The following is a 57,474-nucleotide window of genomic DNA, read 5'->3' as shown; positions in this document are numbered from 1 at the left end:
AACGGCAGAAACGGCAAGCCAGCAGATGTTGCTGCACATCGGGCAGCAAGGCGCCGCCCCGCCGAATCGGAACGTCGAGGAGACGGTTGTAGTGGCGGCAATCCTTGTTCGGCGCGAGTTCACGATGGGCTCGTACACAGCCTTCGCGGAATTTCTCACGGGCCTGTTCGAGCGCCGCCGACGCGTTGTCGACGTCCATGCCCAGCAGACCGGCCGGTACGGATATGTCTTCGGCCTCGACCTCGATGTGCCAGAGGACGCACTGGGCGAGTCCCGGCAGAGCCTGGAAAGAGCGTTCCGCGAGCTTGCGGTTTTCCGGCGTCATGGACTTCGTCACCCGCATACCGCGACCGCCGGCCGGTTTGCGGAGATCCGGAAGGGCCTCGGATATACGGTCCTGCGCGGACCACACCTTGATGATGTCCCGCACGGCCACCAGGAGTTGGGGTCGCAGGGCGGCGGCGGACCCGGCGCGGCGCAGGCGTTCGAGTACCTGCTGGAAGGCGGCGGCGGTCACCATCGACGCGACGTCCGCCGAGGAGGCGAGGCAGATGACCGCGTAGTCGTGTGTCGACTGCCAGTGCCGCGCGAGCAGCAGCGGGACGGGATGGGTGAGTTCGCCCTCCGGCTGTGCCCTGAGGAGAGCGGCGAGGCTCTCGTCGGATTCTCCGGGGGCGGACCCGGAGGCGGGCGGAAATGGCGGACGAGGGGGGTGGGGGGTGTGCACTGAGCGGTTTCCTTCCAGGGCACAAGGTTTGGCACACAGGAGTTCTGACCGCCGAAAAGGGGCTCCTATTGGTGCGTACCTTTCCGGCTGGGCGGCACGATGTAATACCGAGCGGGGAATCAGACCTGGCCATGGGCCATGTGCGAGGAAGTTCACCCTTGCACATGACGCTCACAGGCAACAAGGCGCGTGAGCCACTTGGGCAACATCCGCCCATTGAAGGAAAGTCAGTGTCCAACTCGGCCAACTCGTGGCGGGCCAAACGGTTCGGCACGGTATTGGTGACCGAGCGCCCCGTGTGAAGCGTGTACCCGCGTCCGGGACTCTCGCACGCTCCCGGCGCGAGAAGGGCCGGTGGTCCACTGGACCCGGCCCTTCTCGGAAGGCCCCGCGCGGGACGGCGGCTCTCCCACGCGGAACGGGCCGCCGACCCCGATCTCCCGCCCTCGGTCGGCGGCCCCGAGGGCGGGATCGCCGTGTCCGCCCTACCGGTGCTCGTCTCCGTGGCGACCCGGCGCGGCTGCCCAGCCGCCCCCCAACGCCGTTGTACGGAGCCGGTGTTGCACACCCGCGAGACCGGTGTGATCACATGGCGCCCCGGCCGTTCTCCCCGGGCCCGGAGCGGGACGCGGACGGCCTGCCGGGCCGGAACGGGCGGAGGGACGGACCGCGCAGCGGACGGCGCCCGGTAAGGGGGCCTTGCAAGGGGCCCGGCAGGTCAGGTCGGCGTACGTGGACGGGAACCGCCGCGCAGTGTGCGCAGGGGCCGGACGCACTACTCTGGGACAGAAGTGAGGCATCTGTTCCCCCTGAGTGCGTGCGCAATGGAGTGGCGGCGATGTGAGGAGCCACAGCGGGACATCGGACGACGGCCCGGCCTATCCGTTTGACGAGACCTGCACGGCAAGGGCCGTCATCGACGGTGCCGGCATCGTCGTCGAGTGGAACGAGGGCGCCCGGCGTCTGCTCGGGCACGCACCGGCCGACGTGGTGGGACGGCCGGCCGCGAAGCTGCTCGCGCCGGACGCCGGTGAGCCGCGGCCTTCGGCGGCCGACAACCGCTGGACCGGCACGCTCGCGCTGCGCCACGACGACGGCGGCACCCTGCGCGTGCGGCTGCTCGCGCACCGGCGGCGCCCCGAGCTGGGCGACCGCAGCGACTGGCTCGTCGTGACCCCGCTGGAGAACGGCACCGTGGCGGGGCAGGATGATGCCCTCGCCGCGACCTTCCTGGACCAGTCGCCCTGTGCGACCGCGATCTTCGACGAGCGGCTGCGGCTGCGCAGGGTCAACGCGGTGATGGCCGAGTCGCTGGGCCTCCCGGAGGAGCACATCCGTGGCCTGCGGCTCCCGGAGATCGGCGGCCGGCCGCAGAACGAGGAGCTGGAGGGGCACATGCTCCGGGTGCTCAGGACCGGCAGACGCGAGGACGTGCAGACGTATCTGGGCACCGCCCCCGCGGGCCGCGCCCAGGCCTGGCTGGCGCGGATGGCGCCGCTGACCGACGCCGGGGGCCGGGTGCGGGGCATCTGTCTGTCCGCCCACGACTTCACCGAGCAGTACCTCGCCCGGGAGCGCCTGCAGCTCGTGAACGAGGCGAGCATCCGTATCGGCTCCACCCTCGACGTCACCCGTACGGCGCAGGAGCTGGCCGACGTCTGTGTGCCCGCACTCGCCGACTTCGTCAGCGTCGACCTGGTGGATCCCCCCGACCGCGGCGGCGAACCGTACGTCGGACCGGTCCTCGCCCCCGTGCGTCTGCGCCGCGCCGCCCACCGGTCGGTGAATCCCGGCGATCCGGAGTCGGTGGTCAAGCGGGGAGAGGCGGACACCTATCCCGCCCGCTCACCGCAGGCCGACTCCCTGCTGGCCGGCCGCACCATCGTGGCCGCCGATGCCGCGACCACCCTCGCGGAGTGGCTCGTCTGGGACCCGGCGCGCGCCGACCGGGTCAGGGAGCTCGGCATCCACTCGACGATGTCCGTGCCCGTACAGGCCCGTGGCGCGACCCTGGGCGTCGCGGTATTCACCCGGTTCCGGCGGCCCGACCCGTTCACCGCCGACGACGTGCTGCTGGCCGAGGAGGTCACGGCCAGGGCGGCCGTCTGCATCGACAACGCCCGCCGGTTCTCCCGCGAACGCGAGACCGCGATCGCCCTGCAGCGCAGTCTGCTGCCCCGGTCACTGCCCCGCACGGCCGCCGTCGAGGCGGCCTCGCGCTATCTGCCCGCGGCGCGGGCGGGCGTCGGCGGCGACTGGTTCGACGTGATCCCGCTGTCGGGCATGCGGGTCGCCATGGTCGTCGGAGACGTCGTCGGCCACGGACTGCAGGCCTCGGCCACGATGGGCCGGCTGCGGACCGCCGTGCGCACCCTCGCCGACATCGACCTGGCGCCGGACGAACTGCTCACCCACCTCGACGACCTGGTCGTGCGGCTCTCCTCGGAGGCGGGCGGCGAAGGCGTCACCGGGGAGGTCGGCGCCACCTGCCTGTACGCGGTCTACGACCCGGTCAGCCGCCGCTGCACCCTCGCCCGGGCCGGTCATCCGCCGCCGCTGATGCTGCCGCCCGGCGGGCCGCCCGAGGAGATCGACGTACCGCCGGGGCCGCCGCTGGGCCTGGGCGGGCTGCCGTTCGAGTCGACCGAGCTGCGACTGGCCGAGGGCACCGTCCTCGCCCTCTACACCGACGGCCTGGTCGAGAGCCGCGAGCGTGACCTCGACCAGAGCCGCGCGCTGCTGTTCCGGGCGCTGGCGCGGGCCTCTGTTTCCCTCGACGAGACCTGCCACGACATCCTGCAGTCGCTGCTTCCTTCCACCGGCGCGTCGGACGACGTGGCCCTGCTGCTCGCCCGGACGAAGGGCCTGCCGTCCTCCCAGGTGGCGACCTGGGAGGTGCCTGCCGACCCCGCACTCGTCGGCCCGGTCCGCAAGCAGGTGGTCCGGCAACTGGCGGCGTGGGACGTCAGCGAGGCGGCGTTCACGACCGAGCTGGTGGTCAGCGAGCTGGTCACCAACGCGATCCGGTACGGCGAACGCCCGATCCGGCTCCGGCTCATCCACGACGCCGCCACCCTGATCGTGGAGGTCTCGGACTCCAGTCACACGGCGCCGCATCTGCGCCGCGCCAAGACCTTCGACGAGGGTGGCCGCGGGCTGCTCCTGGTCGCGCAGCTCACCCAGCGCTGGGGCAGCCGCCACACCACCGAGGGCAAGACGATCTGGGCGGAGCTGGTGTTCGGCGACGAACGCGGGGGCGACGAGGCCGGCGCGGAGCCCGAAGGACGCGAGAACGGCGAGGGCTGAGACGCCCGGCGGCGAACGGCCCCCGGCGCCGGGGGCGTACACCGCGGCGCCCGCGCCCCGAACCGCCCCGGCCCCCGTCCGCGGAGCCCGGCTCACTGATCCGGGCCGGTGTCAGGAACGTCTCAGAACCGTCACCGGGTGACCCGCAGCACGGAGGCGTCTCGTGTCTCGGGTGTCACACCGCGGACACCGCCGCGGCGACATCGACGGGGAGGCACCACCTCATGAGCAGCAAGCGTTACGCGTTGATCACCACGTCCGCCCTGGCCGGCGCCCTGATGCTGACCGCCTGCAACGGCGACGACCTCGACACGGGCGGGGCCCACGCGTCGGCGGGCGGTCACGCCTCGGCGGACTCGGCCCAGGCCGCGGGGGCGATCGGCCGCTACGGCAAGGACGCGGCGGGGGCGACGTTCTTCGCCTCCGCCCTCACCGGGGACAACGAGGTGCCGGTGGAGGGCAAGCCGGCGGTCGGCGACAAGGACGGAAGCGCCGTGGCGCTGATGCGCGTCCAGGGCCAGGACGTGTCCTTCGCCCTGGCGTGGACCGGTACGGCGACGCCGACGCTCGCGCACCTGCACCAGGGCGGCCGGGGTGTCAACGGCGATGTGAGGATCCCGTTCTTCACCGAGAAGCTCAAGGACGGCAGCACGCACGTCTACGGCACCGTGAAGGTGAAGGACGCGGCGCTGCTGCGGGACATCAAGGTTCACCCCGAGAAGTTCTACTTCAACCTGCACACCGGCGAGTTCCCCGGTGGCGCCGTCCGCGGCCAGGCGTTCGCCCTGCCCGGCAGCGTCAACCTGCCGGAGACCATCCGGAACTCGGCCCTGCGCGGTGTCGTCAAGGGATCGCAGGTCTACGCCTGCACCGAACAGCCCGACGGCACCCACGCGTTCACCCGGGACAACGTCGAGGCCACCCTCCAGGGCGCCATCGACCACACCTTCGCCGAGCCCGGTCCGACGGGTCCCCCGCAGTGGATCGCGCCCGACGGCTCCGCCGTCACCGGCAGCGTCGTCAACAAGTTCGACAACGGCGAGGGCAACATCCCCGAACTCATCCTGAAGGCGACGCGGACGGGTGCGGACAAGGGGCTCCTCGCCAAGACGCGGATCGTCCTGCGGCTCAACACCGAGGGCGGGGTGGCTCCCGCGGGCAACTGCGACCCCGCGGCCCACCCCACGGCCAAGGTGCCCTACAGCGCCGACTACCTCTTCCTCGCCACCCGGTAAGCCGTACGGAGCCCGTACGGCACCGTACGGGCTCCGTACGCGCGGGTCGGCGGCGAGTGACGGTCGCGGTGCCCCGCTCGTCACTCTTTCGGCACTGCCCGCTGCCTACGGTCGGTCACGTATCGAGATCCCTTGCCGTGTGCTTCCCCGTCCGGGCGACCCCCGCCCGCCCGGACGGAGCACCGGTGCGACAGAGAACCAGGAACACGTGACCATGACGCTACTCGCGGGCATCGCTCCGACGACCTCCTCACCGGCTCCCCGCCTCGTGGACGAACTGGTGGAGCAGCACAGAGACGCACTCCTCGCCTACGCGCAGAGGCTGCTCCCGGACCACCACCTCGCCGAGGACATAGTCCAGGAGACGTTCATCAGGGCGTGGCGTCACGCGGACCGGCTCCTGAACCGGGAGGGCTCCGTCCGCGGCTGGCTGTTCAAGGTCGCGCGGAACCTGATCGTCGACCGGTCGCGCAGCGCCTACGCACGGCACGAGACGGTGACCACCGACGACGGGGACCCGGCGCAGGAGGACCACACCGGACCGGCGCACGCGTCCATGGAAGCCGTCTCCCTGCTGCGGAGTCTCTCGCCGGAGCACCGGAACGTACTCGTGTACCTCTACATCTACGGACTCACCGTGGACGAGACGGCACGCGTTCTGTGCGTACCGGCGGGCACCGTGCGATCACGCAGGCACCTGGCGCTGCGTGCCCTGCGCAACCGGCGCGCGTCGCTGGGGTACTGACCCCGGCGTTCTCCCGCACCCCTTGAAGGGCCCCACCGGTCGACTGACCGAGGTGGGGCCCTTCGGCCGCTCCGGTGCCTTTTCTTCCCGACTGGCCGCAATTGGCAATGCATGAAGACCAGTTGGCCGCGCCGCGCACAGTGTGGGACGCGGTCGTCCGCAGGTGACTCACCAGGTGCGGGAAGCCCGCCCGATGTCGGGATCGCGTACGAAGTGTCTCCGCTCTGTCGCCGTCGTGCCACGCGGCGGCGACCGGATGAGGTCTTCGCGATCTTGGCGCGTACCCGCGACTGACACCGACCGACGAGGAGAGCCTGTAGTGAGCCCCGAAGACGACCCCTCGGCGGACAGCGGACTGCGCTTCTCGGTGCTCGGGCCCCTGAGGGCCTGGCGGCACGAGACGGAGCTCAGCCTGGGCCCGCCGAAGCAGCGGGCGGTGCTCGCCCTGCTCCTGGTGCAGGCGGACCAGCCGGTACCACTGCACCAACTGGTCGACGCCTTATGGGACAACGAGCCGCCGGAGCACGCCGTCAATGTCGTCCACCGCCATGTCGGCACCCTCCGAAGACTGCTCGAACCGGAACTGACCGGAAGAGCCGGGGCCCGCGTCCTGGTACGCGCGGCGGACGGCTACCGGCTGAACACCGCGGACGGGGCGCTGGATCTCATGCGCTTCCGGGCCCTGCGCGACGCGGCACGGCGCGCGTCGGCCGCCGGACAGCCGGCCGAGGCCACCGACCTGTTCGTCGGCGCGCTCTCGCTGTGGCACGGACGGACCGCGGCGGGACTGCCCCGCACGGCGCACTCCCACCCGGTCTTCGCCGGAGTCGACGCCGAGTACCTGCACGCGGCCCGGGACGCCGCCGACGCGGCACTGGCCGCGCGACGGACCGCCGGGGTGCTCCCGCTGCTCCACCAGGCAGCCGACAGCGACCCGCTGAACGAGGTCCTGCAGGCGCGGCTCATCGTCGTGCTGGCCGCCGAGGGCCTGACGGCCCGGGCCCTGGACCACTACCAGGTCGTCCGGTCCCGGCTCGCGAGTGAGCTGGGCGTCGACCCCGGCCCCGAACTGCGCGACGCCCAGATCCGCGTGCTGCGTGGCACCACAGCGCCCGCGAGGACGTCCCACTCATCGGCGGAGGCCACCATCGCCACGGCCGCCCCCGGCACCGGGGGCGAGTCCTCCCCGGTGGTGCGCCCCGCCCAACTGCCCGCGGACCTGCACGCGTTCACCGGCCGACGGCCCGAACTGGAGTGGCTGCGCGACCTGTTGCCGGTCGACGGCGGTACGCCGACGGCCGTCGTCATCAGCGCGATCGGTGGCGCACCCGGAGTGGGGAAGACCACGCTCGCCCTGCACTGGGCCCACCGAAACGCCCACCGCTTCCCCGACGGGCAGCTGTATGTGAACCTGCGCGGCTACGACCCGGCCGAAGTCCCGCTCGCTCCGTCGGCCGCGGTCTGCCACTTCCTGGAAGCACTGGGCGTACCGACGGAGGACATCCCGCCGAGCCTCGACAGCCAGGCCGCCCTGTTCCGCAGCCTGCTGGCACGGCGGCGCGTTCTGCTGGTCCTGGACAACGCGCGCAGCGCCGAACAGGTGCGCCCGCTCCTGCCGGGGACACCGGCCTGCCTCACGCTGATCACCAGCCGTGCGCAGCTGCCCGGCCTCGTCGCCACCAACGGAGCGCGCTCCCTGCGCCTCGACATCCTCACCGTCGACGAAGCCGTGGAGTTCATGTCGAAGCGGCTGGGCGAGGCGCGGGTCGCGGCCGACCGGCAGGCGGCGCTCGCCATCGCCGAGCAGTGCGGCCGGCTGCCCCTCGCGCTGGCCATCGTGTGCGCGCGTGCGGAGGAGCACCGGGCCGCACCGCTCGCCGACATCACCGCCGAGCTCGCGGAGAGCCACGACGACCTCGGTGTCTTCGGCGTCGGGGACCCGGCCACCGACACGCGCTCGGTCTTCTCCTGGTCGTACCGCACCCTGACCCCGGCGGCGGCCCGGGTCTTCCGGCTGCTGTGGATGTGCCCGCCGCACGGGGTCTCCCCGCAGGCCGTGGCGAGCCTCGCCGGACTGACGACCGCGGCGACACGTCCGGTACTGGCCGAGCTCACCCGCGCCAACCTCTGGACCGAACCCGCGCCCGGCCGCTACGGCTCCCACGAACTGCTGCGGACCTTCAGCCAGGAGCTCTCCCTGGCCGACGACTCCCCCGACGCCCGTGACGAGGCCCGCCGCCGGCTCTTCGACCACTACCTGCACAGCGCGCACAGCGCCGCCACCCGGCTGTACACGCATCGGGAACCCCTTCCGCTGTCCGCCGCCGCCCCCGGTGCGCAGGTCGTCCGGTTCACCGACACGGACCGCGCGGCGAAGTGGCTCGCCCGGGAGATGCCGGCGCTGGAGGCGGTCATCACCCGGGACGGCGGTCACGGGAGCGGAGCCCACGCCTGGCGGATGGCCGCGACCCTCGAACTCGTCCTCGACCGGCGAGGACGCCGGGAGGAGCAGATCGAGCTCCACACCACGGCGCTCGCCGGCGCGCGGCGACTCGGTGAGAAGCGCGGCGAGGCCCACATGCACCGCGTCCTGGGCTTCGCGTACGTCCGGACGAACGACCACGCGCGAGGTGCCGCGCACCTGGAACGGGCGCTGGAGCTGTTCTCCGGGATGGAGGACGTCCCCTTCACGGCGCTGACCCACCGGTATCTGGCCTTCCTGGCGAACTCGCGCCAGGACCACCGCGAGGCGCTGGCCCAGTACAGGATCGCCTGCGCCCTGTACACGGGGTCGCGGGCGTACGTCGGTATCGCGAGCGTCACCAACGAGGTCGCCTGGACCCGCCTCCTCCTGCACGAGTACGAGGAGGCGCTGGACGACTGCCGCCGCGCGGTCCGCATCGCGCACAGGTCGGGCAACAGGAACATCGAGGCGGCGGCCTGGGACACCATGGGGGTGGCGCACCACCGCCTGGGACAGCACGACGAGGCCCTGGACGCCTTCGACCAGGCGCTCACCCACTACCGCGACCTGAACGACGCCTCGCTGGCCGCCGACACCCTCGTGCACCGGGGCGAGGCACTGGCCGTCACCTCGCCGCACGAGGCCCGCCGGGCGTGGCACGAGGCACTTGAGATACTCGACGCCCTCGGTCACACGGAGGCCGACAGGTTGGGCGAGCTGCTGCGCGGACACGCCGAGGACCCCTCGGGGCACCGCCCGGTCAGGATCAACATCTGAGAACGGCGGCGTGCGGCGGCGACACTCGCACCCCCGTACGCCCCGGTGCGCCGTTGTCTGATTCGATTGCACCGATCCAGCGATCAACCGGCCGAAAGGCCGACCGATCGAACGAAACCGACCATCACTTCCAAGGACGAACCCTGAGCTCGACACTCGCGACCGCTCTCTCCGCTCTGCTGCTCGTAGCGGTACTGGCCGGTGCCGTGATCCGGCCGTTCGGTCTGCCGGAGGCCACCGTGGCCGTCCCGGCAGCCGCACTGGTGATGGCCACCGGCGCCATCTCCCTCGACCACGCGCGGGCCGAGGCCGAGCTGCTCGGCCCGGTCGTGGGCTTCCTCGCCGCGGTGCTCGTGCTCGCCAAACTCTGCGACGACGAGGGTCTCTTCCGTGCCTGCGGCGCCTGGCTGGCCCGTACGTCGAAGGGGCGGCCCCAGCGCCTGCTGGCCGCCAACTTCCTGCTCGCCTCGGTCATCACGGCCGTACTGAGCCTGGACGCCACGGTCGTCCTGCTCACCCCGGTGGTGTTCGCCACCGTGGCCCGCCTCGGCGCCCGGCCTGGGCCCCATGTGTACGCGTGCGCCCATCTGTCGAACACGGCGTCCCTGCTGCTGCCCGTGTCGAATCTCACCAACCTGCTCGCGTTCACGGCCAGCGGCCTGAGCTTCACCCGGTTCGCCCTGCTGATGGGCCCCGCATGGGCCGTCGCCATCGCCGCCGAGTACCTGGTCTTCCGGCGCTTCTTCGCCGACGACCTGAAAGAACCGGTTGACCTGGACGGTGGCCCGGCGGGGGCGGCCGAGGACGATCCCGTCGACATGCCCGTGTTCGCGCTGGCCACGGTCGCCTGCACCCTCGCGGGCTTCGTCGTGACGTCCGCCGTCGGGATCGAGCCGGCGTGGGCGGCCCTCGCGGGAGCCCTCGTGCTGGCCGTCCGGGCGCTGGCCCGCGGACGCACCACCCCGCTCGCCGTGGTGCGGGCCACCTCGCTGCCCTTCCTCGCGTTCGTCCTGGCCCTGGGCATCGTGGTGCGCGCCGTGGTGGACAACGGCCTCTCGGACGCGCTCGGCCACCTGGTCCCGGACTCGTCCGGCCTGGCCGCGCTGTTCGCCATGGCGGTCCTGGCCGCCGCGCTGGCGAACCTCATCAACAACCTGCCCGCGGTCCTGGTCCTGCTGCCGCTGGCCGCGGCGGCGGGTCCCGGACCGATCCTCGCCGTCCTGCTCGGGGTGAACATCGGTCCGAACCTCACCTACGCCGGTTCGCTGGCGACCCTGCTGTGGCGGCGGATCGTCCACCAGCACGATCACAGCGTGGAGCTGGGCGAGTTCACCCGTCTCGGGCTGCTCACCGTGCCCGCCACATTGATCCCGGCGGTGGCCGCGCTCTGGCTCTCGCTGCGTGTGTTCGGAGTCTGAGTTCATCCGTTCGGGCCCTGAGCCCATGGGTTCAGGGCCCGCGTCACGCGTCCGGGCGAGGTCGCGCGAAGGGCATTGACGCTGTGACATGGCCATGCAATGCTCCGTTTTTGGGAGCGCTCCCATCCTTCTGTCGTCCACGCCGGACGCCCATCACGGACCCCATTCCAGGCACCGGGAGACGCTCCATGCCCATGTTCCCGCACGTGCACCGCCACCACTCCGGAAATCCCCGTCACGGCAGCGTCGCAAGACGCGGGACCGCCGCGCTGCTGACGGCCGTCCTGCTGACCGGCGGCCTCACCCTCGCGCCCGGCGCGGCCGGCGCCCAGTCCGCCGCCGATCCCGCCGCGGCCACCACGCCGGTACGGGTCAACCAGGCCGGCTACCTGCCCGACGGCCCCAAGCGCGCCACGGTGGTCACCGCGGCCTCCGAGCCGCTGACCTGGCAGTTGCGCAGCGCGTCGGGCTCCGTGGTCGCTTCGGGCCGGACCGTCGTGCACGGCCTGGACGCCGCCTCGGGCGAGGCGACCCAGGTGGCGGACTTCTCCGCGTTCCGCAAGACGGGAGCGGGTTTCGTCCTGGTCGTCGACGGGTGGAGCAGCGCCCCCTTCGACATCCGCGCAAACCTCTACGACACGCTGCGCAGCGATTCACTGGCCTTCTTCTACCACCAGCGCAGCGGCACGCCCATCGAGGCCTCGCTGGTGGGCCCCTCCTACGCACGCCCCGCCGGGCATCTCGGGGTCGCCCCCAACCAGGGCGACACGAGCGTCCCGTGCCAGGCGGGGGTGTGCGACTACACCCAGGACGTGCGGGGCGGCTGGTACGACGCGGGCGACCACGGCAAGTACGTCGTCAACGGCGGGATCTCGGTCTGGCTGCTCGTCGACTCCTTCGCGCGCGCCGAGCGGGCGGGTACCGCGTCCGCGCTCGGCGACTCGACCCAGCGGATCCCCGAACGCGGCAACGGCGTCCCCGACGTCCTGGACGAGGCCCGCTGGGAACTCGACTTCCTGATGCGGATGCAGGTGCCCGAGGGCAAGCCCTACGCCGGCATGGCCTTCCACAAGATTCACGACGCGGCCTGGACGGGTATCCCGACGCGGCCCGAACTGGACCCGCAGCCCCGCGAGCTGCACCGCCCGTCCACCGCGGCCACGCTCAATCTCGCCGCGACGGCCGCGCAGTGCGCGCGCGTGTTCAGGCCGTACGACTCCGCGTACGCGAAGCGGTGTCTGAGCGTGGCGCGCACGGCGTGGACCGCGGCGAAGGCCAACCCCGCGCTCTACGCGCCGGACTCGGACAGCACCGGCGGCGGCCCCTACAACGACGCCCAGGTCACCGACGACTTCTACTGGGCGGCGGCCGAGCTGTACGCGGCGACCGGCGAACGCGCCTACCGGGACGCGGTCACCGACTCCCCCTGGCACACCTCTGCGGACGCGCTCACCCCGACCGGTTTCAACTGGGCCGACACCGCGGCGCTGGGCCGGCTGACCCTGGCGACCGTGCCGAACGGGCTGCCCGCCTCCGACATCCGGCGCGTACGGGCCTCCGTGACCGCCGCAGCCGACGGGCACCTCGCCACGATGGCCGGGCAGGGCTACGCGGTGCCCATCCCCGCGAACGGGTACGTATGGGGCTCCAACAGCCAGGTCACCAACAACGCGATCGTGGTGGCCACCGCATACGCCCTGACCGGTCGGCAGCGGTACCGCGCGGGGGTGCTGGAGTCGATGGACTACCTGCTGGGCCGTAACACCCTGGATCTCTCCTATGTCACGGGCTACGGCGACACGTACGCCCAGAACCAGCACCACCGGTTCTGGGCGCATCAGTACGACGCCTCGCTGCCGCATCCGCCGGCCGGCTCCCTCGCGGGCGGTCCCAACAGCGGGCTGCAGGACCCGGTGGCGCAGGAGCATCTGGCCGGGTGCGCCCCCGCGGCCTGCTACATCGACGACATCGGCTCGTACTCCACCAACGAGGTGACGATCAACTGGAACGCCCCGCTGGCGTGGCTCGCGGCCTTCGCCGCCGAACGCCACCGCTGAGCCGACCGCCCCGCCGTCAGCGTCGGAGCCCCGCCCGGTACGCGCCGGGCGGGGCTCCGTAGCGCTGCCGGAAGACCCGGCTGAAGTGGAACGGGCTGGTGAAACCGGCGGCGACCGCGATCCGTTCCACCGGCAGGTCGGTCGCCTCCAGCAGTCGCGCCGCGTGCAGCAGCCGGGCGTCGAGCAGCGTCCGCATCGGTGAGCGGCCGAGCTGCTGGGTGAAGAGGTGGGCGAAGCGGGAGGGCGAGAGCGACACTCCGGCGGCCAGGGTGGCGACCGTGTGCGGCGCTCCCGGGTCGGCGGCGATACGTGCCTCGGCCCGTCGGATCCGCGCGTCGACGCCCGGCCGGTCCGCCTCCCCGCCGACCGTCACGGAAGCGGTCGCGGTCGCGGTCGTGAGCAGGACGATCGACTCCAGGGAGCAGAGGGCCAGTTCGCGGGCGGCGGTGCCGTGGGCGACGGCCACCGGGCCGCCCCCGGACTCGGCGGATCCCGCCTGCTCGGCGGATTCCGTGTCCGGCGGGGCGCCCTCCCCCGTCCACCGCGCGTCGGCGAGCATCCGCCCGAACGCCTGCTCCAGCCGGTCCCGCACACCGGCCGGTACCGGCGTGACGGCGTGGAGCCGGTCACCGAGCAGATGGGGTCGCAGCCGGTCCGTCCAGGCCGGGCGGGCCTGGCAGTGGACCCACCAGAACATCCACCGCGGGGCGCCCGGCGCGACCGCGTAGCGGTGGGGCACGCCGGGGCCGAGGACGACCAGGTCGCCCGCGCCCGACCGCGTCCAGGTGGCACCCTGCGTCAGCAGTCCCGCGCCGCCCGTGGTCCAGGTGAAGAGCCAGCTGTCGGCGCCGCCCGGCCGGTTGACGCTGTAGCCGGGGCGCTGGTCGAAGCGGCCGACGGTCACCAGGCCCGGCGGCGGGGACGGCACAGCAGCCTCGGGCAACTCGTCAGCACGCACAGGCATCCTCCCGGAAAGCGCTTGTACCTAGCGTGGGGCATCCAGAACAGCGGAGCGAGAGGGGCGTCGCATGCGTGGTCGTACGGCAGTCACGGACAGGGGGTTCGCGGGCGGCTTCGAGGAGGACGGCTTCGCTGTGGCGCGCGGGCTGTTCGCACCGGCGGAGATCGAGGCCCTGTGCGCCGCGTTCGCCGCCCTGCACGCCGCCGGACCGGTCCCGGGCCACTTCCGGCCCCGCGCGACCGGGGCCACCAGGGACGCCGGGACCACCGGAGTTGCCTCGGCGGCCGACCCGTTGGACGTCTACCCGCGGGTCATGCAGCCGCACCGCGTCAACGACCTGGCCCGGCGCTTCCTCCTCGAACCCCGGGTGCGCGAAAAGCTCGAACTCCTGCTGGGCGAGGAGGTGCTGGCGGCGCAGAGCATGTTCTACTTCAAGCCGCCGGGCGCCCGGGGCCAGGCCCTGCACCAGGACAACTTCTATCTGCGGACCGAGCCGGGCACCTGCGTGGCCGCCTGGATCGCCTGCGACACGATCGACCGGGACAACGGCGGCCTGGAGGTCGTCCCGGGCACCCACCGCATGGAGCTGTTCTGCCCCGAGGAGGCCGACGAGGCGCTGTCGTTCGCCCGCGAGTACGTGCCGCCGCCGCCCGGCCTGTCCGCCGTCCCCATCGACATGGCGCCGGGAGACGTCCTCTTCTTCAACGGCAGCCTGGTGCACGGCTCCCCGCCCAACCGCAGCGCCGACCGCTTCCGCCGCTCGTTCATCGGCCACTACGTCGGCCGTTCCACGGAGCGCATCGGCCGTTACTACCCCACCCTGACCATGAGCGGAGATCCCGCTCAGCTGCGGGAGAGCGAGGGCGCGGGCCCGTGCGGCACGGAGTTCGCACCGTCGGGCCCGCACTGAACCGGCACCGGACCGAAGGGCCCGCACCGAATCGAGGGTCCCGCCCGGTCAGGAACGCAGCAGGTCCGCGGCGCCCAGGTCGAGCACACCGCCGTGCCAGGTCAGCCCGCGCAGATCGCGTACGACGACCGGGGCACCGGTGTCCAGGCCGCGCGGCCCGACGCCGATGACGTACGCACCGGCCGCCTCCCCCGCCCGGGCACCCGCGACGGCGTCCTCCAGGACGACGGTCCGCGCGGGGTCCGCACCGAGGCGTGCCGCTGCCGCGAGGTAGCCGTCGGGGGCCGGCTTGCCGTTCGTGACGTCGTCCGCGCTGATGAGCACGGGCGGCAGGGGAAGGCCCGCGGCGGCGAGGCGGGCCCGGGCCAGCCCGGTGACTCCGGAGGTGACGACGGCCCAACTGCCCTCCGGCAGGCTCGTCAGGAGGTCGAGGGCGCCGGGCAGCGCGGTCGTGGTGGCGGCAGCCTCGATCTCCAGGCGGTCGATCTCGGCGAGCGCGGCCGACCGCTCCCCGGGGTCGCTCACCAGCAGGGCGACGGTGTCGGCGGAGCGGCGTCCGTGCACCATCGCCGTGACCTTCTCGGCGGAGAGCCCGCGGGCCCGGGCCCACCGGCTCCACGCCTGGTCGACGCCGAAGTCGGAGTCGACCAGCACGCCGTCGTTGTCGAAGAGGAGCCCCTCGCAGGGGATCCTGCTGTCCGTGGTCGTGTCCGGGAACTTCATGTCCTGGGTCCGGGCCTTTCAGAGGACGGGGCGGTTGCGGTAGCGGCCCACGAGTTCGCGGGCGGCGGCCTGCATACGGGCGGGCGGCAGCCCCTGGGCCAGCAGGGTCAGATCGTCGACGACCATGTCCCCGATGGTCAGGAAGGCCTCCGGGATGCCGCCCGCGCGGTGGGCGGAGAGGACCAGACCCTCCAGGGAACGGGCGGGTTCGCCGGCCGGGACGGGTTCGTCGGGCCAGACGTCGATCCCCGCGAGGAGGCGGCCCCGGGCAACCTCGGCGAGCAGCGCGGGAAAGTCCACCACGGGCGCGCGGCTGACGAGGACGAGCCGGGCGCCGTCGGGCAGCAGTGCCAGTTCACGCTCGCCGAGCAGCTGGCGGCTGTCGTCGGTGACGGTGGCCAGCACGAAGACGAATGTGCTGCGGGCCAGCGTCTCGTCGAGCGGGGCGGGCACCAGGCCCTGCTCGCGCAGGACGGCGGGCGGCAGCCAGGGGTCGTACACGCGCAGGGTCGGGCGGAAGGGCGCGAGGAGCGGGTGGAGGCCGCGGCCGAGGTTCCCGAAGCCGATCAGGCCGATGTCCGCGCCGCGCAGCAGGACGGAGTCGGCGGTGCCGTCGGACACGTACCGCTCCCGTCCGGCGCGGAAGGCACGGTCCTCGCGGCTGATGCCGCGTGCCAGGTCGAGGGCGAGCCCGAGGGCGTACTCGGCGACGGCCTGGGCGTAGGCGGGTCCGCAACCCAGGACATGGATGCCGCGGCGGAAGCATTCCTCGTAGTCGACGTTCGGGAAGAAGTTGCCCTCGATGTTGAGCAGGGCTCTCAACTCGCCGGCGCGGGCGAGGCGTCCGGCGGGCAGGTCGGGCTGGCCGACGACGGCGAAGGCGCCCGGCAGGGCCCGGTCGAAGGCCTCCTCGGTGTCGGGTCCGACGACGGTGAAGCGGTCGTGGAGCCGGGCCAGGGTGTCCGGCCTGAAAATGCGGTCCAGGGGGTGCGGGTCGGGGCGCAGGATCACGAGCGGCTTGTGCGGGACGCTCACGGTTCTCCTCACATCCGTCGTGCGACCGGCGCCGTCGGCACCGACTTGACGTGCGGGTTTGGGCGCGCTTTGATCCATACGTGCCCAGCCGTACAGCCCGGCACTCAGAGGTGCGCCCAGCCGGTGGACAAGCTCCGCAGTCCGGCCACAGTCGCCAGGACCGTCACGGAGTCCGAGGCGGGGTCGTACTCGCGATCGATGGAGCGGACATGCCCGCCAAGCGTGGCCCCCGCACGGGACTTCTCGGGGCGGCAGCCGCCCTGGTCGCCCTCGCGGCCCTGGTCTCCTGCACGTCGGACGGGGACGGCAAGGACGCCGCAGGCCCCACAGGCAGCAGGGACGGTGCCGGCAGCACGAAGCCGCGTTCCGAGGCCGTACGGCTGCCCCCGGTGCCCGACGGTTTCGACTACCAGATCGGCGGCGCCTACACCCCGCCGTCCGGCGTCCGGATCGTCGCCCGGGACCGCGGTGACGACCCCGCGCGCGGCCTGTACAACATCTGTTACGTCAACGCCTTCCAGGCCCAGCCCGACGAGCAGGACGACTGGCCCGACGACCTGCTGCTGCGGGACGGGAAGGGCGAGGTCGTCATCGACGCCGACTGGGACGAGGCACTGCTCGACATCGGCACACCCGCCAAGCGCAAGCGGGTCGCGGATCGGGTCGACCAGTGGATCGACGGCTGCGCGGACAAGGGCTTCGACGCGGTCGAGCCGGACAACTACGACAGCTACACCCGCTCCGACGGGCTCCTGAACGCGGACGACGCCGTGTCCTTCATCAAGCTGCTGTCGCAGCGCGCGCACGCTCGCGGACTGGCCATCGCCCAGAAGAACACCGTGGAACTGGCGGACCGGCGCACCCGCGCCGGGCTCGACTTCGCCGTGGTGGAGGAGTGCGGCGCGTACGACGAGTGCGGCGAGTACGCGGACGCCTTCGACGACAAGGTTGTCGTGGTGGAGTACACCGACAAGGGCTTCGAGAAGGCCCTCGACGGTTTCGGCGACCGGCTGAGCGTCGTGCGCAGGGACGTCCAGGTGTCGACGCCGGACAGCGACGACTACGTCCGCGAGACCGGCTGACCACGTGACCGGCTGACCAGGTGACCGGCTGACGGCAGCAGCCCCGTACTCACCGCCCGCGGGTCAGCGCTCCAGCAGGTCCAGCGCCTGCTCCCAGCGGAACCCGCGCTGCTCCGGTCCGCCGAAGGCGTGCTCCCCGAACCGGACCCCCATCCCGCGCAGCCTCTCCAGGCTGTCCCGGTACGCGGGGTGGGCGGTCAACGCCTCGCTCACACAGGGCAGTACGGAGATCGGCACCCCCATCCCGTACGCCTCGCAGAGCGTGCCGAGGGCCAGCGTGTCGGAGATGCCGGCCGCCCACTTGTTGACGGTGTTGAAGGTCGCGGGCGCCACGGCGACGGCGTCCGGGTCCGGGAACGGACGCGGATCGCCGGGCGAACGCCAGGCCGACCTGACCGGGCGGCCCGTCCGCGCCTCGACCGCCGCGACGTCGAAGAAGCCCGTCGCCAGCGGGGTCGCGATGACACCGACCTCCCAGGTGCGCTCCTGCGCCAGGGAGATCAGCTCACCGATGCCGTCGGCGACTCCGGCCGCGCAGACGACGACGTACAGAAAGGGCTTCCGGGCCTGTTGAGCCACCTGCTCAGCCACCTGCTCGGCCGCTTGCCCAGTCACCTGTTCAGTCACCTGTTCAGTCACCCGGGAACCCTACTGAACCGGCGGCGACTCCCCTCGCTCCCCCGGCCGCGCGCCACGCGCCGGGCGGGCCGTCGGCCATTGACTGAGGCCCTGACGGGTTGCAGACTCCCCCTTGAAGATTCAATGGACGATTGTTCACCAGACGAACGTGGGCGTTCCGTCGTGGAGCGCCGCGCGCGCGTCGCCCGACGGGAAGAGCCACGCATGACCCTCCATCGTGATCTGCTGATCGGCGGCAAGGACCAGCCCGCGGTCTCCGGCCGCACCGCCGAGGACGTGAATCCCTACAGCGCCCAGCTGTACGCCACGGTCGCCGCGGCCGGCGTAGAGGACGTCACCCGGGCCGTGGACGCCGCCGACGCCGCGTTCGAGGGGTGGGCCGCGCTCGGCCCGGCGCAGCGGCGCACGATCTTCCTCGCCGCGGCCGACCTGCTGGAGGCCCGCACCGAGGACGCCGTACGGATCATGGCGGGCGAGGTGGGCGGCACCCGTCCCTGGGCCATGTTCAACGTCGGTCTCGCCGCGAACATCCTCCGCGAGGCCGCCGCCGCGGTGACCGCGCCGCGGGGAGAGGTCCTGAGCGCGCAGCAGGAGGGCACGCTGGGACTCGCGGTCCGTGAACCCGTCGGTGTCGTGGCCGCCTTCTCGCCGTGGAACGCCCCGGTCATCCTGGGGGTACGGGCCGTCGCGGCGCCGCTCGCCGCCGGCAACACCGTGGTGATGAAGCCGAGCGAGGACGCGCCGATCGCCTGCGGTCTGTTCATCGCGGACATCCTGCGCGAGGCGGGCCTGCCCGACGGCGTCCTGAACGTGGTCACGAACGCCCCCGAGGACGCGGCCGACGTCGCCGAGGCCCTGATCGCCGACGAGCGCGTACGGGCCGTCAACTTCACCGGCTCCACGGGTGTCGGCCGGATCATCGGTGTGCACGCGGCCCGGCATCTGAAGCCCGCGGTCCTCGAACTGGGCGGCAAGAACTCGGTGATCGTGCTGGACGACGCCGATGTCGACTACGCGGTCGACGCGGCCGTGTTCTCCGTCTTCATGAACTCCGGCCAGATCTGCATGTCCGCCGACCGGATCCTCGTGCACGAGAGCCTGGCCGAGGAGTTCACGGCCAGGTTCACCGCGAAGACCGAGTCGCTCGCGTCCGGCGACCCGGCGGATCCGCACACCGTCGTCGGCCCGCTCGTCACCCGGGACGCCGCCCGCCGGGTCGCGACGCTCGTGCAGGACGCCGTCGCCAAGGGCGCGACCGTCCTCACCGGCGGCGCCGAACCCGAGGGAGCTGTGCATCCGGCGACGGTCCTGACCGACCTTCCCGAGGACGCCGAGCTGTACCGCGGGGAGGCCTTCGGTCCGCTCGCCGTGATCAGCACGTTCCGTACGGACGACGAGGCGATCTCCTTCGCCAACTCGACGGAGCACGGGCTGACCTGCGGGATCATCACCGAGAACGGCACCCATGGGCTCAGGGTCGCCCGCCGGATCCGTACCGGCATCGTGCATGTCAACGACCAGTCGGTCGCCGACGAACCGAACGCGCCCTTCGGCGGGTTCAAGGGCAGCGGCTACGGGCGCTTCGGCGGACGCTGGGGCATCGAGGCGTTCAGCAACACCCGCTGGGTGACCCTGGCCACGCAGCAGGCGCACTTCCCGTTCTAGATCCCTCCATGGTGACTCGGACGGCCGTACTCGGGCAGGTGTGAGGGTGAAACGTTCCGTGCGGGATGAAAAAGACACGGCGAACGTGTTGAACTCCCAATCGGCAGGCGCCGACGGGAGTCGGCACGGGCCTGCACGAGTCGTACACGACGACGATCGATGGGATGGATGACATGCCTCTTGAGGGTGAGTACGAGCCCAGTCCCACCCAGTGGGTGCGGGATCAGGTGGAGCTGTACGAGCGCTCCGGCGGTACCGAGGGGACGACCTTGCGGGAGACGGGACGTCCCGTGATCGTGCTGACCACCCGGGGTGCGAAGAGCGGGAAGATCCGCAAGACGCCGCTCATGCGGGTCGAGCACGACGGCCGCTACGCCGCCGTCGCCTCGCTGGGCGGCGCGCCCAAGCACCCCGTCTGGTACCACAACGTGGTCGGCGACCCCCGCGTGGAGCTGCAGGACGGTCCGACGCGCCAGGACATGGTCGCGCGCGAGGTGACCGGCGAGGAGAAGGCCCAGTGGTGGGAGCGGGCGGTCGCCGCGTTCCCCGACTACGCCGACTACCAGAAGAAGACCGACCGGGAGATTCCCGTCTTCGTCCTGGAGCCGGTCGCCGGCCACTGAGCCCTTCCGGGCACAGGTGCATGAACCGGTGAGCGTCGGGCACCCGACGCTCAGGTCCCGCCGCGCTCCCCCGTCGCGGCGGGGCCCTTTTCGTGTGCGGCGGCCCGGCGCGCGACGCGGGCGTCGGTCACGTCGAGGAAGATCTGGTCGACCTCCGGGACCAGATTGCGCACGGACTCCTTGATGCGTATCGCGACGAGTTCGACCTCCTCGCTGTCCATGCCGGGCGTCAGGTCGACCCGGGCCGCCACCAGGGTCGAGTCGGGGCCGAGCTGCATGGTCAGCAGGGACTCCACGGAGTCGATCTCGGGCTGGGCCTCCAGCAGGGCGCGGATGCGGCTGCTCGACTCCTCGTCGGTGGCCTGCCCGATCAGCTGGTCGCGCGCGTCACGGCCCAGCCGGTAGGCCACGTAGACCAGGAGGCAGCCGATGGCGATGGAGGCCGAGGCCTCGTAGACGACCTGGCCGGTCACCATGTGCAGGGCCATGCCGGCGATCGCGAAGAGCACTCCCAGTACGGCGGTGCCGTCCTCGGCGATGACGGTACGCAGGGCGGGGTCACGGATCTCGGTGGAGAAGCCGCCCTGCCTGTGCACCTGGTGGAGCGCCCGCAGCAGGGAGGCTCCCTCGGCGAGGAGCGCCACGACCAGGACCGCGAGGCCCGCCACATACCCGCTGTGGGACTCGGAGCTCTCGCTGCCCAGGGCCTCGAAGCCCTGGAAGAAGGAGAAGCAGCCGCCCATCAGGAAGATGCCCACGGCGGCCAGCAGTGACCAGAAGAAGCGTTCCTTTCCGTACCCGAAGGGGTGACGGTTGTCGGCGGGCCGCCTGCTGCGGCGCAGGGCGGCCAGCAGGAAGACCTCGTTCAGGCTGTCGGCCACCGAGTGCGCGGCCTCCGACAGCAGGGCGGGCGATCCGGCGAACAGACCGCCCACCGCCTTGGCCACGGCGATCACGAGGTTGGCGGCCAGCGCCACCAGCACGGTGACACGGGTACGGCGGTCCGATGCGGACGAAGACTCACGGTTCACCTCCGCCGAATGCCCCACCCGCCCTGCCTCACACGAGGTGACGGCGGATTTCGGGGAACCCTCCCGGAGGCGGACGGACGAGAGGAGACGCTTCATGAGCGACACCAAGAGCGCCGGCGAGGGCAACAGCGCGCTCGGGAAGAAACCCTTCAAGCGGTCGAAGAGCCACTTCGCGGACCGTGTGACGGCCGACGGACGCGACGGCTGGCCGGTCGAGGCCGGGCGCTACCGGCTGGTCGTCAGCCGGGCCTGCCCCTGGGCGAGCCGCGCGGTGATCTCGCGGCGGCTGCTGGGCCTTGAGGACGCCCTGCCGATGGCGGTCACCGACCCGATCCAGGACGACCGCAGCTGGCGCTTCACCCTGGACCCCGGGGGCCGCGACCCCGTACTGGGCATCCGCTACCTCGCCGAGGCGTACGAGGCCCGTGAGCCGGGCGCTCCGAGCGGTGTCAGCGTGCCCGCCCTGGTGGACGTGGGCAGCGGGCGCCTGGTGACCAACGACTACCAGCAGCTGACCCTGGACCTCGCCACCGAGTGGCGGGACCTGCACCGCGAAGGGGCGCCGGACCTCTATCCGGAGGGGCTCCGCGACGAGCTGGACGAGGTCATGGAGGAGGTGTACCAGGACGTCAACAACGGGGTGTACCGCGCCGGGTTCGCGAACAACCAGGAGGAGTACGCGGCGGCCTACGAGGGTGTGTTCCACCGGCTGGAGGCGCTGTCGCGGCGGCTCGAAGACCGGCGGTACCTGGTCGGGGACACCATCACCGAGGCTGACATCCGGCTGTTCACCACCCTGGTCCGCTTCGACGCCGTCTACCACGGCCACTTCAAGTGCAACCGCCACAAGCTGACGGAGGATCCGGTGCTGTGGGCCTACGCCCGTGATCTCTACCAGACGCCCGGGTTCGGCGACACCGTGGACTTCGACCACATCAAGCGGCACTACTACCGAGTCCACGAGGGGATCAACCCGACCCGCGTCGTACCGCTCGGCCCCGACCTGTCCGGCTGGCTGACCGCGCACGGCCGCGAGGAGCTGGGCGGGCGCCCGTTCGGCGACGGGAGCCCGCCCGGTCCCGTACGCGAGGGCGAAGAGGTACCGGCGGCGGGCCGGCCCTGACGGGATCGGGGCCGCGTATTCGCCGCTGAACTGGACACTCGCCTGATGTCCTGGAAAACAGCTACCGAAGGAGAGCCAGGTGCCGAAGAAGAAGAGCCTGCCCGTCGTCTACAAGCCCATCGGGTTCCTGCTCGGCTGGACGAGCGGAACCCTGGCCGGGATGGCGTTCCAGAAGACCTGGAAGATGATCCGCCACGAGGACGACGCACCCGACGCGCTGGACAAGAACCGCGGCTGGGGCGAGGTGCTGTTCGCGGCGGCCGTCCAGGGCGCGATCTTCGCGGTCGTCCGCAGCGCGGCGGACCGCACCGGCGCGAAGGCCATCGAACGGTCCACCGGCGTGTGGCCCGGCGACGACAAGGGGGGCCGCGACTGAGGATCCCTACCGTCCAGTACGGTGGCCTTCCTACAGGTGGCCGACAGTCAGGGAGCCAGTCGTGACGAACCAGGCAGCGGTGGGCGACACCGTCGCGGACTTCACTCTCCCCGACGAGACGGGCACGCCCCGGCAGCTCTCGGAGCTGCTGGGCGAAGGCCCGGTCGTGCTCTTCTTCTATCCGGCGGCGCTCTCCTCGGGCTGCACCGCCGAGGCCTGCCACTTCCGCGACCTGGCCGCCGAGTTCACGGCCGCCGGGGCACGGCCGGTGGGGATCAGCGCCGACACGGTCGAGCGTCAGCGGGAGTTCACCGAGAAGCACACCCTCGGCTACCCGCTGCTGTCCGACCCGGACGGTACGGTCCGCGAGCTGTTCGGGGTCAAGCGCGGTTTCTCACTGGCGCCCACCAAGCGGGTCACCTTCGTGATCGCCGAGGACCGGACGATCCTCGAAGTGGTGCGCAGCGAGCTCCGGATGAGCGCGCACGCGGACCGCGCCCTGGCGGCCCTGCGCGCGCACCGCGCCTGACCGGACCCCCTCGGGGCGATCCGGCCGGGACCGGGCTCAGCCCTGCTTGGGGGCGGTCGCCGCTTCCGTGCGCAGGGTGAAGGAGTGGCCGGACGGATCGGCGTAGCCCCGCTCCTCGTACGGGCCGCCCGCGTCCTTGGCCTCCACGGCGCGCCCGCCCAGGCCGATGACCTTGCGCTCGGCCTCGTCCAGGTCCTCCACGTAGAAGTCCAGATGGGCCTGGAGGGAGTTCTCGGGACGCGGCCAGCTGGGCGGGGTCGCGTTGACGTCCCGGCGGAACGCCATCCGCATGCCCTCGGCGCCCCTGATCTCCACCCGGTTCGCCGTCGCGTGGGTCTCCTCGCCGTCGAGGAACTCCTTGTAGAACGCGGCGAGTTTCTCGGGCTCCGAACAGTCCAGCACGACGATGCCTGCCACTACCAGTGCCATATCTCCTCCGAAGACGGCCCGAGCGCGAACGGCCGTCCGCCCACTGCTCGTCGACCGGGTACCCCGTCCCGTGGAGAACAGCCCGCACGACCGGCCGAGGACGGCCCGGCGGCGCAAGCACGCACATTGAGCCACGGAGGCCGACAAATCGCCGGGGTCACGGGTCGTCGTCACGCGGGTTCACGGTGAAGTCACCGAGGCCGCGGCACAGATCATTTACGATCAGGGCAGCCTCGTAGCGTAAATCGAGTCAACTTACGTCTCGGGAAACGTAGTTCGGGTCAGCGGGCGGCACTTCCGCACGTCCGCGCGCGGGGGTTGGGGGCCCTGCGATGTCGTCTCTGGAAAGGACGCGAATGCCGCAGGACGTCAGGTTCGACCTCCCCTTCACCACCCCGGTCAGCACCCACCTCGACTACGCACAGGCCCGCCATCTGCGCTGGGTGTGGGACAAGGGCCTGGTGCGCAGCAACGCCGGCTTCGAGGAGTACCGGTCCTGGGACCTGCCCCAGGCAGCCGCCCGTACGTATCCCCACGCGTCGGCCGACGACATGGTCGTCCTGATGAACTGGTTCTCGCTGGCCTTCCTCTTCGACGACCAGTTCGACTCGGGCAGGCCGGACCGTGCCGACCGCATAGCGGAGGTGGCGCGGGAACTCATCGTCACGCCCCTGCGCCCGGCGGGCATCACCCCCCGGGTGGTCTGCCCCATCACCGTGGCCTGGGCCGAGGTCTGGGCCCATCTTTCGGATGGCATGTCTCTGACATGGCGGACACGGTTCGCGGCCTCCTGGGGCCGTTTCCTCGTGGCGCACACCGAGGAGGTCGACCTCGCCTCCCGCGGTCTGGCCGGCACGCTCGACCTTCAGGAGTACGCGGCGTTCCGTCGCCGTACGGTGGGCATCCACCACAGCATCGACGCCGGGGAGCGCAGCCGCGGCTTCGAGGTGCCCGCCGAGGCGGCGGCCCATCCGCTGATGGAGCGGATGCGGGACCTGGCCGCCGACACCATCGGCTTCATGAACGACATCCACTCCTTCGAGCGCGAGAAACGCCGGGGGGACGGCCACAACCTGATAGCCGTCCTGCACCGCGAGCGCCGCTGCGGCTGGCAGGAGGCCGCCGACGAGGCGGTCCGGATGACCAATGCGTGCCTCGCCGAGTACCTCGAACTGGAGGCGCAGGTACCGAAGATGTGCGACGAGCTGGGCCTGAACGAGGAGGAGCGCGGCAGGGTCCGGATGGGCGTCGAGGCGATCCAGCACTGGATCAACGGCAACTACGAATGGGCGCTGACCTCGGGCCGTTACGCCGCCGACAAGGAGACGCCCGCCTCGAAGGCGGAACTGGCGGGCAAGGGCTCCCTGGACGACCTCCTGGCGGTCTGAACGCCCGAGAGTCCGACAACGTTTTCCCGACGCGCCCCGACGGCCCCTGTCCGGCAGTTCCGCTGCCGGACAGGGGCCGTCGGGGCGCGGGGAACCGGGCGAGCGGTCTACGCGGCGAACTGGACGGGCAGCCGGTCCAGCCGTGCCTCCCACGTGGACGCGGTGGCGGTCAGCTCGTCCGGGGTCACCGCGAGCCGCAGCCCCGGCAGCCGGTGCAGCAGCACATCGACGGCGGTCTCGATGATCGCCTGCCCGATGCTCTGCCCGGGGCATTCGTGCGGCCCCCCGCTGAACGCCAGGTGCGACTGGTTGCCGTGCACGGAGACACCCGCGTCGGGCCGGATCTCCGGATCGGTGTTGCCGGCGGTCAGCCCGAGCACCAGCAGGTCGCCCTCCTGGAGCCGGTGCCCGCCGAGTTCCGTGTCCGCGGTCGCGAACCGCCCCGGCAGGACGGCCAGCGGCGGAGTGTTCCACATGACCTCCTCCACGACGGCGGAGATGTTCAGCTGCCCGCTGACCAGCCCGGAGAGCCGTCCCGCGTCGGTAAGGACCAGTTGCAGCACCCGGGCCAGCAGGTTGCTGGTCGTGGTGTGCGCGGTGATCAGCACAAGACGCAGATGGTTGACGATCTCGTCCTCGTCGAGGTCGGCGTGGTGTTCCAGCAGCCCGGTGGTGAAGTCGGAGCCGGGCTCCACCCGCTTGCGCTCGGTGAGTTCGCCGAGGATCCGCATGATGCGGTCGTTGTGGACGAGCGCCTCCGCGCCACCCTTGATGACCTGCGCGGACGACTCGGCGAGCCGCCGCCCCTCGCTCTCCGCGAGCCCGAACACCCTGGTCAGTACGAGCATCGGCAGGTACTCGGCGTACTCGGACACCAGGTCGGCGCTGCCCGCGTCGGCGAACGCGTCGATCTGCTTGTTGGCGAAGTGCGTGACGTGCCGGCGGATACCGCGGCCCGAGACGGCCTGCAGGTTGTCGGTGACCGCGCTGCGCAGCCTGCGGTGCGGCTCGCCGTCCTGCGAGACGCAGTCGGGCCGCCAGCCCACCATCTGGATCAGCGGTGAGGTGCTCTCGACGCGGCCCTCCTTCCAGTCCCGCCAGATCCGCGAGTCCCGGCTGAACTGGCGGGGGTTGTCGAGCACCCGCCGGTTCTCCCGGTAGCCGAGCACCAGCCAGGCGGGCACGTCGCCCTCCAGCAGGACCGGCGCGACGGGCCCGTGCTCCTTGCGCAGCCGCCCGTAGATGCCGATCGGGTCGACGGCGGCCTCGGGCCCGTACAGCCGGGTGGGTTCCGCTCCCCCGCCGTGTGCGACCGGGCAGCCGCGCGGGGCCTCGGGGCCGTCGTTTAACGGCTGGTCGGTCATCGGGACTCCAGTACGACTGCGGAGCGTTCCTTGAGGTGCCGTATCAGCGCGATGAGCACATCGCGGCTGGAGGCCCGGTCGCGGGCGTCGCAGGCCACCACCGGGATGTCGGGGGAGATGTCCAGGGCGTCCCGGATCTCCTCGACCGGGTGGTCCTTGGAGTCCGGGAAGACGTTCAGCGCGATCACGAACGGGACGTCCTGCCGCTCCATCTCCTCGATGGCCCGGAAGCTGGAGGCCAGCCGGCGGGTGTCCACCAGGACCACGGCTCCGAGCGCGCCCTTGAAGAGGCCGTTCCACAGGAACCAGAACCGTTCCTGCCCGGGGGTGCCGAACAGGTAGAGCATCAGCTGGTCGTTGAGGCCGATCTTGCCGAAGTCCAGGCTGACCGTGGTCTCCTGCTTGTCCGCCACCCCGATCAGGTTGTCGACGTCGGCGCCGGCCTGGGTCAGCGTCTCCTCGGTGGTGAGCGGCTTGATGTCGCTGACGGACCGGACCATGGTGGTCTTTCCGGTGCCGAATCCGCCGGCGATCATCACCTTCACCGAGCGGGCACCGGCCGCGCCGTCGGCCGGGTCGCGGTCGGGATGGTCAAAGCCTTTGAAGTCCACTGAGTACCTCCTCAAGGAGCGCGAGGTCGGGCCCGCGACCGGCGCCTGACGCCGGGATGGGATCACGGGCCTCAACGCGGCCTGCGTCCAGCAGATCGGCCAAGAGCACCGCGAGAATGTTGAAGGGCAGTCCGAGATGGGCGCCGAGTTCGGCCACCGACAACGGATCACGGCAGCGCCGGAGGATCTCCTCGTGTTCGTGCTGCAGGCCGGGACCGGCCGCCGCACGGGAGGTGATGAGGGTCGCCACGTCAAGGCTCGACGACGAACCGCCCGGTCCGCTGCGACCGCCCGTGAGGACGTAGTAGCGCTCAAGACCGGACGGGTCCGTGGGTCGACGGGGACCACTCATCCAGAGTGCTCCTCCAGACGCGGAGTGGTGCCGAGGAGCTCACCCATCCTGCGGGCCAGGTCCCTCATCTGGTGGCCGAGGAGGCCCTGGTCGAGCCCTTCCCTGGCCAGGACGCCGAGGTAGGTCTCCACCCCCGCGCGCACCACGAAGAGGTGGCCGCCGTCGACCTCGATCATCGCGAGCCGCAGCTGTCCGGCGTACTTCGGGAACTGCTCGGCCACCGGCTGGGCCAGTGCCTGCAGTCCCGCCACCACGGCGGCGAAGCGGTCCACGTCGTCGGGGTCGTCGGCCCCGTAGGAGGTGATGGCCTTGCCGTCGCTGGAGGCCACCAGGGCGAAGCGGATCTCCTGGATGCTCTCGACCAGATCGCGGAGCGCCCAGCTCACGTCGGTTCCCTGTTGCGTCATGAGGACTAGTCGCTCTCTTCCGTGCGGTGCTCTGTGGACTCGACGCCGGCGGCCGGCTCACGCCCCGCCGTGGCGAAGGCGGCCAGGCCGGTGAAGGAGGCGTCCGGCGGCACCGCGTGCGAGGCGGTGGCGACGGAGTCGTCGTCCTGTACGGCCACGGCAGCCGTGGGCCGCTCCGACTCGGCTCGCCTGCGGCGCCTGGGCAGACCCCCGGGCGTGGTGTCCCCGGTCTCCTCCGGCTGCGCGGCCCCGTCCGCCGTGTCGCTCCCGGCGGCCCCGGTCTCCGGCGCGGCCGTGACCTGGGCGGCCATGACCTGGGCGGCCGGGGCCGGCGCGGTGGTGACGGCGGGCAGCTGGCTGAAGTACTTGTGAGGTACCACGACGACCACCGAGGTACCGAGCCACGGCGAGTCCGCGAAGGTGACCCTGATGCCGTACCGGCGGGCCAGCACGCCCACCACCCGCAGACCGAGGTGCGCGTCCTCGGACACGCCGCCGATACCGGGACCGGGGGCCACGCCTTCGAGCGCCTGGAGGGCTTCCTGCTTCTTCTCCTCGCTCAGGCCCTTGCCGGAGTCCTGGATCTCGACACCGACGCCGTTCGGGACCTCCTTGCCCGAGACGATCACGGGTTCGGTGGGCGGCGAGTAACGGGCCGCGTTGTCCAGCAGATGGGCGAAGACCAGCGTGAGGTGGTCCACCAGACCGCCGTCGACGCCGAGTTCGGGCAGGTACCGCACCTGGACGCGGTCGAAGTCCCTGATCCGGCCGATGCCGCCGCGCACCACGCTGAGCAGCCGCTGCGGTTCCTGCCACTGGCGGCCCGGGCGGTCGGTGCCGCCGAGTACGCCGATGCTCGCCGCCAGGGAGTCGGCGGGGCCGAGTTCCTGGTCCAGCTCCATCAGCCCCTGGGCGACGGACGGCAGCCTGCCGTGCTCGCCCTGCATCTCGTGCAGCCGGCCGCGCAGCTTGCTGGTCAGTACGTGGATACGGCTGCCGATGCTGATGACGGCCTGCTCGGCGGAGGTGGAGCGGTCGAGTTCCTGCTCCACGCCCAGGAGGGCGGTTCTGAGCACCTTGCGCAGCGCGGCCTGGAGGTCGGCTCCGACCTCGGCGCCCCGATCGACCGTGGGCAGCAGGTCGTCGATGGAGTCACCGGCCCGCAGCCGCTCCAGCGCTTCGGGCAGCAGACCGTCGGCGAGTCGGGCGACCGCGGCGAGCTGGCGGTCCAGCTGTTCCTGCCAGGCCCGGTTCTGCTCGGCGATGCGTGCCTCGTAGGCCGAGGCCTGTTCGGCGAGCTGTGCGTCGTGGGTGTCGCGCTCGGCGGCGTGTATGCGTTCGAGGCCGGCCACATGCTGCTGCCACTGCTGGGAGTGCTCGGTCTGCGCGTTTCTGAACTCGCCTGCGCTGCTGCGCAGTTGACGCTGAGAGCGGATCAGGAGCCGTACGGTGACGGCGCTCGCGGCCGTGACGACGACGCCGGAGACGATCGCGGGTATTCGGACCTGGTCGGAGCCGACGACCGCGGCGACGACGGTGCCGGCCCCTAACGCGAGTGGCAGCAGCCACCAGCTGTACCAGGGGGCCGGTGCCCGCGCCGCCGGTGGCGGAGTGGCAAGTTCCATCTGCATCCTTCAAAGCAACACGATCGAACAGGGGGGAAGTTCGGGGGGGAAGGGGCTGCACTGGTCACGGGGTGGTCGCCCCCGGGACAGGCATGCGTGGAGAGCGAGTGACCAGCGATCGCTGTCACGTCAACTCGCCGCTCCTCAGGGAACCTTATCGGGTTTGATCTCCAACGGATCACCCCGGCCGATCCATCGCCGTGAAGGTTTCGTCATGCTCCGACCAGGCCATATGAGTCGACAAATCCGCTGACTCGTCACCATGATCCACCATCTGCGGGGCTAAATAGGTGCATACGCCACGGGCTATCTGCCGGGGTCCTCGCCCGCATGGCTCGGGCCCCGTCGTGAGCGACGGGGCCCGGACGCGTCGGGGCGGTTACTACGATTCGGTCACACGGGGCGGGCCACCCGCTCCCTGTGCGCGGGATCGGTGACGCCGAGGCCGGGCGCCGGGGCGAGGGAGAGGACGCCGACCTTGCCCAGATGGGTGTTGCTCTGGACCAGCCTGGCCGCCTCCGCCGTGTCGGTGAGGGGGTAGGTCTCGGTGAGGGCGGGGGCCAGGTGGCCGAGGTCGAGGAGCCGGTGCACGGCGGCCTGCTCATGGAGGTTGGAGCCGTGGCTGCCGATGACCCGCTTGAGGCGCATCCACAGATAGCGGTTGTCGAACTCGTGCAGGTACCCGGTGCTGGAGCCGCAGGTGACCACCGCGCCACCACGGCGTACGACGAACACGGAGACCCCGAAGGTGGCCCGGCCCACGTGCTCGAAGACGATGTGCGGGTCCTCCCCCGTCGCGGCCCGGATCAGCTTGCCGAGGCGCTTGCCGGTGACGGCGGGGTCGGCGGGCGCGTCGCCGTCGCCGAGTCCGATCTCCTCCCGGTCGATGACCACGTGACAGCCGAGGCGGCGGGCGTACTCCGCCTTGCGTTCACTGCTGACCACGCCCACCGCGATCCCGCCGCCGTTGCGCACCAGTTGGACCGCGTACGCGCCGAGCCCGCCGGCCGCCCCCCAGATCAGGACCACGTCGCCCTGGGTCATCCGGGCACCCCGGTCGCTGACGAGCATGCGGTACGCCGTGCCCGCGCACAGCGGGTTGGAGGCGGCCTCCTCCCAGGTCAGGTGGGCCGGTTTGGGCAGGAGCTGGCTGGCGCGGGCGACGGCGTAGTGGGCGAGCGCGCCGTAGTTGGTCTCGAAGCCCCAGGCCAGCATGCCGTTGCCGAGCATGCCGTCGGCGTGGGTCGCCGGGTCCTCCTCGTCGACGTAGACCGGGCTCACCACGACGTGGTCGCCCACCCGCCACCGGCGGACGCCCGAACCGGCGCGGACGACGACCCCGGACGCGTCCGAGCCGATCACGTGGAACGGCTGGTCGTGCCGGGCCGCCCACCGGCCCTGGCGGCCGAAGTGCTTCAGGAAGGAGAAGGTCGGGAGGGGCTCGAACATCGCCGACCAGACGGTGTTGTAGTTGATGCCGCTCGCCATGACGGCCACCAGCACCTCGTTCGGGGCGAGTTCGGGCATCGGTACGTCACCGAGGTGGATCGACTTGCGGACGTCCTTGTCGGCGACCCCGGCGAAGCTGTCCACGTCCTCCGCGCGCAGATGGGCGGCGGTGAAGCGGCCGGGGGTGGGGAGGTGGGCCAGTTCCGTGCGGTCGGCTCCCGCGACGACGGCCTGCGCCAGCGCGTCCATGGTGGTTCCTCCTTGGGTGGGGGTCGGCCCGGGTCCGCTCGGGCCGGGATCAGCTCAGGCCGAGACCTTTCGCGAGCGTCGGCCAGGACGCCTTGAACTCCTGCCGCCAGTTCGGCCAGGCGTGCGCTCCCCCGCTGTAGAAGTGCACCTGGGCCGGTATGCCCAGGGCGTCCAGCTGCGCGGTGAAACGGTGGGCCTGCGCCCAGAGCGTGCCTTCCAGCAGGGCGCCTTCGAGATTGCCGAAGACGCCGCCCGGCAGACCGCTGCCCTGCGAGATGTACAGACCGGTGCCCTGGAGGGCGCTTGCCCGCGCGTAGGGGTTGTGCCGGTTCCAGTTGTCCCGGTTGAGCAGGTAACTGCCCCAGAGCGTCAGGGGGAGCAGCTGTTCCCGGGCGACGATGGCGTTGAGCACGGTCGGCATGCCGAGGGCCGTGGTGTCGAGGATCCCGCTGTACGAGGCCGCCGCGCCGAAGGTGCCGGGGTGCCGTGCGGCGAAGGCCAGGGCGCCGTAGCCGCCGGTGGAGACGCCGGCGACGGCGCGCTTCGTCCCGGCCCCGAACCTCTGCCGCAGCACGTCCGGCAACTCCTCGACCTGGAAGGTCTCGTAGTCCGGCGCGGCGGCGCTTCCGTAGTTCCACCAGTCGGTGGGGATGCCGGTGGGCCCCGACGACGGCATCACGGTCAGGACGTCCTGTCCGGCGAGGAAGTCGACGACGTCCGTCTCCCTGGTCCAGGACGTGTGGTCGTCGTGGGCGCCCTGGAGGAGGTAGAGGACGGGCCGGGCGCGGTCGGGGTCCGCGGCGTAGCCGGTCGGCAGGACGACGCGTACGGGCAGGGAGGCGCCGACGGCCGGGGAGGCGATCGTGAGGTCCACGGTCCGGGCGTCGAGCCATGTCTCGCCGACGACGGTGGCGTTCGCGGCGGCCTCCGCGACGGGTGCGGCGGCTTGCGCGGGCGCGGCCACGCCGGGTGGGGCGGTGAGTACGACGCCCGTGCCGAGCAGGGCCGTCGTGACGGCGAGGGCGGCACATCTGCGCTTACGAGTCATGGGTCAGTCCCTTCAGGAGTCCCGCGTCAGGAGTCCCGCAGATGGCGGGTGAGCAGCCGGGCCAGGTGGCCGACGACCGGTGGGTCGAGCAGCGACAGATGGTGGCCCGGCAGCGGGACGACGGTCAGGTCGGCGCAGTGCGCGTCCCAGCCGAGCGTCGCGTCCCCGCGTTCGTAGCGGGGGTCGCGGACGGTGTGCGGGGCGGGTTCGGTCGCGCGGTAGAGCAGGGTGCGGCCCGGATACCGGCCGGGGTGGTGCCGTTCGCCGCCGCGCAGGTCCAGGTAGGAGGTCCGCTGGTGTTCGAGGACGGCTTCCGGCAGCTCGACGGAGTCCCGCAGCACCTTGACGACGAGGTCGATCCGCCCTGTGTCGTCGAGCCCGGCGAGTTCGCCGTACGGCAGGTCGAGCGCGCGGCCGTAGGTGCGCTCCACGTACGCGGCGAAGTCCCGGAAGTGCCGCAGGGCGCGTTCGCCCGGAGACAGGCGGCTGGGCAGGGGGAGGACGGAGTCGAGCAGGACCAGGGCGCGGACGGTGCCGTGGGGTGCGAGGAGCCCGGCCGTCTCGTGGGCGACCAGTCCACCGTAGGACCAGCCGCCGACCGTCCATGGGCCGTCGGGGCTCACCTCCCTGATCCGCCGGGCGAACTCCGCGGCGCGTCTCGGCACGTCGTCGGGGTCCGCCTGCCGGTCGAACCCGTAGAGCGGGCGGTCGCCGTCGAGGCTTGCGGCCAGGCGGGCGTAGACGGTGGCGTCACCGCCTGCGGCGTGGGCCAGGAAGAGGGGGGTGGCTCCGCCGTTGTGGGGGAAGGTGCGCAGGGTGTTCGGGCGGGGGTGCGGATGCGGGTGGGTTGTGGCTTGTTGCGCCGTTCCCCGCGCCCCTGGGTGGGATGGTGGGTGCGGGTGGGTCGTGGTTGCCCGCGCCGTTCCCCGCGCCTCTGACGGGGCGCCTGCCCGTGGTTCGCGGCGCCCGTCGGCGGTCAGCAGGTCGGTGACCGCTCTCAGGGTTCCTTGCTTCAGGAGGACGGCCGGAGGCACGTCGATGTCGAACTCCTGCTGTACGGCGGTCCGGATGCGTACGGCGGTGAGGGAGTCCAGGCCCAGGTCCGTCAGCGGGGTGTCGGGGTCGAGGTGGTCGGGGGCGTGGCCCATCACTCCGGCCACGCACAGCCGGAGCCGGTCGAGCGGGCTCGGGGCGGGGTTCGGCGCGGCCTGGAGCGGCGGTTTCTCGGGCGGTGTCTCCTCCCCCGCCCAGAACCTGCGGTGCCGCCAGCGGGGCGGCGGAACGTCCACGATGCGGCCCCCGGGGCCCGGCGCCTCCCGCGGCCGGGTCACGCGCACTCCGTGGACGAGCAGTGTGGCCAGCGAGGTGCGGAAGCCCACGGCGTCGTCGGTGCCGCGGCGCAGGGTGGGTACCACGAGCGCGTCCTTCGCTCCCGCGTCGCGCAGAGTCTCAGTGAGCGGATGCGACTGCGTGGCGTGCGGGGCGACTTCGACGAAGACCCGGTGTCCGTCCTCGGCCGCCGCCCGCACCGCCTGGGTGAAGTGGACGGGATTGCGCAGGTTGGCGGCCCAGTACGCCGTGTCGCAGGGAACGGCGGCACGGGGGTCGTCCAGCGCGGTGGTGTAGCGGCGGCGGCTCGGCGACGAGGGTCGGATCCCGTCCAGTTCGCGGGTGAACTCCGGCAGCAGCGGCTCGACTTCGGGTGAGTGGCCGGCCGCGGACACGCCCAGCGAACGGGCGAAGCCGCCGGCCCCGGTCACCCGGGCGACCAGTCCCGCGACGTCCTCGGCCGATCCCGTGACCACGCTCTGGGCGGGCGAGGCGTGCACGGCCACCCGGAGGGTCCTGAACTCCCGTGCGGCCGACACGATCCCGGCGGCGGGGAGGTCCACGACCGCCATGGCGCCGCCCTCCAGGCGGGCCAGCAGCCGGGAGCGTACGGCGACGATGCGGGCGCCGGTCGCCGGGCCCAACTCCCCCGACACGACCGCCGCCGCGATCTCGCCCAGCGAGTGGCCGATGACGGCGGCGGGTTCGAGACCGTGGGACCGCCACAGTTCGGCGAGGGCGACCTGTGTGCCGTACAGGACGGGCATGACGGTGGCGGGGGTCGACAGGTCGGCGTCGGGGCGCAGGCCGGCGCGCAGGGAGAGGCCCGCGTGCTCGCGCAGGAGGGGTTCCAGGCGGTCGACGGCCGCCTCGAACACGGGTTCCGTCGCGAGGAGCCGGCTGCCCATGCCGGGCCACTGGGACCCGTAGCCGGAGAAGACCCACACCACCGGCCCGGGTCCGCCCGGGGCCCCGTGGCCCGTGACCAGGTGGGGCGAGGGGGCGCCGCCGGCGAGGCTGGTAAGCGCGGTGACGGTCTCCGCGCGGTCGCGGGTGACCAGGGCCGCGCGGTGCCGGCCGCGGCCGGTGCGGCCCGCGAGGGTACGGGCGAGGTCGGCGTCGCGTACGCCCCGGCCGCCGGCGGTCTCCAGCCAGGCAGCCAGCTCGCCGGCGTACGCGCGCACGCGGTCGGTGGTCGGAGCGTCGAGCAGGAGCAACGCCGGCCGCTCGGCGGTACTGGACGCGGTCGGGCGCGTACGGGCGGGGTGGTGTTCGGTGAGGACGGCGTGGGCGTTCGTGCCGCCGAAGCCGAAGGCCGAGACGCCCGCGGTGGCGGTGCCCGAGTAGCGGGGCCAGGGTTCGGGCGAGGTGACCACGCGCAGCCCGAGCGCGTCGAGGTCGGCGTGCGGTCCCGGCCGGGTGAAGTGGAGTTGGCCGGGGATCTCGCCGTGGTGCAGGGCGAGCACGGTCTTGATCAGGCCCGCGATACCGGCGGCGGCCTCCAGATGGCCGAGGTTGGTCTTGGCGGAGCCGATCAGGAGGGGCTGGTCGGGGGCGCGGTCACGGCCGAGGACGGCGCCGAGCGCGCTCGCCTCGATCGGGTCGCCGAGGGCGGTGCCCGTGCCGTGGGCCTCGACGTAGTCGACGCTCGCCGCAGCGGTGGTTCCCGGAGTCGTGTGCGCCTCGGTGAGGAGGGCGCGCTGGGCCTCGGCGTTGGGGGCCGTGAGCCCGTTGGAGCGGCCGTCGGAGTTGACGGCGGTCGCGCGGATCACCGCGAGGACGCGGTCGCCGTCGCGTTCGGCGTCCGTGAGCCGTTTCAGGACGACGACCCCGCAGCCCTCGCCGCGTACGATCCCGTCGGCGGCGGCGTCGAAGGCCTTGCAGCGGCCGTCGGGCGCGAGGGCGCCCGCGCGCTGGAAGCCGAGGGTGACGGCGGGCGTCAGGAGCAGGTTCGCTCCGGCGGCCAGTGCCGTGTCGCTCTCGCCCGACATCAGACTGCGTACGGCGTGGTGCACCGCGACCAGCGACGACGAGCACGCCGTGTCGACGGACAGGCTGGGGCCGCGCAGGTCGAGCGCGTACGACAGGCGGCCCGCGGCGACCCCCAGGGCGGCGCCGGTGGCCGTCCAGGCGTCCACGGCCCGGGGGTCGGCGGTCGTGAGATGCGCGTACTCGTTGCCGCTGATGCCCACGAAGACTCCGGTACGGGTGCCCGCGAGCACGTCGGCGGAGAGGGCTGCGTGGTCCATGGCCTCGCGGGTGACCTCCAGGAGCATGCGGTGCTGGGGGTCCATGGCGGTGGCCTCGTGCGACGGGATCCCGAAGAACTCGGCGTCGAAGCCGGCGACGGCGTCGAGCCCGCCGAGGAAGGCGCCGTGCCGGACCACGTCGTCCGGGAGCTGTGCCGGGTCCGGTACGAAGGGGTCCCAGCGGCCCGCCGGAAGGGTGCCGACGGCGTCCGAGCCCCGGGTGAGGAGCCGCCAGTACCCGTCGGCGGAGGTGACACCGCCGGGGAAGCGGCAGCCCACGCCCACGACGGCCACGGCGACGGCGGCTCCGGGAGAGGGGACGGGGACGGACACGGAAGTGGGGGCAGTTGCCGGGCCGGGGGTCGTCGTCGGTTGGTCCTCGGCCAGGTGCTGGGCCAGCGCGTCGATCGTCGGCGCGTCCCACAGCAGGGTGTCGGGGAGCCGCCGGCCCGCCAGCGCGCCGAGCGCGGCCGTCAGGGCCAGCGCGTCCCGCGAGGTCAGACCGGCCTCGGCCAGCGGACGGTCGTCGGTCAGCTCGTCCGGCGGCAGCCCGTACCAGCCGTGCAGCCGTTCGGCGACCAGCGCGCGGACCGCCGTGCGCGACGCGCTCATCGCGGCCCGAATCCGGCGTCGAGGAACCGCTTGCGCGTCGCCGCGCGGGACACCTTGCCGCTGCTGGTGCGCGGGACGGAGCCGGGTGGTACGAGCAGCAGCGCGCCCAGGCGCAGACCGTGCCGGGCCGAGACGGCGGCCCGTACGGCGTGTTCGGCGGCGCGGAGATCGTCCGCCGTCGGGTCGGCGTCCCGGCGGTGCTCCGCGACCACGACGAGTTCCTCGCCCACAGCCTCGGACCGGGTCACCCCGAAGGCGGCGAGACGGTCCCGGCGGACCAGCGGGACGACCGACTGCACGGTCTCCTCGATGTCCTGGGGGTAGTGGTTGCGCCCGTCGACGACGAGTACGTCCTTGAGGCGCCCGGTGACGAGCAGCCGCCCCTCGTGCAGGGCGCCGAGGTCGCCAGTCCGCAGCCAGTCCTCCTCCGCGCCGAAGCCGGAGGTCTCGGCGGTGAGTCCGGCGTGCTTCCAGTAGCCGAGGCCGATGTTGGGGCCGCGCAGCTGGATCTCTCCGACGTGCCCGGCGGGCAGTGCGCCGCCGTCGGCTCCGACGATTCGCAGTTCCTGTCCGACCGGGGTGCCGCACGAGACGAGCACGGTGAGCCGCGCGGGCCCGTCGTCGGCCGTCGTCACCTCGATCCGTCCCCGCGCGAGCGCGTCGGCCCGGCAGGCGACCGCCGAGAGGGGTTCGTCGAGGGGGCTCGCGGTCGCGAAGACGGTGGCCTCCGCGAGGCCGTACGCCGGGCAGTGTGTCGTGGGGTCGAGCCCCGCGGGCGCGAAGGCCTTGTGGAAGCGCTCCGCAGTGCCGGCCCGTACGGGCTCGCTGCCGTTGATGAGCACCCGTACGCGGTCCAGGCGGAGTTCGTCGATGTCCTCGGGGGCCGTGCGGGCCACGCAGTAGTCGTAGGCGAAGTTCGGGGCCGCGCTGACCGTGCCCTCGTACGAACCCAGGAGGCGCAGCCAGCGCGCGGGGTCGCGGAGGAAGTCGCCGGGGTCCATGAGGACGGACGGGAAGCCGCCCACGACAGGGGCCGCGATGCTGAGGACGAGCCCCATGTCGTGGAAGAGCGGCAGCCAGCCGACGGTCGTGCTCGTCCGCGGGTCGGCGACGAACGCGGCCAGTGCCTGGCGGGCGTTGGCGACGACGTTGGCGTGGCTGATCATCACGCCGGCCGGGGTGCGGGTGGAGCCGGAGGTGTACTGGAGGTACGCGACATCGTCGGGCCGCGGCCTCACTGCCGGACTCCACCCCGGGCGCGACCCGGCACTCGAATCCGGGCTCGGCTCCACGCTCGAAACCGGACTCGAATCCGGTCGGCCGCCGTCCCCGCTTGGGCGCAACTCGTGCCACCGCAAGGGGAGTTGGTCGACGGGGATCACCGGGACGTCCGGGAGCCGGCGGTCCCGTACGAAGTCGCGGATCGCGGGAGTCGCGGTGGAGCCGGCGAGCAGACAGGCCGGTTCGCAGTCGGCGAGGACGGCGGCGAGACGCCCTTCGTGGCCTGGGAGTTCGGGCCCGAAGAGGGGTACGGCGATGACGCCGGCGTACAGACACCCGAGGAACCCGGCGACGTAGTCCAGACCCTGCGGCAACACGAGGGCGGCCCGGTCGCCGGGGGACGCGACGGTCGCGAGGCGGGCCGCCACCGCTGCGGCCCGGGCGTCCAGGGCCCGCCAGCCGAGTGTGCGGTGCAGAGCGCCGGAAGCGCCGTCCGGGAAGGCGACATGGCTGAAGGCGCGCTGCTGGGGACGGTGTTCGGCCCAGTGCCGCAGATGGTCCGTGAGGGAGGCTTCGTCGGCGGCGGGCCCGGCGGAGTTCATGGCGGCTCCGGAGGTCATGGCGGCTCCAACAGGGTCGGCGGCGGAGCTGGGCGGGGGGAGCGGAGCTGGGCGGGGCGCTTCGGGGCGGAGTGCTTCGGGGCGCGCCGAGCCGGTGCCCGGTGGGGCGGGCACCGGCTTGGAGCGGTCCCCCAGGTTCCGCCCGCGGGCCGCCGGTGGGTTAGAGGACGTGCTGACAGTTCGACTCGCGCGTTCTGTCAGTTCCCTGACAAAAGTGGGGAGCCGATTGCGTGCCGCGGACCAGAGCCCGGACGCCCCCGCTCCGCCGACAATCCGTGCGGACCGACCGTGCGACGCGGAAGGAGCGTCCGGTGGGACGTGCACGGCTGTTGGCGCTGTTCTCCCTGCTCACCCTGACCGGCTTCATCACGACGCTCGACAACACGGTCATCAACGTCGCCCTGCCGACCGTGCAGCGCGAACTGGGCCTGACGGTCCCGGACCTGGAGTGGGTGGCCGCCGGCTACGTGCTCAGTTTCGGCGCACTGCTGCTGCCCGGCGGCCGGCTGACCGATCTGTGCGGACGCGGGCCGGTGCTGGCCACCGGGATCGTCGTCTTCACGGCGTCCTCGGCGGCGTGCGCCCTCGCGGACAGCGGGGGCTCGCTGACAGCGGCCCGTACGGTGCAGGGGGCCGGGGCAGCGCTGGTCATCCCGGCCTCGCTGGCCGTCATCGCGGTGGACCTGCCCGCCCGGCTTCGCTCGACGGCCGTCGGGCTGTGGACGGCGGCGCTGGCCGTGGCCCTGGCGCTGGGGCCCGTGGTGGGCGGCTTCGTCACCGAACGGTGGGGCTGGGAAGGGGTGTTCACGCTGAACATCCCCTTCGGCGTGCTCGCCCTGCTGCTGATGCCGGCCGTGCCCGCCGGGTCCGCGCCCCGCCGCCGCGGCCTCGACGTGCCCGGCGTACTGCTGTCCGTACTCGCGCTTTACCTGCTCACGTACGGGCTCGTGCACGGCCAGGAACACGGCTTCACCGCCGCGCCCGTGCCGCAGTGCCTGGCGGTCTCGGCGGTCGCCGCCTGCGTGTTCGTCCTCGTGGAGGCCAGGACCGCGCGCCCCCTCGTCGAACTGCGGCTGCTGCGCGACCGGTTCCTCTCCGGCGGAATCCTCGCGCAGGTGCTGTGGGGCATCGGCGTCAACGGGGTGTTCTTCTTCACCGCCCTCTATCTCCAGCGGGTACTGGGCTTCTCCCCCACCGGGGCGGGGCTGGCCTTTCTGCCGCTGGCGGGCGCGCTGCTGCTCGGGACGCCGGTGGCCGAACGGGCGGCCCGCGCGCTCGGCGCCCACGTCTCGATCGCGGGCGGCCTCGGTCTGGTGGCGGTCGGCCTGCTGTACGTCTCGGGCGTGGGCGCGGGGGCCGGCTACTGGGATCCGCAGCCGGGGCTGCTGATGATCGGCTGGGGTTCCGCGCTCACCACTCCCCTGACGGTGCGTTCCCTGCTCCGGGTCCCGGAGGACGGGATGGGCATGGCGACGGGTCTGGTGAGCGCGGCGCGCGAGGTCTCCGGGGTGTTCGGGGTGGTCCTGGTGGGTGTGGTCCTCACCCGGCGCGAGCGGTCCGAACTGCGGTCGGGGGCCGACCCTCGGGACGCCTTCCTGGCGGGGTACGACCTGGGACTGCGGATCGCGGCGTGCTGCGTACTGGCGGGCGCGCTGGTGACGTTGCTGACGCTGCGGCGCCGCGGCCGTCATCGGCGGCCACGGCGGACCGTGGCGCGCTCCAGGACTCCCCTTGTCATGAAGGGACAAGGCCCGTTGTCATGAAATGACAAGTCGCGGGTGCGTCTCTGTCAGCCGGCGATGAAGCTGGGCGGAATCCGCGCGGGTAACGTCGGTGTGCCCCACTTCCCGTGTGCGGAAGGAGCCGCCGCGTGAACGGATTCCGCATACCGGCGAGCGAGGCCACGATGACGGCGGTGACGGCGGTGACCGCCACCGGTGTCGCCGACGCGGTGGACGGCCCGTTCAAGTCGTTCCCCTCGGGTCTGCACGACCAGCTCAGGCCGTTCTTCGCCGACATCACCGAAGAGGTCGTGCGGGCGATCAGGACCGAGATCCCGGAGTACGCGCGGCCGACGGACGACACGTACATGCAGGTCGTGCACCAGGGGGTGGAGCACGCCCTGCAGGGGTTCCTGCAGCGGATGGCCGAGCCGGACGGCGACGGGGAGCCGGTGCGGGCGACCTACCAGCGCATCGGCCGGGGCGAGGCCGACGAAGGGCGCAGTCTCGACGCGTTCCAGTCGGCGCTGCGTCTCGGTGCGCGGGTGGCCTGGCGCCGGATCAACGCCCTGGTCGACGCCGATCTGCTGCCGCGTCATGTGCTGGCCGCCTTCGGCGAGGCCCTGTTCCTGCACCTCGACCAGATGGCCGCCGCGACGACGACCGGGTACACGGAGGCGCGGCTGCACGCGGCGGGTGAGCTGCGGCAGCGGCGTACGCGGCTGATCGATCTGCTGATCGTGGATCCGCCCGCGTCGGTCGCGGCCCTCACCGAGCTGGCGCACACCGCGCAGTGGCCGGTGCCCCGTTCGCTGGCCGTGGTCGTCATCGACCGCGGCTCACGGGCCGCGGGGCCGCCGCCCATCGTGCCGCCGGAGTTCCTGGCACGGTTCGACGTGCGGCCCGCCGTGCTGGTGGTGCCCGACCCCGAGGGCCCCGGCCGGGCGCGGGCCGTCGCGGGAGCGCTGCAGGGGTTGCGGGCCGCCATGGGCCCCAACGTCGCGCTCCAGGAAGGGGCCAGGTCGCTGCGGTGGGCCACCGAGGCACTGGACCTCGCCCGGCGGGGTGTGCTGCCCGACACGCGGCTGGTGCGGTGCCGGGACCATCTGGCCACGTTGCTGCTGTTCCGTGACGAGGCCCTGGTGGACGCGATGGCCGACCGGCATCTGCGGCCCCTGGACCGGGTGCGGCTGCCGCAGCGGGAGCGGCTGGCGGAGACACTGCTCTCCTGGCTGGAGTGCGGCCACAACGCGAGCGAGGTCGCGGCGCGGCTCGCCGTCCATCCGCAGACGGTCCGCTATCGCATGCGGCAGTTGGACGAACTGTTCGGCGACCGGCTCCACGACCCGACGGCCCAGTTCGAGATGCAACTGGCGCTGCGCGCGCTGAACCTGCGGCGGGCCGCCCCGAAGCGGTAGGGCGGTGACCTGGTGGTGCGCGGCGGCGCTGCCGACGGCTGCCCCCCGGGGGAGCTTCCTGGACAGCTGTCCATAAATAGTGGACACTCGTCCAAGAAACCTGGACAGCCGTCCAGGATGAATGAGGATCACGGTCCCGATCGCGATCCCGGTCGCCTAGGAGCTCACCCCCATGCAGGCACTCGCGAACGTGCTCGTCGGTCTCGTCGCCGCGCTGCACGTCTACATCCTGGTCCTGGAGATGTTCCTGTGGGAGCGGAAGCCGGGGCGCGGGCTGCACGGGTTCGAGCCCGGGATGGCGCGGGCCACCGCCCCGCTCGCCGCCAACCAGGGTCTCTACAACGGGTTCCTCGCGGCCGGGCTCGTCTGGGGCCTGGTCGCCGACGACCCGACGGGGTTCCAGGCCCAGGTCTTCTTCCTGGTGTGCGTGGTGGTCGCCGGCGTGTACGGCACGGTGACCGCGAACCGGCGCATCCTGTTCGCGCAGGCCCTGCCGGGTGCGCTGGCCCTCGCCGCCGTCCTCGTCGCCCGGTGACCTCCGACCCCCGGGCCGAGCGCACCCGGGCCAAGCTGCGCCGGGCCCTCCTCGACGAGTGCGCCCGACGGCCGCTGACCGAGGTGAGCGTCGCGTCGCTGGTGCGCGCGGCCGGGGTGGGCCGGGCCACGTTCTATCTGCACTACGCCGACCTGGAGGCGCTGGCCGTCGACGCCTGCGCCGATGTCGTACGCGATGCCGTGGACGCCCTGCACGCGTGGCGGGGCAGGCCCGATCCCAGGTCGGCACCTGACGCCCTGCTCGCGTTCTTCGCCGGCCTGCCTCCGCACGCCCCGCTGTACCGCGCCCTGCTGACGCCGGGCGGCGGCGGCCCGCTGGGCCGCGTCCTCCACCAGGACCTGCGCGCCCGCAGCCGCGCGGAACGCGAACTCGCCGGCGCCCCCGAGGCGGCCCTGATCGCCTCCGCCGTCACCGCGACCTTCGCGGGCGTCCTGGCCGACTGGCTCCACAACCTGCTGGAAGGCACCCCGGAGGAAACGGCCCACAAGGTATGGCGCCTACTGGTGGCACTGCACGCGGTCCGGTGGGAGGGGACGGGCGCCCTGTAGGGGCGCGGGGAACTGCGCACGTTTTTTTGGGGGCGCGGGGAACTGCGCAACGGGGGTCCGGGGGCGGAGCCCCCGTGGCATGACCCGGTGGCGGTGACCCGGTGGGCGCGCCGGTCAGGACCGGCGGCTCGCCTGGAACGTCCGGCGGTACGCCTGCGGCGACACCCCGATGGCCGCATGCAGATGCTGCCGCAAAGACGCACCCGTCCCGAACCCCACCTCTCCGGCGACCTGATCCACCGCCAGATCACTGGATTCGAGCAACTGCCTCGCCCGCGCCACCCGTTGCTGGATGAGCCACCGCCCGGGACTCATCCCGACCTCGTCGTTGAACCGCCGCGCGAACGTACGCAGACTCATCCGCGCATGGTCGGCCAACTCCGCCAGCGTCAGCGGTTCCCCGAGCCGTTCCAGCGCCCACTGCCGGGTCGCCGCGGTACTCGTCGCCGTGGGCCCGGGCACGGGCTGCTCGATGTACTGCGCCTGGCCCCCGTCACGCCAGGGCGGCACCACGCAGGAACGCGCCACCCGGTTGGCCAGTTCACTGCCGTGGTCCTTGCGCACCAGATGGAGGCAGACATCCACGCCGGACGCGGCCCCCGCCGAGGTGAGGAGGGACCCCTCGTCGACGAAGAGCACATCCGCGTCGAGGTCCACGTCGGGGAACATCCGCCGGAACAGCCCGGCCAGCTGCCAGTGCGTGGTCGCCCGGCGGCCGGCCAGCATCCCGGCCGCCGCCAGCACGAAGGCGCCCGTACAGATGGAGACGATCCGGGTGCCGGGACGGATGGCCCGAAGCGCCTCGGCCACCGCCTCGGGAAGGTCGGTGCCGAGGTCCGTCAGCGCGAAGGGCGGGATCACCACGGTGTCGGCCGTACGCAGCACGTCGGGCCCGTGCTCGACGGTGATCGAGAAGTCCGAGTTGCTGCGGACCGGCCGCCCGTCCACGGTGCAGGTCAGCACTTCGTACCGACCCTCGGCGGAGCCGAACACCCGCGCGGGGATGCCGAGTTCGAAGGGGTAGACCCCATCGAGGGCCAGTACGACGACTCGCTCCACCCGCCCCTCGTACCCCTGGCGCCCGGAGTGAGCGGATTCCCCCGTCCGCCCGGCGGACGCGGGGCGTACCCCGCAGTACGTCTGCGTCTCCAGCTGCGGATGCGTCCGCGTCTCGGCCTGCTGCATGGCACGATCCTATCGAACAATGGCAATCGCGCCATTTCCTGGGTTGCCGAATCCGGGCAGGCTGAGACGCATGAGCACTGCGAACACGATGCGCGCGATCAGTCAGGACGTCCTCGGCGGCCCCGAGGTACTCAAGGAGGTGGAACTGGAGATCCCGACGCCCGGACCGAGCCACGTGCTGGTCAGGGTGCACGCGGCGGGCCTGAACCCGACCGACTGGAAGCACCGGGCGAACGGCAACTTTCTCGGCGAGCCGCCGTTCGTGCTCGGCTGGGACGTCTCCGGGGTCGTCGAGGCCGTCGGTATCGGAGTCACCATCCACCGGCCGGGCGACGAGGTCTTCGGGATGCTGCCCTACCCGTTCGGCGTAGGGGCGCACGCCGAATACGTCACCGCGCCCGCGCGGGCCTTCGTCCCCAAGCCGGCCGAGGTGGACCACATCCAGGCGGGAGCCGTCCCGCTCGCCGCTCTGACCGCCTGGCAGGCGCTGGTCGACACGGCGGACGTCCGGCCGGGGCAGCGGGTGCTGATCCACGCGGCGGCCGGCGGGGTGGGACACCTGGCCGTCCAGATCGCCAAGGAGCGGGGAGCGTACGTCATCGGTACGGCCAGCTCGGGGAAGCACGAGTTCCTGCGCGGGCTGGGCGCCGACGAGCTCGTCGACTACCGGGAGACCGATTTCGCCGAGGCCGTGCGGGACGTCGACGTCGTCCTGGACACGGTCGGAGGCGACTACCGCTCGCGGTCGCTGCGCACGCTGCGCCCGGGCGGGCTGCTGGTGTCGATCCTGCCGTCCGGGTCCCCGGCGCTCGCCGAGGAGGCGGCGGGGCTCGGGGTACGGGCGATCGAGCTACTCGTGGAGGCCGACCAGGCCGGGATGAGCGCCGTCGCCGGACTCGTCGCCGCGGGGACGCTGCGCGCCACGGTCGCGGAGGTGTTCCCGCTGGCCGAGGCGGCGAAGGCACACGCGCTGGGCGATACCGGGCGGACGGTGGGCAAGCTCGTCCTTCAGGTGCGGTAGTTCCCGCCGTACTTCTCACGGTGGTTCTTCGTAAGGCCCCGCGGCATCAGCGACGATGCCGCGGGGCCTCTCCGGTGCCCTGGGCGCCGCCGGTGGCGTGACCTGCGCACCCTCGGGGCCGGCCGCGCGACCCCCCGCACTTCAGTGGCGCCGTCCGCGCACCCGGGGGCGTACCACGGGGCGCGCTGAAGGCGCGGCACCTCACCTAAATGACAGACATATGTCAATCGAACATGCTGAAATTCCCTCTAACGAGGGTAACTTGCAGGGTGAGGGACGGTGGAGCGGGCTCAAGCTGCGCCACGTCGGCTCTATGCTCACGGAACGACGTCACCCTGGTCCCCGGTGACCCTGCTGGAGGTGATGTCGTCGTGCGCAACAAACCCGGGCCGCACTCCCCGCACCTGCGCGTGCACCAAGAGCGCGGGCACACCGTGCTGGAGTTCCACGGCGAGATCGACATACTCGCCGCGCTGGACATCATTCCGGTGCTGGACGCGGCGACGGGACTCCCGGGCGCCCGGGTCGTCCTCGACCTGCGGCACATCGAGTTCTTCGACTGCTCGGGCCTGCGGCTGCTGTACCGGGCCCGCCGCCGGGTCCTCGCCCAGGACGGACAGGTGCATCTGGTCTGCACCCATCCGCTGACCCTGCGCATCCTGCGCGCAACGGAACTGGCGAAGGTCATGCCGCCGCTGTCGAGCATGGAGGAGGCGCTGGGGCGCCCCGAGGCCGCCTCGGAGTACTCGTAGAGCCCGGCCGCCCCGAAGCCTCAGCCGCGGACGAGTTCGGCGGCGCCGAAAGAGACGTCGAAGCGGTCGCACCAGATGCTGACGCTGCTGTAGCGGGAGGGATCGACGTCCTTCGGCAGGGCGTAGTTCTGACTGCCCTTGTTGCCTTTGAGCTTGCCGAGGCTGGCGTACCTGCCGTCGTCGAAGACGTGCCAGCCGGCCCGCCCCTCCTTCACCGGCGCGTCGGTCAGCCAGACCCGCAGGTCCGGTCCGTTGCTGGTGTCAAGACTCTCCAGCCGGACGATGTGGGAGCCATCGGCGAGGCGTACGAGCTTCACCGTGCCCGAAGTCGAGTGCTCGTGGCTGATCAGTTCACCGCTCGCCAGCGTCACGGGCCCTGACGGCGCCGACGGAGTGGCGGGCGTCCCGGAGGGTGCCGACGGCGAGGAGGACGTCCCGGGCGGCACCTCGGGGACCCGGGAGGGCTCCTCGACCCCGGGCAGGGCCTCCGTCACCGTCTCGTCCTGCCAGAGTTTCCACGGCTGGAACCAGAACAGCCCGGCACCCACCCCTACGACCACCGTCAGCAACACCCCGATGGCCAACGGCCCCACCCGCACGCGCCCCATGCCGCTCCTTTTCCCGTTCCGGAAGCACCTCGTCGTTCCGCTCCCCATTCAACGGAACGGAGCGTCCTCCGGGCGGGGTTGACCGATGACGAAACCCTTACGTCACGGAGCGGTCGCCCGTCCGGTCACAGACCGGTGATGCCCTTGGCCTTCTCCAGCACGGATTCGACCCCGTCCACCAGGGCGTTCTGCCGCCGTGCGCGCGCCGCCCGGTCCGCCGGCACCAGCCGCTCGGCGGTCCGCACGGCGTAGGCGTCCGGGTCGCCGAAGGCGGCCCGCGGGTGTTCCCCCGTCTCCGCGCAGTGCGCCGTGACCTCCTTGACCGCCTGGAGCACGACCGCCCGGTCCACGCCGGGCTGCATGGCCAGCCGTACCTGGAAACGCGCCATCCACTTCTCGCGGTCCTTCTCCGCCGCCGCGTCCGTGGTCCGGTCCTTCTTCGCCATGTGCTCTCCCAGCCGATCGATAGCCGTCTCGCAGAGGTAGACGTCGATACGGCGACGTGCGTTGCACGAGCCGCAAACGTTGTCGCCCATCCACTTGACACTCCGGGTGGGCCCTTCTACGTTCGCGGCAGTCTCGAACGGCTGTCGATATATCGAACAGTCGAATCGGGGCAGCACAACGCGTCTCCACATCTAGGCGTAACGCAAAGGGGTTGCCTCGGCATGAAGAAAATCAGGACGATGTCATCAGTGGCGCTTCTCGCCCTGGCCTTCACGGCCTGCGGGCAGAACAACGATGGAGACGACAAGGACAACGCCAAGGGCGCCACCATCGGAGTCGCCATGCCGACAAAGTCCTCCGAACGCTGGATAGCCGATGGCGCGAACGTCAAGAAAGAGCTGGAGGCAAGGGGCTACAAGGTCAAGCTGGTCTTCGGTGAGGACGACCCGGATCAGCAGGTCTCTCAGATCGAGAATCTGATAACCCAGGACGTCAAGGCCTTAGTGATCGCAGCCATCGACAACAAGTCGCTGAACAACGTCGTCCAGCAGGCCGCCGACGCGGACGTACCGGTCATCGCCTACGACCGCCTCATCCTGGGCACGAAGAACGTCGACTACTACGCTTCGTTCGACAACGAGAAGGTCGGCGAGATGCAAGGGCGATACATCGTCCAGAAGCTCGGCCTGAAGGACGGTTCGAAAAAAGGACCGTTCACGATCGAGCTGTTCGCGGGATCGAACGACGACAACAATACGCGATACTTCTTCAAGGGCGCGATGAGCATCCTGCAGCCCTACCTCGACAGCAAGGCTCTGGTGGTCAAGTCCGGGCAGACCGAATTGAATCGCATCACCACCCTGCGATGGGACGGCGCGACCGCGCAGAAACGCATGGAGGACATTCTCACCTCCTCGTACAAGCGCGACAAGATCGATGCCGTGCTCTCCCCGTACGACGGAATATCCATCGGCATCATATCGGCACTGAGGTCCGACGGTTACGGTACGGCGGACAAGCCGTGGCCCGTCATCACGGGCCAGGACGCCGAACTGGCCTCGGTCAAGTCGATCATCGCCGACGAACAGACACAGACCGTCTACAAGGACCTCAGGAAACTCGCCGACGTGGCTGCGAAAATGGTCGACGCGAGCCTCAAAGGGGAAAAGCCGCCGATCAACGACACGAAAAGCTATGACAACCGCGTAAAGGTGGTCCCTGCCTATCTGTTGCAACCGGTGAGCGTCGACAGGTCGAACTACGAAAAGGTACTCGTCGGTGGCGGGTGGTACACGCAGGACGAACTGAGTTAGCGAGAGGGGGATCCCGGCCGGGCCCGCCCCCTCGGGGCCGGGCCCGGTCCTGTGACCGGCGACCGGCCGAGGGCGTGCGGTCCCGCGGGACCCCGTGCGCCCCCACGCGACGGACGGAGACGACCGTGCGCGTCAACGTGACTGTCTGGCACGGCATTTGGCGGGCAGAAGGAAGGAGGAAGAAGGAGGACGGTCCACATGACGACGTCTCTTAAGCGCGTGCCCGGATGGGCGAAGGTCGTGAGTGCCGTCGTGCTGGTTCTGGCGGTGCTCTTCGCCGGTCTTCGGTGGAGCCTGCTGCCCGGACTGGGCGACGTGTTCGGCGAGGAGACCCATGACCGGACGGGGCCCACGCTCCTCAAGTCCATCCAGGACATCAGCCGTTACGACGCCGCCTCGGGCAACTTCCAGGTGGTGGTGGATCTGGAGAAGGACACCAAGTACCTGCCGGACGCGGTCCGGGGCACCCGCACCCTCTACGTGGGCGCGGGCACCGTCGACTCCTACGTCGACCTCGGAAAGATCCGCGACAAGGATGTGCAGGTCAACGAGGACCGCACATCGGCCACGCTCAGGCTCCCCCATGCCGCCCTGGGCAAGCCGGCCCTGGACCCCGACCACTCGTACGCCGTCTCCAAGCAGCGCGGTCTCCTCGACCGGCTCGGCGATGTGTTCTCGGACAATCCGAACGACGAGCGGGCCGTGCAGCGGCTCGCCGCCCGGCACATCGGTGACGCCGCGAAGGACAGCGAACTGACCGCCCGTGCGGAGGAGAACACCACCAGCATGCTCAAGGGCCTGCTGGGCTCGCTCGGGTTCAAGGAGGTGCGTGTGACCTACGGGACCTGAAAGCCTGTGTCAGGTCCCCGGCCGGGGACCTGACACAGGCCTTGAGCCCTCGACGAGGTGCCGTCCGCCCGGTCGGCTCCCGTGCACGACCGCGCCCGCGAGCAGCCCCAAGCGCAGCTCGCGGGCGCGTTCACGTCGTGGCCCGGATGCTCCGAACGGGCCTGATACAGCGGCATCTTCGACCGATCAAAGGGTATGCGGGTTCCACCACACCGCAGTCTCAAACTGGAGGATTGCATGGCCCGCGAAGCGCTACGTCCCCGTACCGCCTTCAGTCTCCGCTCCGTGTCACGCTCGCGCCCCGAGAAGACGGACTCCCGCACCACGAAGCCGCGCTTTCGCCTCGGCGCGAAGAGCGAGGCGAAGAGCGAGGCGAAGAGCGAGGCGAAGAGCAAGAAGCCGTCCTCGAAAGCGCCCCGCAAAGCGTCGTCCAAGCCACCGCGCCCGCCGTCCTCGAAGGTGGTCCGCGAGCGACGCCGGCCCCCGTTGGTCGTGCGCTTCCTCGTCGTCGTCCTCGCCTTCGCCGCGATGGTGGCCTTCGCCGCCGTACTGGCCAAGCTCACGCTCCAGCCGTCGCCGGCCTCCGAAGCGCTGACGCACAACAACATCCACCCGGGGCGCTCCCTGCGCGCCTACCTCGACCAGCCCGAGTTGCGGGACGCGGTCAAGCAGATCGGCGGCAACATCGTCCTCGGCATCCCCTTCGGCCTGCTGCTGCCCCTTCTCGTGCCCAAGGCGCGCGGCATCCTGCGGGTGACCCTGCTGACCGCCCTGGCCATGCTGCTCGTCGAGGTGGTGCAGGGGACGTTCATCACCGGACGCGCCTTCGACATCGACGACGTCATCCTCAACACCTCCGGTGCGCTGATCGGGTATCTGCTCCTGGGCCGTCGGATGAGCCGCGCCGTGCATCCGCGGCGCCGCGACCGCAAGGCCGCCGCTGCCTGAGGCCCCCGGGGGAAAGCCGTCCGGGGGCTGGGCGGGGAGTTCGCGGGGTGTGAACAGCTGGTCTGTACCAGAGTCTTGACGCGCCCCTTACTTCACTTCTTAAATCAAGAGTCGAAGCGCGCACCCCCCACCTCAGTCGGCCCCTCCCCCACGGGGATCGCCGTACGGAAGGGAGACGTCGTGGACTCGCCACGCCTGCTCCGCAGATACCTTCTCGCCGCCCTGTCCGCCGTACTCCTCGCATCCGTCGCGGTCGGACCCGCACAGGCGGACCCGGTACGGACAACTCCCGCGCAGGCGGACCCCGCACCGAGTGCCGCCGCCGCGGTGACCTTCCAGGACACCTTCGACGGTGCCGCCGGTTCGGCCCCCAACTCCTCGAAGTGGCAGATCGAGACCGGCGACAACGTCAACAACCACGAGCGGCAGTACTACACGGCCGGGAACAACAACGCGAAGCTCGACGGCCAGGGCCACCTGGTCATCGAGGCCCGCCGCGAAAACCCGAACAACTACCAGTGCTGGTACGGGCGTTGCGAGTACACCTCGGCCCGACTCAACACCTCCGGCAAGTTCACCACCACCTACGGACGGGTCGAGGCCCGGCTGAAGGTGCCGCGCGGGCAGGGCATGTGGCCCGCGTTCTGGATGCTCGGCAACGACATCGGCCAGGTCGGCTGGCCCAACTCGGGCGAGATCGACGTCATGGAGAACGTCGGCTTCGAGCCCGGAACCGTGCACGGCACCCTGCACGGCCCCGGCTACTCCGGCTCCGCCGGCATCGGCGCCGGCTACACGCTGCCGGGCGGCCAGGCCTTCGCCGACGCCTTTCACACCTTCGCGGTCGACTGGTCGCCCGAGCGGGTCACCTGGTCCGTGGACGGCACCGTCTACCAGACCCGCACCCCGGCCGACCTGGGCGGCAAACAGTGGGTGTTCAACAAGCCGTTCTTCCTGATCCTCAACCTCGCGGTGGGCGGCTACTGGCCGGGCGACCCCGACGGCTCGACCACCTTCCCGAAGCAGCTCGTCGTGGACGAGGTGAAGGTGACGACGGGCGAGAGCTCCGGAAGCGGCTCGGCCGTCAAGGGCCTCGCGGGCAAGTGCGTCGACGTGGCGGGCGCGAATCCCGCCAACGGCACGCCCGTCCAGCTCTACGACTGCAACGGCACCGCGGCCCAGCAGTGGAGCGTGGGCTCGGACGGCACCATCCGGGCGCTGGGCAAGTGCCTGGACGCCGCCGGGGGCGGCACGGCCGACGGCACGCCCGTCCAGCTCTGGGACTGCGCGGGCGTACCCGCCCAGCAGTGGGTCGTCAGCGGGGCCCGCGACATCGTGAACCCGCAGGCGAACAAGTGCCTGGACGTCACGGGCAACAACTCGGCCAACGGCACCCGGCTGCAACTGTGGACCTGCACGGGAGCGGCCAACCAGAAGTGGACGGTCGGCTGACAGGGGCGCGTCCAGCTGCGACGGAGCCGGGCCGGGGGTCACCCGGCCCGGCTCCGGTCGTTCGTACGGTGCCCGCTCGGGCCCGTATGTCACGCGGCACGTCCGTCCGTGACGGGCGTGCCACTCCCCTCCTCGGGTCCCGCGCACCGCAAGATCAAAATGCCCTGGCGCGGACGGCCCCATGCACGGCCGTGCCCGCCCGCACGATCCGCGGATGCGCGGGGTCGCACCACCCGCCACGGCTCACCACGGCGCGAAAGGCGGAACCCGACGCGCCCCCTCGCGGACCGTTCGGGATTCACCCGGCCGCACCGTGGGCCCGGACACGCCGTGGGCCCGGACGCACCGCCGGCCCGGACGCGTCGTCCGCCGGTACACCGCTAGCGCGGATGCCAGGTGAGCTTGTCCCCGCCGACCCAGCGGACCACGGCCGGGTCGTCGGCGTCGTGCACCGGGATGCCGTACGCCGCGGCGGCCACCAGGACGTCCGTGAAGCTCCTGGCCTCGCCGACGACGGCGCCGTCGATCTCCATGATGCGGAAGGGCGGATCCCCGGGCTGCACGCCCAGGACCGTGATCCGCGGGTACGAGATGTGAGGGCTGGCGATTTCAGTCATGATCCCACCGGTTCCACACGCGTGCCGCGGATAAGCCTGCCGGGGCGGCGGTGTCGGTCGGCTGCCGTGCGCAGTCGGCCCGGCTGGGCCACGCTTGAGTCATGGACCCGGCCGAGGCGCTGGACCGTATCGCCTTCCTGCTGGAGCGGTCCCAGGCCCCCACCTATCGCGTGAAGGCGTTCCGCACGGCGGCGGGCGTCGTCACGGAGCTGCCCGCCGACGAGGTGGCCCGGCGGGCGGCCGAAGGGTCGCTGGAGTCGCTGAAGGGCATCGGACCGAAGACCGCGCAGGTGGTGCGCGAGGTGCTGGCCGGACAGCCGCCCGGCTATCTGGAGAAACTGGAGCAGGAAGCCGCGCAGCCCCTCGTCCGGGGCGGCGAGCGTCTGGCGGCCCTGCTGCGCGGCGACTGCCATCTGCACTCGGACTGGTCGGACGGCGGCAGCCCCATCGAGGAGATGGGGCGCGCCGCGGCGCGGCTCGGGCACGAGTGGGCGGTCCTCACGGACCACTCGCCGCGCCTGACGGTGGCCCACGGCCTGTCCCCGGAACGCCTGCGGGAGCAGTTGGAGGTGGTGGCGGAGCTGAACGAGCGCTGGGCCCCCTTCCGGCTGCTCACCGGCATCGAGTGCGACATCCTCGACGACGGATCCCTGGACCAGGACCCGGAACTGCTCGAACGGCTCGACGTCGTCGTGGTGTCGGTGCACTCCAAGCTGCGGATGAACGCGACCGCGATGACCCGCCGGATGGTCGCCGCCGTACGGAATCCGCACGCGGACGTGCTGGGGCACTGCACGGGGCGGCTGGTCACCGGGCGGGGGCGGCCGGAGTCGGAGTTCGACGCGGACGCCGTGTTCGCCGCCTGCGCCGAGTCGGGCACGGCGGTCGAGATCAACAGCCGCCCCGAACGGCTCGACCCACCGCGGCGGCTGCTGCGCCGGGCGGTCGCGGCGGGCGTGCTGTTCTCCGTGGACACCGACGCGCACGCTCCCGGGCAGCTCGGGTGGCAGGCCTACGGATGCGCGCGGGCCGAGGAGTGCGGGGTGCCGCCGGAGCGCGTGGTCACCACCTGGCCGGCGCGGGACCTGCTGGCCTGGACGCGGGATCGGGTGACTCCCGAGGGCGTACGGACCCGGTGACGCGGTACTGGGATACCTGGACAACGCGACACCGCGGCGAAGGGACGAGGCATGGAGCGGGCAGCCGTATTCGATGTGGACGGCACTCTTGTCGACACCAACCATCTGCATGTGACGGCCTGGTGGGAGGCGTTCAGACAGGCCGGGCACGATGTGTCGATGCACGACGTCCACCGGGCGGTGGGTCTCGGTTCCGACGACCTGATCGCGCATCTGCTGGGCGAGGAGCGGGACACCGGGCAGGACGACACGATCAGCGCGGCCCACAAGACCGTCTACGGCACGTACTTCGAGCGGCTGCGCCCGTTCCCCGGCACCGGTGACCTGCTGCGACGCCTCGACAGTGAGGGCTGGACGGTCGTGCTCGCCACCTCGGCCGGCGGGGCGGAGCTGGCGGCGCTGCGGAAGGCCATCGACGCCGACGACGTCATCAGGGCGACGGCGAGCTCCGACGACGTGGACGCCGGGAAGCCCGCGCCCGATCCGGTGGAGCACGCCCTGGAACTCGCCGGGGCCTCCGCCGAGCACTCCTTCTTCGTCGGTGACACGGTCTGGGACATGCGCGCGGGCAGCAAGGCGGGTGTCCTGTGCGTGGGAGTCCTGTGCGGCGGCATCCCGCGCGCCGATCTGGAGAAGGCCGGGGCGACCTCGGTCTACCGGGACCCGGCCCATCTGCTGGCGTCACTGGCCAGGAGTCCGCTGCCGACGGGGAGCTGACCGGGCCGTGACGCAGATCACGACTGAGACCATCCCGACCTGGGAACACCCGTCAGTAGTTTCCCGTTAAATCAGCTGTGGGTGCGGATGGGACAGTGTCCCCGGGCCTCACCTTCCGCCCACAGGGAAGATCGTTCGGCTGAAGCCCTGTGGAGCACTCCGCCGAGAGGCGACCGCCATCCGTGGCCACCCACAGACGGCCCCGACCGTGATTCCCCCGTCCGGTCGGGGCCTTTCCCGTTCCGCATACCGTTCCCCTCCTCCCCTGGGCGTCGCTTGACTTCGAGAGCGCTCCAGTCCGTAGCGTCGTCCGTATGACCACTGCACAGCACAAGATCGGTTCGGGGTTCGACCGGCACAGCACCGCGGACGACGTACTCGCCGGTATCGACCTCACGGGCAAGCTGGCCGTCGTCACCGGCGGATACTCGGGGCTCGGCCTGGAGACGACGCGCGCGCTCACCGAGGCGGGTGCCGAGGTCGTCGTGCCCGCCCGGCGCCGGGCGGTCGCCGAGGAGGCGGTCGCCGGTATCGGGGGCGTGGAGGTGGACGAGCTGGACCTCGGCGACCTGGAGAGCGTGCGCGCCTTCGCCGAGCGGTTCCTCGCCTCGGGCCGCACCATCGATGCCGTCATCGACAACGCCGGGATCATGGCCTGCCCCGAGACGCGGGTCGGGCCCGGCTGGGAGGCGCAGTTCGCGACCAATCACCTGGGCCACTTCGCCCTGGTCAACCGGCTCTGGCCGGCGATCGCCCCGGGTGGCGCCCGGATCGTCTCGGTGTCCTCGACGGGCCACCACGCCTCGGACATCCGCTGGGACGACCCGCACTGGAACCACGGCGACTACGACAAGTGGGAGGCGTACGGGCAGGCGAAGACGGCCAACGTCCTGTTCGCCGTACAGCTCGACGCCCTGGGCAAGGACTCCGGAGTACGGGCCTTCGCGCTGCACCCGGGCGGCATCCTCACGCCTCTCCAGCGCCACCTCCCCCGGCAGGAGATGGTCGAGCGCGGCTGGATCGACGAGAACGGCGTGCCGCTGAACCCGGAGGGCTTCAAGACCCCCGAGCAGGGCGCGGCCACCCAGGTGTGGGCGGCGACCTCCCCGCAGTTGTCCGGCATGGGCGGCGTCTACTGCGAGGACTGCGACATCGCCGAACTCGCCCCGGCCGACGGTGCGCGGACCGGGGTACGCGAGTACGCGATCGACCCGGCGTCCGCGGCCCGGCTGTGGGCCCTGTCCGCGGAACTCACGGGGGTCGACGCCTTCGCCTGAGACGGGGCCGTCGGCGACTCAAGGCACCGCGGCGGCTCCATGGCTCAGGCACGCGAGCACGCCCTTACGGGCTCACGCGGGGGACTCCTCCGGCTCGGGGTCCTCGGGGTGGACCGTGCTCGTGCCCGGGTCGCCCTGCCGGCCGGTGCCCGCCTCGTCGGTGTCGGGGACTTCGGGGTCCGGCTCCGCCGGTGCGCCGCCGTCCCCCTCGGTGTCCTCGCCCCGCCCCGTCTCGGGCGGCGTGACGACGTCCCAGGGGTCCTCGCCCTCCTGCACCAGCTGGTCCGGCAGGTCCCGGGGGACGGGTCCTTCGTTCTCCTCGGGCGTCCTGGTCCCGTATTCACTCACGGTGCGCTCCCCTCCTCGTCGGGCCCCGTGGGACGGAGATCCCTTGTCGGCCAGGGTGCGGGTACCTGCCGGGAGGACCCGGCAAACACGGGAGCGCCGGGCGTCAGCGCGGGGCGCGTTCCTCCAGGGCCGCGCGCCAGGCCGGTGGCGGGGTGTCCCCCGACCCCGGTCCCGCGCCCGGTCGCCGTCCGCCGCGGGCGAAGAAGTCGGCCAGCGGAAGGATCGCCGCGCCGACCGTGACCGCGTCCGGTCCGAGGGCGCCGAGTTCGATGGTGACGCGTTCGGCCGGGTGGCGCAGGGCGTACGAGACGGCGTGGGCGCGGACGGCGGGCAGGAAGCGGGAGCCCAGCTGGAGTCCGGCCCAGCCGCCGATGAGGATGCGCTCGGGCTGGAAGAGGTTGATCAGGTCGGAGAGCCCCGCACCGAGGTATTCGGCCGTCTCCTCCAACACGGCCAACGCCACCGGGTCGGCCGCCCTAGCGGCAACGCCGGCATCACCGGCCACCGCGCCGCCCGCCCCCGCATGTCCGGTCGCCGCGCTGTCGACCGCCTCGCTGCCGGCCTCGACATTCCCGGCAGCCGCGCTCCCGGCCGCCGCGCGCTCCCCGCCGCCCCCCGCGGCCGGATAGGCCGCCGCCAGCATGGCCGTGAGGGCCGTTTCCTCGTCGACGCCCTTCGGGGGGCGTCCGCCGGCTTCCTCCCAGCGTTGCAGGAGGGCCTCGGCCCCGGCGTACGCCTCCAGACAGCCGAGCGCGCCGCAGCGGCAGCGGCGCCCCCTGACCCGTACCGTCAGGTGTCCCCATTCCACGGCCCGGCCCAGTTCCACGTCGTCCGAGACCAGGCTGGCGCCGACACCGGAGCCGAAGAGGACCACGACCGCGTTGCGCGCGCCGCGTCCCGCGCCGAACCACATCTCGGCCTGGCCGAGGGTCTTGGCGCCGTTGTCGGTGAAGTACGGGACGGAGTCCGGCAGCCCGCAGGCGGTACGGAGCAGGGACTCCAGCGGGACGGCGGGCCAGCCGATGGTCTGGCCGTGCACGACGGCGCCGTCGGCCGCGGTGCGTTCCACGATGCCGGGTACGCCGATGCCGACGCCCAGCAGTCGCTCGGCAGCGATTCCGGCGCTGGCCAGCACCTCGGCGACGCCGTCGCGGATGTGGCCCACGATGACGTCGACGTCGTACCTCTGGTGCTCCAACGGCCTTTCGGTGCGGGCGAGTTCGGTCAGTGAGAGGTCGAAGAGCTCGACACGGACACGGGTCTCGCCGACGTCCACGCCGATCATGTGGCCGCTGGCGGGCGCGACCCGCAGCAGGGTGCGGGGTCGGCCGCCGTCGGAGTCGACGCTGCCCGCCTCCTCCACCAGCCCGTCGGCGACGAGATCGGCGACGACGTTGCTGATGGAGCCGGAGCTGAGCCCGGTGGCGGGCCCTAGTTCGAACCGGCTCATCGGTCCGTCGAAGTAGAGCCTCCGCAACACGGCCGTGCGATTGCCTCGTCGCAGGTCACGTACCGTACGTCCGTTCCGCCCCGCCATGTGGTTCCTTCCCGCCGTACCCCCGACCTGCAAGATACCGTTGCGCGATCCCTTGACGCGACTTTCTTCCGGGTCTTAACTCACGTCCTAAATTAAGCCGTGAGGGTCGTTCGGGAAGTGAACACACGACGATCCTCCGTTTTCCCTCCGGAAGGGACGTCCGACGTCATGCGCAGAACCCGAGCCGCGGCCGCGAGCGCGGTCACCGTCTCCTTGCTGGCCGCCGTGACCGCGTGCGGCGGTGGCTCGTCGACGGACGGCGGGTCCAACGACTCGCCGAAGACGCTCACCTACTGGGCCTCCAACCAGGGCCCGAGCATCGAGGCCGACAAGAAGACCCTCACTCCCGAGCTGAAGAAGTTCGAGAAGCAGACCGGCATCAAGGTGAAGCTGGAGGTCATCCCCTGGTCGGACCTCCTCAACCGCATCCTCGCCGCGGCGACGTCGGGCCAGGGCCCGGACGTCCTCAACATCGGCAACACCTGGTCCGCCTCCCTCCAGGCGACGGGCGCCCTGCTGCCCTGGGACGCCAAGAACTTCGGGAAGATCGGCGGCAAGGACCGCTTCGTCGAGTCGGCGCTCGGCTCGGCCGGCGAGACCGGCTCCGACCCGGCGGCGGTCCCGCTGTACTCGATGGCGTAC

Annotated in this window: 50 protein-coding genes (2 of these 50 cut by a window edge); 28 read left to right on the top strand and 22 right to left on the bottom strand. The window is 71.9% G+C overall.

The genetic code is table 11. The features are described 5' to 3' along the window. On the bottom strand, positions 1-727 hold the start of the coding sequence (locus K3769_RS36130; protein ID WP_267030435.1) for an RICIN domain-containing protein. Its footprint begins 1,079 nt before the window's first position; only the first 727 of its 1,806 coding nucleotides appear in the window; it begins with the start codon at positions 725-727; its stop codon lies off the left edge, out of view. An 840-nt stretch (positions 728-1,567) separates the two neighbouring features. Between K3769_RS36130 and K3769_RS36125 the strand changes: the two genes are divergently transcribed. The 6 genes from K3769_RS36125 to K3769_RS36100 all read left to right on the top strand — a co-directional run bounded on the left by K3769_RS36125 (position 1,568) and on the right by K3769_RS36100 (position 12,729). Further along, positions 1,568-4,033, top strand: a complete 2,466-nt coding sequence (locus tag K3769_RS36125; protein WP_267030434.1) for a SpoIIE family protein phosphatase — start codon at positions 1,568-1,570, stop codon at positions 4,031-4,033. Between the two features lie 224 nt (positions 4,034-4,257). Then, positions 4,258-5,268, top strand: a complete 1,011-nt coding sequence (locus K3769_RS36120; RefSeq protein ID WP_267030433.1) for a CHRD domain-containing protein — start codon at positions 4,258-4,260, stop codon at positions 5,266-5,268. A gap of 214 nt (positions 5,269-5,482) precedes the next feature. Next, entirely contained in the window at positions 5,483-6,013 is a 531-nt protein-coding gene (locus K3769_RS36115) for a sigma-70 family RNA polymerase sigma factor (protein WP_267030432.1), read from the top strand. A gap of 319 nt (positions 6,014-6,332) precedes the next feature. Continuing rightward, positions 6,333-9,254: an AfsR/SARP family transcriptional regulator gene (locus K3769_RS36110; protein ID WP_267030431.1), complete on the top strand. Its 2,922-nt coding sequence runs from the start codon at positions 6,333-6,335 to the stop codon at positions 9,252-9,254. A gap of 143 nt (positions 9,255-9,397) precedes the next feature. Continuing rightward, positions 9,398-10,672, top strand: coding sequence for an SLC13 family permease (locus K3769_RS36105; RefSeq protein WP_267031691.1), 1,275 nt, complete (start codon positions 9,398-9,400; stop codon positions 10,670-10,672). Between the two features lie 194 nt (positions 10,673-10,866). Beyond that, complete coding sequence (locus K3769_RS36100; RefSeq protein ID WP_372515185.1) at positions 10,867-12,729, top strand: glycoside hydrolase family 9 protein; 1,863 nt, start codon at positions 10,867-10,869, stop codon at positions 12,727-12,729. 16 nt (positions 12,730-12,745) lie between these two features. Here K3769_RS36100 and K3769_RS36095 read toward each other — a convergent pair whose 3' ends face one another. Next, the gene (locus K3769_RS36095) at positions 12,746-13,693 is read right to left on the bottom strand and encodes a helix-turn-helix domain-containing protein (RefSeq protein ID WP_267030430.1); all 948 of its coding nucleotides are present in this window, start codon (positions 13,691-13,693) and stop codon (positions 12,746-12,748) included. Positions 13,694-13,757: 64 nt separating this feature from the next. Between K3769_RS36095 and K3769_RS36090 the strand changes: the two genes are divergently transcribed. Further along, positions 13,758-14,600 carry a phytanoyl-CoA dioxygenase family protein gene (locus K3769_RS36090; protein ID WP_267030429.1) on the top strand — a complete coding sequence of 281 codons (843 nt, stop codon included), beginning with the start codon at positions 13,758-13,760 and terminating at the stop codon, positions 14,598-14,600. Positions 14,601-14,648: 48 nt separating this feature from the next. Here K3769_RS36090 and K3769_RS36085 read toward each other — a convergent pair whose 3' ends face one another. Further along, complete coding sequence (locus K3769_RS36085) at positions 14,649-15,323, bottom strand: HAD-IA family hydrolase (protein ID WP_267030428.1); 675 nt, start codon at positions 15,321-15,323, stop codon at positions 14,649-14,651. A gap of 18 nt (positions 15,324-15,341) precedes the next feature. Next, positions 15,342-16,358 (bottom strand): NAD(P)-dependent oxidoreductase, encoded by a 1,017-nt coding sequence (locus K3769_RS36080; protein ID WP_267030427.1) that lies wholly within the window; start codon positions 16,356-16,358, stop codon positions 15,342-15,344. A 209-nt stretch (positions 16,359-16,567) separates the two neighbouring features. Here K3769_RS36080 and K3769_RS36075 point away from each other — a divergent pair, with 209 nt between their 5' ends. Continuing rightward, positions 16,568-17,440, top strand: a complete 873-nt coding sequence (locus K3769_RS36075) for an endo alpha-1,4 polygalactosaminidase (RefSeq protein WP_267030426.1) — start codon at positions 16,568-16,570, stop codon at positions 17,438-17,440. A gap of 63 nt (positions 17,441-17,503) precedes the next feature. On the opposite strand, the gene K3769_RS36070 is transcribed toward K3769_RS36075, so the two are convergent. Beyond that, complete coding sequence (locus K3769_RS36070) at positions 17,504-18,055, bottom strand: flavoprotein (protein WP_267030425.1); 552 nt, start codon at positions 18,053-18,055, stop codon at positions 17,504-17,506. A 228-nt stretch (positions 18,056-18,283) separates the two neighbouring features. Between K3769_RS36070 and K3769_RS36065 the strand changes: the two genes are divergently transcribed. Together K3769_RS36065 and K3769_RS36060 are read left to right on the top strand one after the other, a co-directional pair. Then, on the top strand, positions 18,284-19,744 hold the full coding sequence (locus tag K3769_RS36065; protein WP_267030424.1) for an aldehyde dehydrogenase family protein: 1,461 nt from the start codon (positions 18,284-18,286) through the stop codon (positions 19,742-19,744). Between the two features lie 173 nt (positions 19,745-19,917). Beyond that, complete coding sequence (locus tag K3769_RS36060; RefSeq protein WP_267031690.1) at positions 19,918-20,367, top strand: nitroreductase family deazaflavin-dependent oxidoreductase; 450 nt, start codon at positions 19,918-19,920, stop codon at positions 20,365-20,367. A 50-nt stretch (positions 20,368-20,417) separates the two neighbouring features. Here K3769_RS36060 and K3769_RS36055 read toward each other — a convergent pair whose 3' ends face one another. Further along, positions 20,418-21,398, bottom strand: coding sequence for a cation diffusion facilitator family transporter (locus tag K3769_RS36055; RefSeq protein ID WP_267030423.1), 981 nt, complete (start codon positions 21,396-21,398; stop codon positions 20,418-20,420). Positions 21,399-21,492: 94 nt separating this feature from the next. Here K3769_RS36055 and K3769_RS36050 point away from each other — a divergent pair, with 94 nt between their 5' ends. The 3 genes from K3769_RS36050 (at position 21,493) to K3769_RS36040 (ending at position 23,426) form a co-directional block, all read left to right on the top strand. Beyond that, positions 21,493-22,521 (top strand): glutathione S-transferase family protein, encoded by a 1,029-nt coding sequence (locus K3769_RS36050; RefSeq protein ID WP_267030422.1) that lies wholly within the window; start codon positions 21,493-21,495, stop codon positions 22,519-22,521. Positions 22,522-22,600: 79 nt separating this feature from the next. Continuing rightward, positions 22,601-22,897 (top strand): DUF4235 domain-containing protein, encoded by a 297-nt coding sequence (locus K3769_RS36045; protein WP_267030421.1) that lies wholly within the window; start codon positions 22,601-22,603, stop codon positions 22,895-22,897. Positions 22,898-22,958: 61 nt separating this feature from the next. Then, entirely contained in the window at positions 22,959-23,426 is a 468-nt protein-coding gene (locus K3769_RS36040; protein WP_267030420.1) for a peroxiredoxin, read from the top strand. A gap of 36 nt (positions 23,427-23,462) precedes the next feature. Here K3769_RS36040 and K3769_RS36035 read toward each other — a convergent pair whose 3' ends face one another. Next, a complete protein-coding gene (locus tag K3769_RS36035; protein ID WP_267030419.1) occupies positions 23,463-23,855 on the bottom strand; it encodes a VOC family protein in 393 nt (130 codons plus the stop codon). Between the two features lie 356 nt (positions 23,856-24,211). Here K3769_RS36035 and K3769_RS36030 point away from each other — a divergent pair, with 356 nt between their 5' ends. Then, entirely contained in the window at positions 24,212-25,243 is a 1,032-nt protein-coding gene (locus K3769_RS36030; protein WP_267030418.1) for a 7-epi-alpha-eudesmol synthase, read from the top strand. 107 nt (positions 25,244-25,350) lie between these two features. Here the strand turns inward: K3769_RS36030 and K3769_RS36025 are convergent, their stop codons facing one another. From K3769_RS36025 to K3769_RS35985, 9 genes are all read right to left on the bottom strand, one after another. Continuing rightward, a complete protein-coding gene (locus K3769_RS36025; RefSeq protein WP_267030417.1) occupies positions 25,351-26,607 on the bottom strand; it encodes a cytochrome P450 in 1,257 nt (418 codons plus the stop codon). Then, positions 26,604-27,218 carry a GTP-binding protein gene (locus K3769_RS36020; RefSeq protein ID WP_267030416.1) on the bottom strand — a complete coding sequence of 205 codons (615 nt, stop codon included), beginning with the start codon at positions 27,216-27,218 and terminating at the stop codon, positions 26,604-26,606. Before K3769_RS36020 ends, K3769_RS36025 begins: the two co-directional genes overlap by 4 nt. Continuing rightward, on the bottom strand, positions 27,199-27,570 hold the full coding sequence (locus K3769_RS36015) for a DUF742 domain-containing protein (RefSeq protein ID WP_107022312.1): 372 nt from the start codon (positions 27,568-27,570) through the stop codon (positions 27,199-27,201). Before K3769_RS36015 ends, K3769_RS36020 begins: the two co-directional genes overlap by 20 nt. Then, complete coding sequence (locus K3769_RS36010; protein ID WP_055611716.1) at positions 27,567-27,977, bottom strand: roadblock/LC7 domain-containing protein; 411 nt, start codon at positions 27,975-27,977, stop codon at positions 27,567-27,569. The genes K3769_RS36015 and K3769_RS36010 overlap by 4 nt, the downstream gene beginning before the upstream one ends. Before the next feature lie 5 nt (positions 27,978-27,982). Beyond that, complete coding sequence (locus tag K3769_RS36005; protein WP_267030415.1) at positions 27,983-29,602, bottom strand: sensor histidine kinase; 1,620 nt, start codon at positions 29,600-29,602, stop codon at positions 27,983-27,985. A gap of 393 nt (positions 29,603-29,995) precedes the next feature. Further along, the gene (ccrA, locus tag K3769_RS36000) at positions 29,996-31,300 is read right to left on the bottom strand and encodes a crotonyl-CoA carboxylase/reductase (RefSeq protein ID WP_267030414.1); all 1,305 of its coding nucleotides are present in this window, start codon (positions 31,298-31,300) and stop codon (positions 29,996-29,998) included. A 49-nt stretch (positions 31,301-31,349) separates the two neighbouring features. After that, the gene (locus K3769_RS35995) at positions 31,350-32,348 is read right to left on the bottom strand and encodes an alpha/beta hydrolase (RefSeq protein ID WP_267030413.1); all 999 of its coding nucleotides are present in this window, start codon (positions 32,346-32,348) and stop codon (positions 31,350-31,352) included. A 26-nt stretch (positions 32,349-32,374) separates the two neighbouring features. Further along, the gene (locus K3769_RS35990) at positions 32,375-36,538 is read right to left on the bottom strand and encodes a beta-ketoacyl synthase N-terminal-like domain-containing protein (RefSeq protein ID WP_267030412.1); all 4,164 of its coding nucleotides are present in this window, start codon (positions 36,536-36,538) and stop codon (positions 32,375-32,377) included. Continuing rightward, positions 36,535-38,379: a fatty acyl-AMP ligase gene (locus K3769_RS35985; protein ID WP_267030411.1), complete on the bottom strand. Its 1,845-nt coding sequence runs from the start codon at positions 38,377-38,379 to the stop codon at positions 36,535-36,537. Before K3769_RS35985 ends, K3769_RS35990 begins: the two co-directional genes overlap by 4 nt. Before the next feature lie 311 nt (positions 38,380-38,690). On the opposite strand from K3769_RS35985, the gene K3769_RS35980 reads away from it, so the two are divergent. The 4 genes from K3769_RS35980 (at position 38,691) to K3769_RS35965 (ending at position 42,622) form a co-directional block, all read left to right on the top strand. Next, entirely contained in the window at positions 38,691-40,142 is a 1,452-nt protein-coding gene (locus K3769_RS35980) for an MFS transporter (protein WP_267030410.1), read from the top strand. 107 nt (positions 40,143-40,249) lie between these two features. Further along, a complete protein-coding gene (locus tag K3769_RS35975) occupies positions 40,250-41,518 on the top strand; it encodes a PucR family transcriptional regulator (protein WP_267030409.1) in 1,269 nt (422 codons plus the stop codon). A 172-nt stretch (positions 41,519-41,690) separates the two neighbouring features. Further along, on the top strand, positions 41,691-42,053 hold the full coding sequence (locus K3769_RS35970; protein WP_267030408.1) for a DUF1304 domain-containing protein: 363 nt from the start codon (positions 41,691-41,693) through the stop codon (positions 42,051-42,053). Continuing rightward, on the top strand, positions 42,050-42,622 hold the full coding sequence (locus tag K3769_RS35965) for a TetR/AcrR family transcriptional regulator (protein ID WP_267030407.1): 573 nt from the start codon (positions 42,050-42,052) through the stop codon (positions 42,620-42,622). Before K3769_RS35970 ends, K3769_RS35965 begins: the two co-directional genes overlap by 4 nt. A gap of 114 nt (positions 42,623-42,736) precedes the next feature. Here K3769_RS35965 and K3769_RS35960 read toward each other — a convergent pair whose 3' ends face one another. Then, positions 42,737-43,807: a GlxA family transcriptional regulator gene (locus K3769_RS35960; RefSeq protein ID WP_267030406.1), complete on the bottom strand. Its 1,071-nt coding sequence runs from the start codon at positions 43,805-43,807 to the stop codon at positions 42,737-42,739. A 70-nt stretch (positions 43,808-43,877) separates the two neighbouring features. On the opposite strand from K3769_RS35960, the gene K3769_RS35955 reads away from it, so the two are divergent. Next, positions 43,878-44,828, top strand: coding sequence for an NADP-dependent oxidoreductase (locus tag K3769_RS35955; protein WP_267030405.1), 951 nt, complete (start codon positions 43,878-43,880; stop codon positions 44,826-44,828). A gap of 371 nt (positions 44,829-45,199) precedes the next feature. After that, positions 45,200-45,580: an anti-sigma factor antagonist gene (locus tag K3769_RS35950; RefSeq protein WP_267030404.1), complete on the top strand. Its 381-nt coding sequence runs from the start codon at positions 45,200-45,202 to the stop codon at positions 45,578-45,580. A gap of 20 nt (positions 45,581-45,600) precedes the next feature. Here the strand turns inward: K3769_RS35950 and K3769_RS35945 are convergent, their stop codons facing one another. Both K3769_RS35945 and K3769_RS35940 read right to left on the bottom strand, forming a co-directional pair. Next, complete coding sequence (locus K3769_RS35945; RefSeq protein ID WP_267030403.1) at positions 45,601-46,188, bottom strand: DM13 domain-containing protein; 588 nt, start codon at positions 46,186-46,188, stop codon at positions 45,601-45,603. A 125-nt stretch (positions 46,189-46,313) separates the two neighbouring features. Then, complete coding sequence (locus tag K3769_RS35940; RefSeq protein WP_267031689.1) at positions 46,314-46,634, bottom strand: hypothetical protein; 321 nt, start codon at positions 46,632-46,634, stop codon at positions 46,314-46,316. Between the two features lie 222 nt (positions 46,635-46,856). Here K3769_RS35940 and chvE point away from each other — a divergent pair, with 222 nt between their 5' ends. The 4 genes from chvE (at position 46,857) to K3769_RS35920 (ending at position 51,197) form a co-directional block, all read left to right on the top strand. Beyond that, positions 46,857-47,948, top strand: a complete 1,092-nt coding sequence (chvE, locus tag K3769_RS35935) for a multiple monosaccharide ABC transporter substrate-binding protein (RefSeq protein ID WP_267030402.1) — start codon at positions 46,857-46,859, stop codon at positions 47,946-47,948. Between the two features lie 198 nt (positions 47,949-48,146). Continuing rightward, positions 48,147-48,797 (top strand): DUF4230 domain-containing protein, encoded by a 651-nt coding sequence (locus K3769_RS35930; protein ID WP_107019525.1) that lies wholly within the window; start codon positions 48,147-48,149, stop codon positions 48,795-48,797. 459 nt (positions 48,798-49,256) lie between these two features. After that, the gene (locus tag K3769_RS35925) at positions 49,257-49,745 is read left to right on the top strand and encodes a VanZ family protein (protein WP_267031688.1); all 489 of its coding nucleotides are present in this window, start codon (positions 49,257-49,259) and stop codon (positions 49,743-49,745) included. 180 nt (positions 49,746-49,925) lie between these two features. Next, positions 49,926-51,197, top strand: coding sequence for an RICIN domain-containing protein (locus tag K3769_RS35920; RefSeq protein WP_267030401.1), 1,272 nt, complete (start codon positions 49,926-49,928; stop codon positions 51,195-51,197). A gap of 380 nt (positions 51,198-51,577) precedes the next feature. Here K3769_RS35920 and K3769_RS35915 read toward each other — a convergent pair whose 3' ends face one another. After that, positions 51,578-51,814: a hypothetical protein gene (locus K3769_RS35915; RefSeq protein ID WP_267030400.1), complete on the bottom strand. Its 237-nt coding sequence runs from the start codon at positions 51,812-51,814 to the stop codon at positions 51,578-51,580. 101 nt (positions 51,815-51,915) lie between these two features. Here K3769_RS35915 and K3769_RS35910 point away from each other — a divergent pair, with 101 nt between their 5' ends. The 3 genes from K3769_RS35910 to K3769_RS35900 all read left to right on the top strand — a co-directional run bounded on the left by K3769_RS35910 (position 51,916) and on the right by K3769_RS35900 (position 54,947). Then, complete coding sequence (locus tag K3769_RS35910) at positions 51,916-52,953, top strand: PHP domain-containing protein (protein ID WP_267030399.1); 1,038 nt, start codon at positions 51,916-51,918, stop codon at positions 52,951-52,953. Positions 52,954-53,004: 51 nt separating this feature from the next. Beyond that, positions 53,005-53,670 (top strand): HAD family hydrolase, encoded by a 666-nt coding sequence (locus tag K3769_RS35905; protein ID WP_267030398.1) that lies wholly within the window; start codon positions 53,005-53,007, stop codon positions 53,668-53,670. 314 nt (positions 53,671-53,984) lie between these two features. Next, positions 53,985-54,947, top strand: coding sequence for an SDR family NAD(P)-dependent oxidoreductase (locus tag K3769_RS35900; RefSeq protein WP_267030397.1), 963 nt, complete (start codon positions 53,985-53,987; stop codon positions 54,945-54,947). Between the two features lie 72 nt (positions 54,948-55,019). Here the strand turns inward: K3769_RS35900 and K3769_RS35895 are convergent, their stop codons facing one another. Both K3769_RS35895 and K3769_RS35890 read right to left on the bottom strand, forming a co-directional pair. Further along, positions 55,020-55,295, bottom strand: coding sequence for a hypothetical protein (locus K3769_RS35895; protein WP_267030396.1), 276 nt, complete (start codon positions 55,293-55,295; stop codon positions 55,020-55,022). A gap of 103 nt (positions 55,296-55,398) precedes the next feature. Continuing rightward, positions 55,399-56,832: an ROK family transcriptional regulator gene (locus K3769_RS35890; RefSeq protein ID WP_267030395.1), complete on the bottom strand. Its 1,434-nt coding sequence runs from the start codon at positions 56,830-56,832 to the stop codon at positions 55,399-55,401. A gap of 168 nt (positions 56,833-57,000) precedes the next feature. On the opposite strand from K3769_RS35890, the gene K3769_RS35885 reads away from it, so the two are divergent. After that, positions 57,001-57,474, top strand: partial view of an ABC transporter substrate-binding protein gene (locus tag K3769_RS35885; RefSeq protein WP_267030394.1) — the beginning only. The gene runs 843 nt beyond the window's last position; the window shows 474 of its 1,317 coding nt (coding positions 1-474); it begins with the start codon at positions 57,001-57,003; its stop codon lies beyond the right edge, outside the window.

The organism is Streptomyces ortus (assembly GCF_026341275.1).
GTDB lineage: Bacteria > Actinomycetota > Actinomycetes > Streptomycetales > Streptomycetaceae > Streptomyces > Streptomyces ortus.
Note: the sequence above shows the minus strand (reverse complement) of the source record. Positions and strands in the feature narration are given on the sequence as shown.

Excerpts from the sequence above, each read along its gene's own strand:
- K3769_RS36120 (WP_267030433.1), top strand. The coding sequence starts at position 4,258 with ATGAGCAGCAAGCGTTACGCGTTGATCACCACGTCCGCCCTGGCCGGC.
- K3769_RS36115 (WP_267030432.1), top strand. The coding sequence starts at position 5,483 with ATGACGCTACTCGCGGGCATCGCTCCGACGACCTCCTCACCGGCTCCC.
- K3769_RS36100 (WP_372515185.1), top strand. The coding sequence starts at position 10,867 with ATGTTCCCGCACGTGCACCGCCACCACTCCGGAAATCCCCGTCACGGC.
- K3769_RS36095 (WP_267030430.1), bottom strand. The coding sequence starts at position 13,693 with ATGCCTGTGCGTGCTGACGAGTTGCCCGAGGCTGCTGTGCCGTCCCCG.
- K3769_RS36090 (WP_267030429.1), top strand. The coding sequence starts at position 13,758 with ATGCGTGGTCGTACGGCAGTCACGGACAGGGGGTTCGCGGGCGGCTTC.
- K3769_RS36085 (WP_267030428.1), bottom strand. The coding sequence starts at position 15,323 with ATGAAGTTCCCGGACACGACCACGGACAGCAGGATCCCCTGCGAGGGG.
- K3769_RS36075 (WP_267030426.1), top strand. The coding sequence starts at position 16,568 with ATGCCCGCCAAGCGTGGCCCCCGCACGGGACTTCTCGGGGCGGCAGCC.
- K3769_RS36065 (WP_267030424.1), top strand. The coding sequence starts at position 18,284 with ATGACCCTCCATCGTGATCTGCTGATCGGCGGCAAGGACCAGCCCGCG.
- K3769_RS36060 (WP_267031690.1), top strand. The coding sequence starts at position 19,918 with ATGCCTCTTGAGGGTGAGTACGAGCCCAGTCCCACCCAGTGGGTGCGG.
- K3769_RS36050 (WP_267030422.1), top strand. The coding sequence starts at position 21,493 with ATGAGCGACACCAAGAGCGCCGGCGAGGGCAACAGCGCGCTCGGGAAG.
- K3769_RS36035 (WP_267030419.1), bottom strand. The coding sequence starts at position 23,855 with ATGGCACTGGTAGTGGCAGGCATCGTCGTGCTGGACTGTTCGGAGCCC.
- K3769_RS36030 (WP_267030418.1), top strand. The coding sequence starts at position 24,212 with ATGCCGCAGGACGTCAGGTTCGACCTCCCCTTCACCACCCCGGTCAGC.
- K3769_RS36025 (WP_267030417.1), bottom strand. The coding sequence starts at position 26,607 with ATGACCGACCAGCCGTTAAACGACGGCCCCGAGGCCCCGCGCGGCTGC.
- K3769_RS36015 (WP_107022312.1), bottom strand. The coding sequence starts at position 27,570 with ATGAGTGGTCCCCGTCGACCCACGGACCCGTCCGGTCTTGAGCGCTAC.
- K3769_RS36010 (WP_055611716.1), bottom strand. The coding sequence starts at position 27,977 with ATGACGCAACAGGGAACCGACGTGAGCTGGGCGCTCCGCGATCTGGTC.
- K3769_RS36005 (WP_267030415.1), bottom strand. The coding sequence starts at position 29,602 with ATGGAACTTGCCACTCCGCCACCGGCGGCGCGGGCACCGGCCCCCTGG.
- ccrA (WP_267030414.1), bottom strand. The coding sequence starts at position 31,300 with ATGGACGCGCTGGCGCAGGCCGTCGTCGCGGGAGCCGACCGCACGGAA.
- K3769_RS35995 (WP_267030413.1), bottom strand. The coding sequence starts at position 32,348 with ATGACTCGTAAGCGCAGATGTGCCGCCCTCGCCGTCACGACGGCCCTG.
- K3769_RS35990 (WP_267030412.1), bottom strand. The coding sequence starts at position 36,538 with ATGAGCGCGTCGCGCACGGCGGTCCGCGCGCTGGTCGCCGAACGGCTG.
- K3769_RS35985 (WP_267030411.1), bottom strand. The coding sequence starts at position 38,379 with ATGACCTCCGGAGCCGCCATGAACTCCGCCGGGCCCGCCGCCGACGAA.
- K3769_RS35970 (WP_267030408.1), top strand. The coding sequence starts at position 41,691 with ATGCAGGCACTCGCGAACGTGCTCGTCGGTCTCGTCGCCGCGCTGCAC.
- K3769_RS35960 (WP_267030406.1), bottom strand. The coding sequence starts at position 43,807 with ATGCAGCAGGCCGAGACGCGGACGCATCCGCAGCTGGAGACGCAGACG.
- K3769_RS35955 (WP_267030405.1), top strand. The coding sequence starts at position 43,878 with ATGAGCACTGCGAACACGATGCGCGCGATCAGTCAGGACGTCCTCGGC.
- K3769_RS35945 (WP_267030403.1), bottom strand. The coding sequence starts at position 46,188 with ATGGGGCGCGTGCGGGTGGGGCCGTTGGCCATCGGGGTGTTGCTGACG.
- K3769_RS35940 (WP_267031689.1), bottom strand. The coding sequence starts at position 46,634 with ATGGCGAAGAAGGACCGGACCACGGACGCGGCGGCGGAGAAGGACCGC.
- chvE (WP_267030402.1), top strand. The coding sequence starts at position 46,857 with ATGAAGAAAATCAGGACGATGTCATCAGTGGCGCTTCTCGCCCTGGCC.
- K3769_RS35930 (WP_107019525.1), top strand. The coding sequence starts at position 48,147 with ATGACGACGTCTCTTAAGCGCGTGCCCGGATGGGCGAAGGTCGTGAGT.
- K3769_RS35915 (WP_267030400.1), bottom strand. The coding sequence starts at position 51,814 with ATGACTGAAATCGCCAGCCCTCACATCTCGTACCCGCGGATCACGGTC.
- K3769_RS35910 (WP_267030399.1), top strand. The coding sequence starts at position 51,916 with ATGGACCCGGCCGAGGCGCTGGACCGTATCGCCTTCCTGCTGGAGCGG.
- K3769_RS35905 (WP_267030398.1), top strand. The coding sequence starts at position 53,005 with ATGGAGCGGGCAGCCGTATTCGATGTGGACGGCACTCTTGTCGACACC.
- K3769_RS35900 (WP_267030397.1), top strand. The coding sequence starts at position 53,985 with ATGACCACTGCACAGCACAAGATCGGTTCGGGGTTCGACCGGCACAGC.
- K3769_RS35890 (WP_267030395.1), bottom strand. The coding sequence starts at position 56,832 with ATGGCGGGGCGGAACGGACGTACGGTACGTGACCTGCGACGAGGCAAT.